Origin of the sequence: Kribbella sp. NPDC056345, assembly GCF_042262745.1 — a bacterium.
Taxonomy (GTDB): Bacteria; Actinomycetota; Actinomycetes; order Propionibacteriales; family Kribbellaceae; genus Kribbella.
The window spans coordinates 1,096,987-1,147,854 of record NZ_JBHJQQ010000002.1 but is presented as its reverse complement, the minus strand read 5'-3'; the positions used below and the strand labels follow the sequence as shown (position 1 = coordinate 1,147,854).

59 protein-coding genes and 1 pseudogene (1 of these 60 only partly in view) are annotated in these 50,868 nt (G+C 67.0%); 30 read left to right on the top strand and 30 right to left on the bottom strand.

Annotated features, from left to right (window positions below):
• The 3 genes and pseudogenes from ACFCV3_RS11035 to ACFCV3_RS11025 form a co-directional block, all read left to right on the top strand.
• Positions 1–226, top strand: a pseudogene (locus ACFCV3_RS11035) (nuclear transport factor 2 family protein); the annotation flags it as partial.
• 42 nt (positions 227–268) lie between these two features.
• Positions 269–1,057: an SDR family oxidoreductase gene (locus ACFCV3_RS11030; RefSeq protein ID WP_376028679.1), complete on the top strand. Its 789-nt coding sequence runs from the start codon at positions 269–271 to the stop codon at positions 1,055–1,057.
• 63 nt (positions 1,058–1,120) lie between these two features.
• Positions 1,121–1,345, top strand: a complete 225-nt coding sequence (locus tag ACFCV3_RS11025) for an alpha/beta hydrolase (protein WP_376028676.1) — start codon at positions 1,121–1,123, stop codon at positions 1,343–1,345.
• Positions 1,346–1,479: 134 nt separating this feature from the next.
• Here the strand turns inward: ACFCV3_RS11025 and ACFCV3_RS11020 are convergent, their stop codons facing one another.
• Entirely contained in the window at positions 1,480–2,088 is a 609-nt protein-coding gene (locus ACFCV3_RS11020; RefSeq protein WP_376028674.1) for a TetR/AcrR family transcriptional regulator, read from the bottom strand.
• A 72-nt stretch (positions 2,089–2,160) separates the two neighbouring features.
• Between ACFCV3_RS11020 and ACFCV3_RS11015 the strand changes: the two genes are divergently transcribed.
• Positions 2,161–2,595, top strand: coding sequence for a VOC family protein (locus tag ACFCV3_RS11015; RefSeq protein ID WP_376028671.1), 435 nt, complete (start codon positions 2,161–2,163; stop codon positions 2,593–2,595).
• A 75-nt stretch (positions 2,596–2,670) separates the two neighbouring features.
• Here ACFCV3_RS11015 and ACFCV3_RS11010 read toward each other — a convergent pair whose 3' ends face one another.
• Together ACFCV3_RS11010 and ACFCV3_RS11005 are read right to left on the bottom strand one after the other, a co-directional pair.
• A complete protein-coding gene (locus tag ACFCV3_RS11010; protein ID WP_376028743.1) occupies positions 2,671–3,171 on the bottom strand; it encodes a cytochrome P450 in 501 nt (166 codons plus the stop codon).
• A gap of 77 nt (positions 3,172–3,248) precedes the next feature.
• Complete coding sequence (locus ACFCV3_RS11005; RefSeq protein ID WP_376028668.1) at positions 3,249–4,472, bottom strand: DUF418 domain-containing protein; 1,224 nt, start codon at positions 4,470–4,472, stop codon at positions 3,249–3,251.
• A 295-nt stretch (positions 4,473–4,767) separates the two neighbouring features.
• Here ACFCV3_RS11005 and ACFCV3_RS11000 point away from each other — a divergent pair, with 295 nt between their 5' ends.
• Positions 4,768–5,262, top strand: a complete 495-nt coding sequence (locus ACFCV3_RS11000; RefSeq protein WP_376028666.1) for a hypothetical protein — start codon at positions 4,768–4,770, stop codon at positions 5,260–5,262.
• Positions 5,263–5,295: 33 nt separating this feature from the next.
• Here the strand turns inward: ACFCV3_RS11000 and ACFCV3_RS10995 are convergent, their stop codons facing one another.
• From ACFCV3_RS10995 to ACFCV3_RS10985, 3 genes are all read right to left on the bottom strand, one after another.
• Entirely contained in the window at positions 5,296–5,973 is a 678-nt protein-coding gene (locus ACFCV3_RS10995) for a hypothetical protein (protein ID WP_376028663.1), read from the bottom strand.
• A 25-nt stretch (positions 5,974–5,998) separates the two neighbouring features.
• Complete coding sequence (locus tag ACFCV3_RS10990) at positions 5,999–6,682, bottom strand: RraA family protein (protein ID WP_376028661.1); 684 nt, start codon at positions 6,680–6,682, stop codon at positions 5,999–6,001.
• An 83-nt stretch (positions 6,683–6,765) separates the two neighbouring features.
• Entirely contained in the window at positions 6,766–7,791 is a 1,026-nt protein-coding gene (locus ACFCV3_RS10985; protein ID WP_376028658.1) for a hypothetical protein, read from the bottom strand.
• 139 nt (positions 7,792–7,930) lie between these two features.
• Between ACFCV3_RS10985 and ACFCV3_RS10980 the strand changes: the two genes are divergently transcribed.
• On the top strand, positions 7,931–10,360 hold the full coding sequence (locus tag ACFCV3_RS10980) for a tetratricopeptide repeat protein (RefSeq protein ID WP_376028656.1): 2,430 nt from the start codon (positions 7,931–7,933) through the stop codon (positions 10,358–10,360).
• On the opposite strand, the gene ACFCV3_RS10975 is transcribed toward ACFCV3_RS10980, so the two are convergent.
• Together ACFCV3_RS10975 and ACFCV3_RS10970 are read right to left on the bottom strand one after the other, a co-directional pair.
• The gene (locus ACFCV3_RS10975; protein ID WP_376028654.1) at positions 10,357–10,773 is read right to left on the bottom strand and encodes a hypothetical protein; all 417 of its coding nucleotides are present in this window, start codon (positions 10,771–10,773) and stop codon (positions 10,357–10,359) included. The two genes, ACFCV3_RS10980 and ACFCV3_RS10975, sit on opposite strands and share 4 nt — an antisense overlap.
• A gap of 44 nt (positions 10,774–10,817) precedes the next feature.
• Positions 10,818–11,231: a hypothetical protein gene (locus ACFCV3_RS10970; RefSeq protein ID WP_376028652.1), complete on the bottom strand. Its 414-nt coding sequence runs from the start codon at positions 11,229–11,231 to the stop codon at positions 10,818–10,820.
• 121 nt (positions 11,232–11,352) lie between these two features.
• Here ACFCV3_RS10970 and ACFCV3_RS10965 point away from each other — a divergent pair, with 121 nt between their 5' ends.
• The 4 genes from ACFCV3_RS10965 to ACFCV3_RS10950 all read left to right on the top strand — a co-directional run bounded on the left by ACFCV3_RS10965 (position 11,353) and on the right by ACFCV3_RS10950 (position 13,978).
• A complete protein-coding gene (locus ACFCV3_RS10965) occupies positions 11,353–11,868 on the top strand; it encodes a hypothetical protein (protein WP_376028649.1) in 516 nt (171 codons plus the stop codon).
• A 3-nt stretch (positions 11,869–11,871) separates the two neighbouring features.
• A complete protein-coding gene (locus ACFCV3_RS10960; protein ID WP_376028647.1) occupies positions 11,872–12,165 on the top strand; it encodes a GFA family protein in 294 nt (97 codons plus the stop codon).
• Positions 12,166–12,238: 73 nt separating this feature from the next.
• On the top strand, positions 12,239–13,057 hold the full coding sequence (locus ACFCV3_RS10955) for a helix-turn-helix domain-containing protein (RefSeq protein WP_376028645.1): 819 nt from the start codon (positions 12,239–12,241) through the stop codon (positions 13,055–13,057).
• A gap of 81 nt (positions 13,058–13,138) precedes the next feature.
• Complete coding sequence (locus ACFCV3_RS10950) at positions 13,139–13,978, top strand: MBL fold metallo-hydrolase (RefSeq protein WP_376028643.1); 840 nt, start codon at positions 13,139–13,141, stop codon at positions 13,976–13,978.
• A gap of 13 nt (positions 13,979–13,991) precedes the next feature.
• Here the strand turns inward: ACFCV3_RS10950 and ACFCV3_RS10945 are convergent, their stop codons facing one another.
• The gene (locus tag ACFCV3_RS10945; RefSeq protein WP_376028641.1) at positions 13,992–14,585 is read right to left on the bottom strand and encodes a CGNR zinc finger domain-containing protein; all 594 of its coding nucleotides are present in this window, start codon (positions 14,583–14,585) and stop codon (positions 13,992–13,994) included.
• Positions 14,586–14,681: 96 nt separating this feature from the next.
• Here ACFCV3_RS10945 and ACFCV3_RS10940 point away from each other — a divergent pair, with 96 nt between their 5' ends.
• Positions 14,682–15,386: an SDR family oxidoreductase gene (locus ACFCV3_RS10940; RefSeq protein ID WP_376028639.1), complete on the top strand. Its 705-nt coding sequence runs from the start codon at positions 14,682–14,684 to the stop codon at positions 15,384–15,386.
• 8 nt (positions 15,387–15,394) lie between these two features.
• On the opposite strand, the gene ACFCV3_RS10935 is transcribed toward ACFCV3_RS10940, so the two are convergent.
• From ACFCV3_RS10935 to ACFCV3_RS10920, 4 genes are all read right to left on the bottom strand, one after another.
• Positions 15,395–17,065, bottom strand: a complete 1,671-nt coding sequence (locus ACFCV3_RS10935) for a CocE/NonD family hydrolase (RefSeq protein ID WP_376028636.1) — start codon at positions 17,063–17,065, stop codon at positions 15,395–15,397.
• Between the two features lie 41 nt (positions 17,066–17,106).
• Positions 17,107–17,865 (bottom strand): SDR family NAD(P)-dependent oxidoreductase, encoded by a 759-nt coding sequence (locus tag ACFCV3_RS10930; protein WP_376028633.1) that lies wholly within the window; start codon positions 17,863–17,865, stop codon positions 17,107–17,109.
• An 8-nt stretch (positions 17,866–17,873) separates the two neighbouring features.
• Positions 17,874–18,944, bottom strand: coding sequence for an aldo/keto reductase (locus tag ACFCV3_RS10925; RefSeq protein ID WP_376028631.1), 1,071 nt, complete (start codon positions 18,942–18,944; stop codon positions 17,874–17,876).
• Positions 18,945–19,101: 157 nt separating this feature from the next.
• Positions 19,102–19,959: an NAD-dependent epimerase/dehydratase family protein gene (locus ACFCV3_RS10920; RefSeq protein ID WP_376028628.1), complete on the bottom strand. Its 858-nt coding sequence runs from the start codon at positions 19,957–19,959 to the stop codon at positions 19,102–19,104.
• A gap of 197 nt (positions 19,960–20,156) precedes the next feature.
• On the opposite strand from ACFCV3_RS10920, the gene ACFCV3_RS10915 reads away from it, so the two are divergent.
• Entirely contained in the window at positions 20,157–20,792 is a 636-nt protein-coding gene (locus ACFCV3_RS10915) for an alpha/beta hydrolase (RefSeq protein ID WP_376028625.1), read from the top strand.
• Here the strand turns inward: ACFCV3_RS10915 and ACFCV3_RS10910 are convergent.
• Genes ACFCV3_RS10910 through ACFCV3_RS10900 form a run of 3 tightly spaced genes read right to left on the bottom strand, consistent with a single transcriptional unit; the run spans position 20,789 to position 23,449 of the window.
• Complete coding sequence (locus ACFCV3_RS10910) at positions 20,789–21,664, bottom strand: LysR family transcriptional regulator (protein ID WP_376028623.1); 876 nt, start codon at positions 21,662–21,664, stop codon at positions 20,789–20,791. The two genes, ACFCV3_RS10915 and ACFCV3_RS10910, sit on opposite strands and share 4 nt — an antisense overlap.
• A gap of 43 nt (positions 21,665–21,707) precedes the next feature.
• Positions 21,708–22,403, bottom strand: a complete 696-nt coding sequence (locus ACFCV3_RS10905) for a DUF998 domain-containing protein (RefSeq protein WP_376028621.1) — start codon at positions 22,401–22,403, stop codon at positions 21,708–21,710.
• The gene (locus ACFCV3_RS10900) at positions 22,400–23,449 is read right to left on the bottom strand and encodes an aldo/keto reductase (RefSeq protein ID WP_376028619.1); all 1,050 of its coding nucleotides are present in this window, start codon (positions 23,447–23,449) and stop codon (positions 22,400–22,402) included. The genes ACFCV3_RS10905 and ACFCV3_RS10900 overlap by 4 nt, the downstream gene beginning before the upstream one ends.
• Before the next feature lie 77 nt (positions 23,450–23,526).
• Between ACFCV3_RS10900 and ACFCV3_RS10895 the strand changes: the two genes are divergently transcribed.
• Entirely contained in the window at positions 23,527–24,069 is a 543-nt protein-coding gene (locus ACFCV3_RS10895) for a TetR/AcrR family transcriptional regulator (protein WP_376028617.1), read from the top strand.
• Between the two features lie 96 nt (positions 24,070–24,165).
• On the opposite strand, the gene ACFCV3_RS10890 is transcribed toward ACFCV3_RS10895, so the two are convergent.
• Together ACFCV3_RS10890 and ACFCV3_RS10885 are read right to left on the bottom strand one after the other, a co-directional pair.
• Positions 24,166–24,771, bottom strand: coding sequence for a TetR/AcrR family transcriptional regulator (locus tag ACFCV3_RS10890; protein ID WP_376028615.1), 606 nt, complete (start codon positions 24,769–24,771; stop codon positions 24,166–24,168).
• 44 nt (positions 24,772–24,815) lie between these two features.
• Positions 24,816–25,232, bottom strand: coding sequence for a hypothetical protein (locus ACFCV3_RS10885; RefSeq protein WP_376028612.1), 417 nt, complete (start codon positions 25,230–25,232; stop codon positions 24,816–24,818).
• Positions 25,233–25,424: 192 nt separating this feature from the next.
• Between ACFCV3_RS10885 and ACFCV3_RS10880 the strand changes: the two genes are divergently transcribed.
• From ACFCV3_RS10880 to ACFCV3_RS10855, 6 genes are read left to right on the top strand one after another with little or no spacing between them, the layout of a single operon-like run.
• Positions 25,425–26,573, top strand: a complete 1,149-nt coding sequence (locus tag ACFCV3_RS10880; RefSeq protein ID WP_376028610.1) for an NAD(P)/FAD-dependent oxidoreductase — start codon at positions 25,425–25,427, stop codon at positions 26,571–26,573.
• A gap of 25 nt (positions 26,574–26,598) precedes the next feature.
• Positions 26,599–27,810: a cytochrome P450 gene (locus ACFCV3_RS10875; RefSeq protein WP_376028608.1), complete on the top strand. Its 1,212-nt coding sequence runs from the start codon at positions 26,599–26,601 to the stop codon at positions 27,808–27,810.
• A gap of 21 nt (positions 27,811–27,831) precedes the next feature.
• The gene (locus tag ACFCV3_RS10870; RefSeq protein WP_376028605.1) at positions 27,832–29,070 is read left to right on the top strand and encodes a cytochrome P450; all 1,239 of its coding nucleotides are present in this window, start codon (positions 27,832–27,834) and stop codon (positions 29,068–29,070) included.
• Positions 29,067–29,261 carry a ferredoxin gene (locus tag ACFCV3_RS10865; protein WP_376028603.1) on the top strand — a complete coding sequence of 65 codons (195 nt, stop codon included), beginning with the start codon at positions 29,067–29,069 and terminating at the stop codon, positions 29,259–29,261. Before ACFCV3_RS10870 ends, ACFCV3_RS10865 begins: the two co-directional genes overlap by 4 nt.
• A gap of 60 nt (positions 29,262–29,321) precedes the next feature.
• Positions 29,322–30,602, top strand: a complete 1,281-nt coding sequence (locus tag ACFCV3_RS10860) for an FAD-dependent monooxygenase (protein WP_376028602.1) — start codon at positions 29,322–29,324, stop codon at positions 30,600–30,602.
• Positions 30,580–31,275, top strand: coding sequence for a TetR/AcrR family transcriptional regulator (locus ACFCV3_RS10855; protein WP_376028741.1), 696 nt, complete (start codon positions 30,580–30,582; stop codon positions 31,273–31,275). Before ACFCV3_RS10860 ends, ACFCV3_RS10855 begins: the two co-directional genes overlap by 23 nt.
• Positions 31,276–31,288: 13 nt before the next feature.
• Here ACFCV3_RS10855 and ACFCV3_RS10850 read toward each other — a convergent pair whose 3' ends face one another.
• Positions 31,289–31,957 carry an FMN-dependent NADH-azoreductase gene (locus tag ACFCV3_RS10850; protein WP_376028600.1) on the bottom strand — a complete coding sequence of 223 codons (669 nt, stop codon included), beginning with the start codon at positions 31,955–31,957 and terminating at the stop codon, positions 31,289–31,291.
• A 194-nt stretch (positions 31,958–32,151) separates the two neighbouring features.
• Between ACFCV3_RS10850 and ACFCV3_RS10845 the strand changes: the two genes are divergently transcribed.
• On the top strand, positions 32,152–34,404 hold the full coding sequence (locus tag ACFCV3_RS10845) for an LLM class flavin-dependent oxidoreductase (protein WP_376028598.1): 2,253 nt from the start codon (positions 32,152–32,154) through the stop codon (positions 34,402–34,404).
• A 21-nt stretch (positions 34,405–34,425) separates the two neighbouring features.
• On the opposite strand, the gene ACFCV3_RS10840 is transcribed toward ACFCV3_RS10845, so the two are convergent.
• On the bottom strand, positions 34,426–35,196 hold the full coding sequence (locus tag ACFCV3_RS10840) for an NPP1 family protein (RefSeq protein WP_376028595.1): 771 nt from the start codon (positions 35,194–35,196) through the stop codon (positions 34,426–34,428).
• A 221-nt stretch (positions 35,197–35,417) separates the two neighbouring features.
• On the opposite strand from ACFCV3_RS10840, the gene ACFCV3_RS10835 reads away from it, so the two are divergent.
• From ACFCV3_RS10835 to ACFCV3_RS10820, 4 genes are read left to right on the top strand one after another with little or no spacing between them, the layout of a single operon-like run.
• A complete protein-coding gene (locus tag ACFCV3_RS10835) occupies positions 35,418–36,446 on the top strand; it encodes a methyltransferase (protein WP_376028593.1) in 1,029 nt (342 codons plus the stop codon).
• Positions 36,447–36,487: 41 nt separating this feature from the next.
• Positions 36,488–37,489: a ferritin-like protein gene (locus ACFCV3_RS10830; RefSeq protein WP_376028590.1), complete on the top strand. Its 1,002-nt coding sequence runs from the start codon at positions 36,488–36,490 to the stop codon at positions 37,487–37,489.
• An 11-nt stretch (positions 37,490–37,500) separates the two neighbouring features.
• Entirely contained in the window at positions 37,501–38,307 is an 807-nt protein-coding gene (locus tag ACFCV3_RS10825) for a helix-turn-helix domain-containing protein (protein WP_376028587.1), read from the top strand.
• A gap of 49 nt (positions 38,308–38,356) precedes the next feature.
• Positions 38,357–38,842, top strand: a complete 486-nt coding sequence (locus tag ACFCV3_RS10820; protein ID WP_376028584.1) for a hypothetical protein — start codon at positions 38,357–38,359, stop codon at positions 38,840–38,842.
• A gap of 6 nt (positions 38,843–38,848) precedes the next feature.
• Here the strand turns inward: ACFCV3_RS10820 and ACFCV3_RS10815 are convergent, their stop codons facing one another.
• The 3 genes from ACFCV3_RS10815 to ACFCV3_RS10805 all read right to left on the bottom strand — a co-directional run bounded on the left by ACFCV3_RS10815 (position 38,849) and on the right by ACFCV3_RS10805 (position 41,049).
• Entirely contained in the window at positions 38,849–39,814 is a 966-nt protein-coding gene (locus tag ACFCV3_RS10815) for an alpha/beta fold hydrolase (RefSeq protein WP_376028581.1), read from the bottom strand.
• 48 nt (positions 39,815–39,862) lie between these two features.
• The gene (locus ACFCV3_RS10810; RefSeq protein ID WP_376028578.1) at positions 39,863–40,612 is read right to left on the bottom strand and encodes a hypothetical protein; all 750 of its coding nucleotides are present in this window, start codon (positions 40,610–40,612) and stop codon (positions 39,863–39,865) included.
• A gap of 152 nt (positions 40,613–40,764) precedes the next feature.
• Complete coding sequence (locus ACFCV3_RS10805) at positions 40,765–41,049, bottom strand: hypothetical protein (protein ID WP_376028576.1); 285 nt, start codon at positions 41,047–41,049, stop codon at positions 40,765–40,767.
• Between the two features lie 197 nt (positions 41,050–41,246).
• Between ACFCV3_RS10805 and ACFCV3_RS10800 the strand changes: the two genes are divergently transcribed.
• The 4 genes from ACFCV3_RS10800 (at position 41,247) to ACFCV3_RS10785 (ending at position 45,023) form a co-directional block, all read left to right on the top strand.
• Positions 41,247–42,707 carry a ketol-acid reductoisomerase gene (locus ACFCV3_RS10800; protein WP_376028573.1) on the top strand — a complete coding sequence of 487 codons (1,461 nt, stop codon included), beginning with the start codon at positions 41,247–41,249 and terminating at the stop codon, positions 42,705–42,707.
• Positions 42,707–43,378, top strand: a complete 672-nt coding sequence (locus ACFCV3_RS10795; RefSeq protein WP_376028570.1) for a hypothetical protein — start codon at positions 42,707–42,709, stop codon at positions 43,376–43,378. The genes ACFCV3_RS10800 and ACFCV3_RS10795 overlap by 1 nt, the downstream gene beginning before the upstream one ends.
• A 43-nt stretch (positions 43,379–43,421) precedes the next feature.
• Entirely contained in the window at positions 43,422–44,150 is a 729-nt protein-coding gene (locus tag ACFCV3_RS10790) for a DUF427 domain-containing protein (RefSeq protein ID WP_376028569.1), read from the top strand.
• Positions 44,151–44,249: 99 nt separating this feature from the next.
• Positions 44,250–45,023 (top strand): SDR family oxidoreductase, encoded by a 774-nt coding sequence (locus ACFCV3_RS10785; RefSeq protein WP_376028568.1) that lies wholly within the window; start codon positions 44,250–44,252, stop codon positions 45,021–45,023.
• 1 nt (position 45,024) lies between these two features.
• Here the strand turns inward: ACFCV3_RS10785 and ACFCV3_RS10780 are convergent, their stop codons facing one another.
• The 6 genes from ACFCV3_RS10780 to ACFCV3_RS10755 form a co-directional block, all read right to left on the bottom strand.
• Complete coding sequence (locus tag ACFCV3_RS10780) at positions 45,025–45,840, bottom strand: helix-turn-helix domain-containing protein (RefSeq protein WP_376028566.1); 816 nt, start codon at positions 45,838–45,840, stop codon at positions 45,025–45,027.
• 36 nt (positions 45,841–45,876) lie between these two features.
• The gene (locus ACFCV3_RS10775; RefSeq protein ID WP_376028563.1) at positions 45,877–46,299 is read right to left on the bottom strand and encodes a hypothetical protein; all 423 of its coding nucleotides are present in this window, start codon (positions 46,297–46,299) and stop codon (positions 45,877–45,879) included.
• Positions 46,300–46,427: 128 nt separating this feature from the next.
• The gene (locus ACFCV3_RS10770; protein ID WP_376028562.1) at positions 46,428–46,958 is read right to left on the bottom strand and encodes a hypothetical protein; all 531 of its coding nucleotides are present in this window, start codon (positions 46,956–46,958) and stop codon (positions 46,428–46,430) included.
• 19 nt (positions 46,959–46,977) lie between these two features.
• On the bottom strand, positions 46,978–47,304 hold the full coding sequence (locus ACFCV3_RS10765; protein ID WP_376028559.1) for a DUF1048 domain-containing protein: 327 nt from the start codon (positions 47,302–47,304) through the stop codon (positions 46,978–46,980).
• A gap of 1 nt (position 47,305) precedes the next feature.
• On the bottom strand, positions 47,306–47,662 hold the full coding sequence (locus ACFCV3_RS10760; RefSeq protein WP_376028557.1) for a DUF1048 domain-containing protein: 357 nt from the start codon (positions 47,660–47,662) through the stop codon (positions 47,306–47,308).
• A complete protein-coding gene (locus tag ACFCV3_RS10755; protein ID WP_376028554.1) occupies positions 47,659–47,985 on the bottom strand; it encodes a PadR family transcriptional regulator in 327 nt (108 codons plus the stop codon). Before ACFCV3_RS10755 ends, ACFCV3_RS10760 begins: the two co-directional genes overlap by 4 nt.
• Positions 47,986–48,170: 185 nt before the next feature.
• Here ACFCV3_RS10755 and ACFCV3_RS10750 point away from each other — a divergent pair, with 185 nt between their 5' ends.
• Complete coding sequence (locus tag ACFCV3_RS10750) at positions 48,171–50,150, top strand: amino acid transporter (RefSeq protein ID WP_376028553.1); 1,980 nt, start codon at positions 48,171–48,173, stop codon at positions 50,148–50,150.
• A 57-nt stretch (positions 50,151–50,207) separates the two neighbouring features.
• Positions 50,208–50,414 carry a three-helix bundle dimerization domain-containing protein gene (locus ACFCV3_RS10745; protein WP_376028550.1) on the top strand — a complete coding sequence of 69 codons (207 nt, stop codon included), beginning with the start codon at positions 50,208–50,210 and terminating at the stop codon, positions 50,412–50,414.
• 23 nt (positions 50,415–50,437) lie between these two features.
• Here ACFCV3_RS10745 and ACFCV3_RS10740 read toward each other — a convergent pair whose 3' ends face one another.
• Positions 50,438–50,868, bottom strand: the end of a protein-coding gene (locus ACFCV3_RS10740) for a glycosyl hydrolase 53 family protein (RefSeq protein ID WP_376028547.1). Its footprint extends 1,453 nt past the window's final position; 431 of the gene's 1,884 nt are visible here — the last part of the coding sequence; the start codon falls outside the window, past its right edge; it ends in the stop codon at positions 50,438–50,440.

Sequence of the window (50,868 nt, the reverse complement as noted above, 5' to 3'; positions counted from 1 at the left end):
GACCTTCCGGGGCCGCGACGAGGTGCACGCGTTCCTGCGCGACGCCGGCGCCGAGTTCGAGTACACCACCGAGCAGATCGGCGCCCGCCGCGTCGACGACGACCACTGGGTGGTGACCCTGCGCCTCGAGGGCACATTCCCGGGCGGCGTCGCCGACCTGGACTACCGCTTCACCCTCCGCGGCAACCTCGTGGCCGAGCTCGTCATCGCCAACCACGAGGCCTGAGTCCGACCGCACACCACCGAACCGTCAGCAGGAAGAGGAAGAATGTCCAGCAAAGAACGTGACCGCCTCGACGGCCGCCACGCGCTCGTTACGGGCGGGTCGAAGGGTTCGGGCAAGGCCGTCGTCACCCGCCTGCGGGAGATGGGCGCCGAGGTGTGGACGACGGCCCGGACGATGCCCGACGGGTACGACCGCCCCGACCGGTTCATCGAGGCGGACACGTCGACCGTCGATGGCGCGCAGCTCGTGGCGGACCGCATCGCCGAGTCCGTCGGCGCGCTCGACGTCCTCGTGCACGTCGTCGGGGGCGCCTCGACGCCGTCGGGTGGGTTCGCGGTCATCACCGAAGAGCAGTGGCTGACCGAACTGAACCTGAACTTCTTGGGTGCGGTGCGGCTCGACCGCGCCCTCCTGCCGGCGATGGCCGGGACCGGGTCGGGTGTGGTGCTGCACTTCACCTCGATCCAGCGGGAACTACCGCAGTACGACGCGTCGCTGGCGTACGCGGCAGCCAAGGCGGCGCTGCGCACGTACAGCAAGGGCCTCGCCAACGAGCTCGCACCGCGCGGCGTGCGGGTCAACGCGATCAGCCCCGGCGGCATCGAGACCGAGGCCTACGAGCGGTTCGTGGACCGGATCGCCGCGGGCAACGGGCTCACCCGCGAGGCCGCCAAGCAAACGATCTACGACTCCCTCGGCGGGGTTCCCCTGGGGCGGTTCGCCCAGCCCGAGGAGATCGCCGACCTGGTCGGGTTCCTGGTGTCGGACCGCGCCTCGGCCATCGTGGGCGCCGAGTACGTCATCGACGGCGGCACGGTCCCGACCGTCTGAGCCAATGGCCCGTCCGAGACCACCCTCAGAAACACCCGATGAGTCACGACGACGAGGAACCCCATGACCACTCACGTCACCGCACCGTCCCCCGTCGGCTCGGCCGAGACATTCCGGGACGAGTCCGTCGCCTTCGCGAGCCGCCTGTGGCAGCCCGGGGGCCGCGGTGAGTTGCACGTCTGGCCCGGCGGTTACCACGGGTTCGACGTCGTGGCACCGTCCGCTGCGATCTCCAGGGACGCGATCGCTGCCCGCACGGCGTGGCTGCGCCGCCAGCTGGGCAGGTGAATCGGCGGTACAGACTTCGTGAGGCCTCCAAGCCGCATTCCCTGCAGACACCGTCCCCTGGCGGCAAGCGATGAAAGAGCGCGCGAACACTGTGGGCGTGGCGCCGCCGAGAGCCGCTGTCGCAGGAGCGAACGTCAGGACGAGCCGAGATCCACTAGGGCCAGGGCGCGCGCCGTACTTTCGGCTCCTGCGATCGCGATGTCGTCTGCGATCGTCCCGTTGCCGAACACGCCCTCGCGGAGGAACACCGCGTAGCCGTGTGACGACGCTGCAACAGCATGAACAAGCGCCAGGGCCTGCTGCCGGTCGGATCGCAGACGTGAGGCAGGCGCGATGAGCAGCTCACTGAGGCGCGCACCCGCACGATCGAGCTCCGGAAAGGCCGCCTTGTCGATGCCGGCCGCGAACACGAGCTCGAACAGAGCAGGCTCCTCGATCGCGAACTGCACATAGGCCCGAGCGAACGCCACCAGTTGCTCGAGCGGTGAGATCTCGCCGGCCAGCGCGACAGCGAACCGACGCGCCTGCTCGTCGTAGCTGCGCATCGCCAACTGCGCCAGTAAGGCCTCCTTATTGGCGTAATGCTTGAAAGGAGCCGCGACGCTGACTCCCGCCTTCCGGCTCGCATTCGCCAGGGTGAAGCCGGCCAACCCGCTCGTACGGATCAGCTCTAACGCTGCGTCCTCCAGGGCTCGTCGAAGATCACCATGATGCTGCCCCGACGCTCGGCGTGCCTCGACCATGCCAGGAGGTTATCGCTATTCACCAAGTGAGGTACAGTCGTGGTGAATAGCGTTTACCTTGGAGGAACAACTATGACCTTGACGTTCGATCATGTCGGGCTGTCGGTTGCCGATCTCGACGCGCAGAGGCAGTTCTACGCAGTGGCTCTCGGTCTCACCGAAGCCGAGGAAGAGTTCTCCTTGCCCGAGGCCGGCATCCGGACGGTGATCCTCCGCAGTCCCGACGGTCTGAAGATCGAACTGGTTGAACGCGCCGGCTCCGCGACGCAGGAATATGCCGACGCGTTCGACGGTGCGGGAACCCAGGGCTACTTCCACTGGGCTGTCTATGTCGACCGACTGGACGAGATCTACGCGAAGATGCTCTCCGCCGGAGCGGCTGAGGTCTCTGCTCCCGCTCCCGCCGTCCGCGCAGGCGCACGATTCGCCTACGCGAAAGACCCCGAAGGCAACCTGCTGGAACTGATCGAGCCATCCAGCTCGCGCCCCCCAGTGCAACTTGAGTAACCCCGGCCAGGTCCGTGTGCTGTCGTGGACAAGTCCTTCAGGACTGAGCGCGGCATCGACCATTCGGCCGAATGGTCAGGAAGTCTGGACACGCACGACCAGCTTGCGTAGTCCGCGCAGCGTGTTGTTCACCTCCCACTCCACTTCCACCGAAGCGAGTCCGGTCACCCTGTCCAGCAGCGCGTCCAGCACTGCGGTCATCTCGAGGCGGGCGAGATTCATCCCGGCGCAGGCGTGCTCACCGCGGCCGAAAGCGAGGTGATCGCTGGGGCGGCGGGCGACGTCGAACCGGTCGGGCTCAGGGTATTTGCGCTCGTCCCGGTTGGCAGACCCGTAGAGCAGGACCACTCGGGAACCGGCGGGCACGATGTGTCCTTCGATCGTCACGTCTGTCGTGGACAATCGGCTGAACCGCTGGATCGGTGACTCCAGCCGCAGGACCTCGTTGATGGCGTGTGGCACGAGGGTCCGATCGTTGCGCAGCAGCTTCCATTGGTCCGGGTTCGCCGCCAAGAGGTGGATCATGCTGGAGATCGCGTGGATGGTCGTGTCGAGGCTGGGCGCGATGTAGTCGATGATCAGTCCCGGGACTGCATCCGCGGGCAGTTCGCCGTCCTGACCGCCTGGTACAGCCGGGCAGCCCAGCCGCGCTGTCAGCGGACGTACTTCGCCGGCTTCGTGGCGAGGTTGAGCAAGTACTCCAGCGGTCCGCGCCGGAAGAAGCGGGACCAGATCGCGGCGAACACGGTCGCCCCGAGGATGAACAGGAGTAGCGGTACCCACGAGTGCTGGACGCCGTTCCCGCCGCCTGCGGGTACGGACAGCGCCGACTGTGCCACGAAGTGGCCTACGTAGGCCGTCAGCGACATGGTGCCCACGGCGATGACCGGCTTCGCCAGGCGGCGCAGTCGCGGCAGCCGATCCATCGCCACGGTCGCACAGACGATCACCGTGATGGCGACACCCAGGCTGCCGATGATGTCGAACGTCGTGCCACTGTGCGGCCCGGCCAGCAACAACTCCCCGGCCGTCCGCTGGGGCTCGAACGATCCAATGTCCATCGGCGCCGCTCCGGAACTGAAGGACGACGACCCCGCTTCCGCGGTGCTCTTCAATGCATTCCTGCCGCCCACGACCAAGGATGTGCCGTACCCGACCACGATGAGTGCGGGCCCGAGAAGTGCCAGGCCTCGCTGCACGGCACGGGCGGCCAGATCGAGGCGGCCAAGCGCCATACCGGCGATGACGAACGGCATCCAGGTGATGGTCGGGTAGAAGCCGGTGAGCAACAGGTCCAGCACGCCGACGGTACTGATCCGCTCGAGTGGGTCGTAGGTGTTGATGATCTGCTGGACCGGCTCGGTCAGCAACCATCGCAGGACGAACGCGAGTTGCGGCGTGACCATTGCAAGGACCACCGCGATGATCGCGAGCGTCCGGGCTCGCAGCCGCACCAGCGGCAGCGCCAGCAGGAAGTAGACGCCGTAGAAGGCGAGAATCACGACATCCCCGTAGGCCATCGCCATCGCGCTGCCCAGTACCACCAGAATCAGGGCACGGATCGCGATCCGTGCCTTCGCCTGCCGTCCTGCCAGGCCGGCCTTCGGTTCCCGGCGGCCGGCGATCAGCATCAGGGAGAACCCGGCGAGCGTGGCGAACAGGATCGAGGAGCGGCCATCCGCCAGGTACCGAACCCAGTGGCCGACGCCGTGGGTGGCGGACAACGGTGGGCCGATGTGCACGGTGTACATGCCGAACACCGCCAGTGCACGGGCCAGGTCCACACCGACCAGCCGTGCGGTCGAGGGATCCGGCGGTGGAACAGCGGAGGTCTCCGGCCGGGCTGTCGTGTCCTGTGACGACTGCGTTTCTGTCATACGACCAACCTCGCGTGCGGTCGAGTGGCGAGCCATCCGGCGGCGTGCGGTACCGGCCCCGCCGGTCGGCCGGAATCGCCCCGCCGGTCGGGGGACGAAAGGCATCGAATACGTTGCCTTCGGCCTCAATACCCTCCCGCTGTTGTGCTGGGGGCTGCTGGTTCGCTGCGAACCAGGCAGCGACAGGGAAGCGCGGGTCGCGGGAGTGTTCTCCCAACCGGTTACGATCTCGTGACCGTCCTCGTCGGGCGGCCGGACACGGACAAGTACGCTTCCGCCGCGGAGGGATCGACACATGGTGATGGGGAATCAGGACATCGACGCCTGGGACGCGGAGATGCACCGTTCCGGCCGAGTGGTCTTCGCGGTCCGGCGCGCGCTGGCCTTCGGCGGGCTGATTGTCGTGCTGACGATGGCCGGCATCCCGATCGTCTCCGTCGTCCGGGACCTCGATACCCGCGATACCTGGTTCACGATCCGGGTGGCCCTACTCGCCGTACTCGCCGCCGTCTGTTTCGCGCTCGCCGTTCTGTTCCTCTTCGGCCATCCGCGAGTGACCGTGAACGCCGCCGGCATCCGCTTCGCCTGGTGGCGGCAGATCCCGTGGTCCGAGTTCGAGGGCACCACTCTCGTGACACCCACCAGCAGCCTCGCTGCCCCCTACCTGACCATCACCTCGGCCCGCGGCACCAAACTCCACATTCCCCAGAACAACGTCGAAGACCTCCGCGCTTTCGCCGCTTGGCTCACCAAACTGCACACCCAGCACCAGCTGAAGACCAGCAGCTGAGCGACTGAGGTCGACCATCGGGGCAGGCCGCGGCTAGAACTTGCTGCGGGATGTCGGCGTCGGGGCGAAGGCCGGGCTGGGCCCGAGCAACTCGGCGGTCTTCTCCAGTGACAGGAGGTCGCCGCTATCACCCGAGCCGATGATGACGCCGCCCTCGTCGAGCTTGACCACCTGCTGCTCCAAACTACCCGGCAATGCCTGCGCTCTGCCCTCGGAGAGGTAGTTCGGGTACCCGACGTCCGGCTGCGCAGCAGGTTGCAGCCCGGCCAGAGCGTCCCTGAGGGATCGTGAGGTCACATTGCCCCAGTCGGGATCCCAAGCCGTGACGACCCGGCGCAGGATCGGGTCCGCGAGCGTCTCGGGCCCGACCCACCGCACCACGAACGAGTTGTGCGCGTTCGGGGATTCGGAGTATCGCCCCACGCCCATGCTGATCCGGAACTTGCGGACCCGCTGCCCACTCCCGTCGTACGCCTGATTGATCCCGAGATGCGGAGCATCGGTGTTCGCCCGGAACGCGTCGGCAATCACTCGCCGGGCATTTTCCGGCTCGGCGAGCGACTGCCCCGCAGACTCGGGAGACGACCACCGAACACTCTCCCCGACCACTTCGTCCAGCCCGGCGAGAAACGCGAGCAACCTGTCGGCGACCCGATCCGGCGTCTCCTGCCGCGGCCCCCAGAATCCCCGTGCGATGAGCGGCTCGTCCACAGGATCAACCTATCGGAGCCGGCGGTTACTCCTTGGCGGCGGCTGCGAGGCTGTGGAGGTAACCGGGGAGCGTCAGCGAAGGATCGGCGGCCCGCAGCTTCAAGTATTCTTCGAACTTCATTTGCTCGCGGAGCGAGTGGCCTGCCCGGACCGCATCGATCTGACGGTCCTCGTTCTTCTTGATGGCTTCGGCCAGGGCGAACAGTTCGTCCACGCGATCACCCGGGATGAAGAGCACACCGTCCTCATCACCCAGTACAACGTCCTCGCGGGTTACTTGCCACTCTCCGACAGTTGCCGTCGAGAACGCATCGGCGGGGGCAGGGCCGTGGCGCCATGGGTACGTCGGTACTTCGCCAAGACTGAAGACCGGCAGCCCGACCTTCCTCAGGCCGGCCGTGTCACGATGCACGCCCCAGATGACAGCACCTGACACCTGGGCAAACGCGGCCTCGATCGCGAGCAGGTCACCAAAGCAGCCTTCGTCGCGACGGCCGCCATTGTCGATGACGATCACGTCGCCTGGATTCGCCGAACTGATCGCCTCGAAGACGACGTCCAAGCTGCCCGAGTGCTGAACCGGGAGCACCCGGCCGGCAACGCGCTCACCGACGGCTGCTTTCAGCGATACCGCCCGGACAGGCACTCCCAATCGCTGGCAGGCATCCGCCACATTCGCCGTACTGAAGTCCTTGAACCTTTCCAGCATCTCCGGCCCCTTTCGGTGAAATCAACGATTCGTGTTGATAGACAACGCGGAGCCGGTTCCTGTGACACCGTCACTAAAGGGTGCTAGTAGTGGATGCGGGCCCGTACGGCGCGGTGGTCGGAGTAGTTGGCGGGGTTGTCGGAGCCGGTGTAGAAGGCGTCGGCCTGGCCGGCTTCTTCGAAGGTGACGGTGTGTACGGCGGTCGTCGCGGGCAGGCCGTTGGGCTTCTTCGCCCAGAGGTAGTCGATGCGGTTGCTGCCGCCGATCGTCCAGTTGTTGCCGAGGCACTCCCCGCGCGGAGCAGTCACCTTGCCGCAGTGGTCGTACATGACGTCGCGGAATCCGACGCTGCCGCCGAGGTCGCCGTTCGTCTGCTGGTACCAGGCCTTCCAGTCACCCGGATTGCCGGCGGTGATGTTCGCGTCCCCGCCCCAGATCATCAGGTCGCCGCCCCAGCCGGCGACCTTCTCGGACGCCTCGCGGGCGTTCTCGGCGGCACACGGGTGGCCGCCGCTGTTGTTGGTCGGCCAGTGCGTCGACGCGACGGTGATGTCCTTGTCGGCCAGGGTGTCGTGGAGCTTGAGCCGCAACGCCTCCGCCCGGCTCTGGCCGGTGTTCACACACCCGTCGGCGCCGTCCCGGTCGGCGAACCAGGTGTCCGCCTGCAGCACGTTGAACCGGTCGGTGTCGAAGATGATCGCCGTGGTCTGCTGCTTCTTCTCGCCGTCGCACCGGGCCGGCTGTTCCGGCGGCTCGGGGTTCGCGATCCGGCCGGTGTACTTGCGATTCAGCTTGGCCTCCATCGTGCTGACCAGCAGGGTCAGCTCCGCGCGGTTGCTGATCTGCTGCACCAGGAAGATGTCCGGGGCGGGATCGGTGCGCTTCATCGCGAAGACGAGGTCGTGCCAGTCCCCCGGACAGTTGGCGTCGATCGTCTTCAGGTTCTCCACATTGTTCGCGTAGACCTGCACATAGTCGCGCCGCGGCGCCTCGGCAGCGGTCGACACTCCCGCCGCGGAGAGCAGCACACCGACAGACAGCGCGCTGGCGGCCAGCGCGGTGGCGGTCAGACTCCGACGGGAGCGGGACAGGCGGAGCGGAACAGGCATGACGTTCTCCTCGGGGCGGTGTCACGGCCCGGTCCGAGCGGACCGGCCGAGTCTGCCCGAAGGCTAACGCCCACAGGGAGTCAGCAGAAGACGCTGCACCGTCGGACGAGCAGGGGACAGAGGGACTAATATTCGGCCGGTGGGCGCCCCTGGGGAGCCGCCGGGGCCTGGCGGTGTGCGAACGCTCGACGAGCTCAGCTCGCGGTTGCGCTCGTTGCAGACGTGGTCCGGTCTGTCGTACCGGGAACTCCATCGTCGCGTAGTGCTGTCCAGGCAGGCACGCGGTGTCGCGGAGCTGCCTGCGTTCAACACCGTCTACCGCTGCCTGGCGCCCGGACGTCGTCGGCTCGACGCCGAACTGGTCGTCGACATCGCTCGTGCCCTGCTGGCCGACGAGTCGCGGGCGGCTGACGAGGCGAGGGTCGCGGAATGGCGCCAGGCCTACCAGGTGGTGGCGGGCCTGGCGGCCGAAGCCGCCGTGGTCCGGATCGAGGACTCGGTCGAGCCAGAGACCGACGGCCTCTTCGTCGGCCGATCCGAGACCCTCGACGCCGCGCTGACCGCACTCGATGACCGAACCGCCGGCCGGCGGATGCTGTTGATCGAGGGGATGCCTGGCGTCGGTAAGACGACGCTGGCTCGCCGGCTGGTTCGTCGTTTACCGGCCGCCGAGCTGCAGTTGGGTGTGAACCTCCGTGGATACGACCCGGATCGCCCGCCGGCCGATCCGGCCGCCGTCCTGGAAGGGTTCCTGCGTCGGCTCGGCGTGCCGGGAAGCCGGATCCACGGCCTCGACCTGGCGGCACGATCGGCGCTGTTCCGCGAACTGACCGGCGATCGCAAGGTCGTCGTACTGCTCGACAACGCGGCGTCCGACGACCAGCTCGAACCGCTGCTCGCGGACGGGCCCGGGTGCGTCACGGTGGTGACGAGTCGCCGCAGGCTGACCGGAGCCCAGCGGATCTGCCTGGAGGTCTTCGACCCCGAGGAGTCGCTGGCCTACCTCCGACAGGCGGCTGGTGCGGTCGTGGACGACGACCGCACCTCGGCGATCCGCATCGCCGAACTGGTAGGCCACCTGCCGCTCGCACTGGCCGTGCTCGCCGGACGGATCAAGTCGCAGCCCGGTTGGACACTCGCAGACCATCTGGAGCGCCTCCTCGAACACCGGGCCAGACTGCGACTCGACAGCGGGGTCGCAGCCTCGCTGGATCTGTCGTACCAGGCACTCCCGATCCCGGCCGCCCGCATGCTCCGTCTGCTGGCGCTGCACCCGGGACGCGACTTCGACGTACACGCCGGTGCTGCACTCGCAGAAGTCCCGCTGAGCGAAGCGGTCGAGCTCATGACCCTTCTGGTCCAGATGCACCTGCTCGACAACAGCACCGCGGACAGGTACGAGCTGCACGATCTCGTCCGGGTACTCGCCACCGACCAAGCCCACGACGAAGATCCACCATCAGTACGGCGTACTGCGCTCGACGGGTTGTACGCGTACTACCAGCGCACGGCCGCGTCGGCCGCAGTCGCCTATGCGCCGCACGACCGGGAACGCATCGAGCTCACCCAGCAGGCGGGCCGGTCACCAAGACACTTCTGCGATCGAGACGAAGGCCGCGGCTGGCTCGATGCCGAGCGCCACAACCTCATCGCTTCGGCCCTCTACGCGGCTGACCACGGCCGGGGTGACTACGCGGTCGCGCTGTCGAGCCTGCTCATCTACTACTTCCAGACGGCGAGCCTCTTCAGCGGCGCGGAGACCCTGCACCTGACCGCGATCCGCTGTGCCACCGACGATCGCGAGCGCGGCCGCGCGTACAACTATCTCGGCACGGTCTACTGGCGACTCGGCCGGTACGCCGACGGCCGGGCGGCGTACCAGGAGGCCCTCGAGTTCGCCCGCCGGGCAGGTAACCGGGTCGGTGAGGCGAGCGGCTTGTCGAACGTTGCCCTCGGCCACTACCGGCTCGGTGACTACCTGGCGGCCCTGGACTGTCAGCGGCAGGCCCAGGAGCTGTTCGAGGCCGAGAGCAACCTGAACGGCGCCACCACCGCGCTGGGCGGGCAGGGCTGGGCACTGCTTCGCCTCGATCGCCCCGAGGAAGCACTCGAACGGTTCGAGCTCGGTCTGGAGCTGAGCCGCAAGCTCGGCACCGAGACCTTCGAAGAGTCGTTCGCGCTCGTCAACGTGGCCTCGGCCCACGAGGCGCTCGGTCGGCTGACCGAGGCCGAGGCCGGTTACCGGCACGCCCACAGCCTCGCCCAGCGGATCGGTTTCGCCAACGCAGAGAGCGACAGCCTGAACGGACTAGGCCGGCTGCACCGGGCAGCCGGCCGAGCCGAGCAGGCCATCGAGTTCCACCAGCAGGCGCTGGATCTCGCGGACCGGCTCGGCAGCAGATCGGTCGTCATCGAGGTCCGCAACGACTACGGACATGCACTCAGGGCTGCCGGCCGGACTGCTGAGGCGATCGAGCAGCACAGCATCGCTCTCCAGGACGCCAAGAACATCGACGACCGCTACGAGCAGGAGCGCGCCTCAGCCGCCCTGGCTGCGATCGACGGTTAACAGAGCGAGCCGTACTCCGTCCCGTACCACGGCGACCATGCTGTGTACTTGCGCTTCACGTCGTCCTTGAGTTCGTACAGCCTGAACCGGACGCACTTGCCTTCCTCGTGGTCGAACAAGCAGAGCGCCCAGCCTTCGGCGGCAGGCATGGCCTTGCATTCCACGTTCTTGCCGTAGTTCGTCTGCACATGCACGACCGCCGCCCAGCCGTTGGCCTCGCGATCGATGATCCACTGGTCGTCGCCGACCCACTGGAAGCACGTGGAAGCGTATTCGGAGTTCAGGCACTTCACCTCGCTGTACGGCGGTTCCTCCGCTACAGCCGTCGGTGATGCGGAGGCCGCGGTGGCACCGCCGACCACGAGCAGGGCAGCTCCGGCGAAGGCGCCGAGAGTGCGGGAGAGCAAAGTCATCGAGGGGACCTTTCACTGAACGGGAGTCGGTAGGCAGTCAGGAGTCACGTGTCGAAGCCACATTCGTTGCCGGTGGAAGTGCTGTAGAACAACGACCAGACGGAGATTCGGTTGGTCGAGACGCCCTTGCGCTCCACCAGCCGGAAGCGCACGCACTTCTTCTCCTCGTGGTCGTAGCCGCATTCCCGCCAGCCGTCCGCGGAGGCCGGAGCATCGCACTCGCGGAACTTGCCGTAGTTGGTCTCGACCTCGACGATCGTGGTCCAGCCGTTCGCGTCCAGGTCCCGCACCCATTGGTCGTCGCCCTCCCACTCGTAGCAGGTCTGCCCGAAGTCGGTGGTGAAGTACCGGCAGCCCGACGGCGGGCTGATCGCGGCAGCGGCCGGAGTCGCGGTGACGGCTGCACCGCCGAGCGTGACCAGGGCGAAGGTAACGACGGCAGCGGCGAATCGGAGCATCGACAGTCCTTTCGGCAGGGGTTATGGCCCAAGGATGGCCGCTCCGGGGCGGTCCGATGTCGAATTCGAACGAAGTCGAACGGCCCTGCGTCAGGACCGCGACTGCGCGACGTTCTTGACCATGCAACGCGCGAGCGGGCGCAACTGGGTGAAGGCTGCGAGAACGTGGTCGGCTGCAACGTCATCCGCGGATGATCGGCTGGGTGACCTCGCAGCGGCCGCCACCTTCGAAGTGGCGCCGGTGCTGGTCCTTCCAGGGTTCCGCGTCATCCTGCTCGCACTGACGGCGTACGTGGTGGCGCACAACATCCTCTACACCTACATCACGGACTTCCTCGGGTACGCCGATATGGCCGGCCAAGCCGGCTGGGTCTTGTTCACGTTCGGCATGACCTCGGTGCTGAGTGTGCTGGTGGTCGGTACTCACATCGATCATCACCTGCGCAAACTCGTTGTCGGGAGCACCTTGTTGTTCGCGATCAGCGTGCCGGCGCTGGCTTTGCTCTCCGGCATCCCGGTACTGGTCTACATCGCGGCCGGCGCCTGGGGTTTCGCCTTCGGTAGCTCACCGAGCCTGTTCATCGCCGCCGCAGCAGTGGTCGCCGGGAAGAAGCATGCCTTCCCAAGGAGCGCCTGAGCCATGCCCCCTTTCAGCATTGGCCACCTCCAGACCGTCAACCGTCAGCGGACCGGGCATTGCCTGTGCGGGCCGATCAGCTATCGCTTCGACGCCGACCCCGAAGCCGTGGTCCTGTGCCACTGCGGAGAATGCCAGCGCCACAGCGGATCGGCGTTCTCGGTCAACGTACTGGTCCCGCGCGCTGCACTGGAGATCACCGGAACCCCCGCCACCTACCAGACCACCGGAACCGAGAACGGACACCTGCGCGACCCACACCCCACCCGCCCACGCTTCGACGACGACACGAAATAGCCCAACCGACTCAACCCCAGATCGCGCACCCGTCCACCCTCAGTCCCCTCGCCTGAGCAGTACTGTGGATGCCGTGCAGAGCGGTGGGTTGGGGGATTTTCTGCGGGCGCAACGGGCCGGTGTGGAGCCGGCGGCCGTCGGGCTGGCTGTCGGTGGTGATCGCCGGGTTGCGGGTCTGCGGCGGGAGGAAGTCGCCGTACTGGCCGTGGTTAGTGCGGATTACTACACCCGTCTCGAGCAGGGGCGTGAACGCAACCCGTCAGCGCAGGTTCTCAACGGGATCGCGCACGCTCTCCGGCTCGACATCGATGCCCGCAACCACCTTTTCCGGCTGGCCGGGCTGACGCCGACGCCTGTGCTCGGGGCTGGCCGCCACAGCGTGCATCCGTCGCTGCTCCAGTTGCTCGACAACTTCCCGGCGGCTGCGGCGTACGTGCTCGACCCGGCGTACGAGATCCTCGCGGCCAACCGGATTGCCGAGGCGCTGCTTGCGCCGTTCGGGATGACCAACATGCTCCGGATGATGTTTCAGCACCCTGAGGCGGCTCGGATCTTCGGGGACTGGACGGCCGTCGCGACCCGTGCTGTGCATGCCGTCCGGCTGAACGCGGGGACCTTCCCCGACGATCCCGGGATCCAGGAGCTGGTGAGTGATCTGCTGGCCACGTCACCGGCGTTCGCGGAGATCTGGAACGACCAGACGGCACGGGGCTTCAGCCGGGCGTACAAGATCTTCTTCCACCCGGTCGTCGGCCGCATCGAGCTGACCTACCAAACCTTCGACGTCCGAGCGGCGCCCGGCCTGCAACTGCTGGTCGGCACCGCCGAACCGGGTAGCCCGAGTGCCGAGGCACTCACCCGGCTGGGGACTTCCTGGGAGCCGCGCACCTAGGAAGTCCCGCCCTTCTGACAGGTGCGCGAGCGCCGGACTCTGGGTCTACGGCAACCAAGCCGTCCGACCCGAGGAGCACACATGCTCAGCTACACCACGTATGTCGCACCGTCGAAGCCCGTCGTCTCCGCGGACCTGCCACCGGGTGAGACCCGCAGAATGTGGTCACCGACGACCGCGACGCTGATCTCCGGGGAGCACGAGGTTGTCCTGGTCGATGCCTTGATGACCCGTGCGGAGGGACACGACCTCGCCGAATGGATCGCTGCCAAAGGCAAGCAACTCACCACGATCTTCATCACCCACGGCCATGGCGACCACTTCTTCGGCGCGGCAGAGGTACTGGCCCGGTTCCCGGGCGCCCGGTTGGTCGCGTCGGCTGCCGTCGTCGACGTCATGCGGCAGCAGCTCAAGCCACGCTGGTACGACGAGTTCTGGCAGCCGCGCTTTCCCGGTCAGCTCACCGAGAAGCCCGTGATCGCCGAGCCGCTCGACGCTCCACTCACCTTGGACGGTGAGGAACTCGCCGTCATCGACCTCGGGCACACCGACACCGACAGCACCACCGCCCTGTACGTCGAGTCGCTCGGCCTGGCCGTCGCCGGCGACGCGGTGTACGACAACATCCACCCCTACCTCGTCGAATCCGGCACCGAGGGAATCGACAACTGGCTGGGCGCACTCGACACCATCTCCGCGCTGAACCCCAGGGTGGTCGTCGCGGGGCACAAACCGTCCGACGGCAACGACAGCCCACAATGGATCGCCGAAACGCGCCGCTACCTGCAAGACTTCGCCGCGATCGCCGCCCGCACCCACACCACGCTGGAGCTCTACAACGCGGTCGTCGACGCCTACCCGGACCGACTCAACCGCGGCGTCCTCTGGAACTCCGCCAGAACCCTCAAGCCACTGAGCTGAGGAACCAGCGGGGCTACTGCGCCGACTGTTTCCTACGGGTGCGCGAGACGCGCAGGTTGTTGATGTTTCCGCAGCTGTGCACGTCATGCCACTGGCCGCTGCGATTTCGGGAGGTGTCGTAGAACGCTGACCGGCAGCCCGGCTCGCGGCACAGCTTGAGCCGGGTCCAGGTCCCGGTCAGCTGTGCCAGCAGGATCTCCGACCAAACCGCTGACACCAGCCAACTGCTGTCCGTGCCCACGGGTTCGATGCCCACTCGTCCTTGCGCGTCGGACAAGAGGTTCGCCCGGACCCGCACCTTGATGTTCACGGGTACGCCCTCGGGACGCTCATCCGCCGGTACGGCGAGCAGACCCGCCACCGTCGATCGCAGATCCAGCAACTCCCGCAGGCCGGTTTCGTCCAGGGCAAGGTCGGGAGCCGCGAGGCCGTGGACCTCGGCCCATTGCCGGGCGGCGTTCCGCAGCCATCGCTGCGCCGAGGACCGGTCGGCCAGGAGATCTTCGCCGTCGCGCACGACCGCGTGCGTGTTGACGAGCTCCTGCACCAGGACCAGACCGGCCGGCGCAGGACGTGCTCTGAATCTCTCGGTCGCCGCCCATGACATAGGTAAACCCTACTTGACTCGGTCAACAGCACTAGCTACCGTCTTACGACATAGGCAACTGCACTTTTGACTATGTCACTCTCAAGGAGATCTGTGATGACCACTGTCAGTGGCGCGACCGTTCTGGTGACCGGCGGGCAACAAGGCCTCGGCCAGGAGATCGTGCGCGAAATGCTCCGGGCCGGAGCCGCGAAGATCTACGTCACCTCGCGGAACCCGGTGCCGCAGGACGACGCGAGGATCGTCCCGGTCAGCTTCGAACTGGCGGATCCGCAGGCCGCCGTCGAGCTTGCCCGCGTCGCCAGTGACGTCGACATTGTCGTGAACAACGCCGGGATCATGACCTTCGGCCCTCTGCTGGAGGACGACCAGGACGAGGTCGATCGCATTTTCGGGATCGTCGCCTTCGGGCCGCTGCGGGTCGCCAAGGCCTTCGCGACGGTGCTGGCAGCCAACGGCGGAGGCGCGCTGATCAACATCCACTCACTCACCGCGTGGATTGCCGGATTCCCCGGATCCGGAACCTACGGCGCCGCGAAGGCGGCACTGATCTCGTTCACCAACACCCTGCGCGCGGAGCTGTCCGCACAAGGCACGCAGGTGCTCGGTGTCCAGCTTGGCCTGACCGACACCAACCTTGTCAGTGGGCTGGACGGGCCGAAGAACAACCCAGCCACCGTGGCCGCCGACATCGTTGCCGCATTGGAGAAGGGCGACCTCGAACTCCTCGCAGACGACCACAGTCGGCACTTCAAGGGCGCTCTTTCCGGCCCGGTCGAAGCACTGGACGTTTCCCGCTGACGGGCGCGTCAGTGCTTCACGAGGGGTAGCGCGATGCTGGACGGCCGGCCCACGTTGTGGTGGACGGTGTGCGTCACGGGTTCGAGCACCGTTGCCGCTCCGGGGGCCTCTCCAGTCCCAGGGTTGCGGGCGAAACGGGGGAACGCGCCGCCCGAGATCTGCAGCCGGATGCGGTGCCCGGCCTTGAACCGATGCGCCGTGGGGTCGAGCGTGATCTCCACCCTGCGGACTTCGCCAGGTGTCACGTCCGGCTCAGTGCAGCGGACGATCCGGTCCGTGACGTTGATCGAGCGACCGGTGGGGCCGACGTCGCAGATGCGGGCGAAGAGGTCGGCGTTGACGTTGTCGGACGCCAGGTACAACTCGACCGCCGGCCGGCCGTGCACCTCGACTGATTCGGTGAGCGGCGCCGTGGTGAAGGTCAGTACGTCGGCCCGCGCCTCCAGCTTGCGATTGTCCTGAGCTCCGCCGCTGGTTGCCATGATGCGGCCACCGACTGACGGCGTCGGGTCCGCCGGGTCGTACCGGAACTGCGTGGTCGCGGTGTCGTCGGAGGGGGATGCCTGGGTGAGCTGCTGCGTCTCCTGCAGGTACCAGGTGGTCGTTGTAGTGTCTGCCGGCGGCCAGCTCTGGTGCTCCTGCCATTCCTCGGCGCCGCCGACGAACACCTGGATCGGCGTTTCGCGCGTTCTCGCAGCACGCCCCGCGGCGTGCGTGTCGAGCCAGGAGATTGCCTGTGGCATCGAAATCTTGTTGTCGACCGTGAGGTGCGTCCACGGCCCCACGGTCAGCGCGACGTCGACGTCGTGTGCTCGCAAGGATCGGTACTGCGCCAAGGTCTGGTGGAGGAAATAGTCGTGCCACCCGCCGATCAGCAGGGTCGGCACCGTTGTCCGTGTCAACGCTTCGGTGGCGCGGAACGGCTCCCAGTACGGGTCGTGGACATCGGGGTGGTCGATCCATTCGTCGTACCAGGGAGCGCCTTTTCCACCCAGGGTGTCCATCGTGCCGCGCAGCGGCAGCCGTTCCAGTGCGCCCCGCAGCCTGCGCTCGGCCCGCATCATCCTGACCAGACCGGCGACCGAGCCGACGGATTCCTGGTGCGACAGCAGGTCGGACCAGCTGAGCATGTTGAAAAGGTCGAGCGGGCCCTGCTGGTAGGCGGCGTCGGCGAGGTCGTGTACGCCGATCATGACCACCATCGCCTTCAGTTCAGGCGGAGGATCCATCGCCAGCGCCCATTGCGTGAAACCGAGGTAGCTACCACCGGCCGTCGCGAGGCGCCCATCGAACCACTCTTGAGTGCGGAGCCACGTGACGGTGTCCTGGCCGTCATCCGCTTCGCTGACAGCCGGCCGGAACGTACCGCCGGACCCGAAGGTGCCTCGCGTGCTTTGCAGCAGGACGTGGTACCCGCGTTCGGCGTACAACTGAGCTGACAGCAGGGCGTACGGGAATCCTCGGCCGTAAGGGCATCGGACCAGGATGGTCGGCACCGGCTCGCTCGTCACCGGGATGTAGTGATCAGCGAGCAGGGTCACGCCATCGCGCATCCGAACCTCGATCTTCCGCTCGACCCGCACCCGGTTGCGCCTGGCCGGCAGCCGCCACAGCCGTCCGACGGCGGCACCCATCAGGCTCTGAACAGCTCCGAGCGACTTCGCAGTGCCGCCACCCATGGAGTCTCCTTGTTCGTGTTCGGTACTTGGACGCGTGCGCATCAGGGAACGGTGTAGCCGCCGTCGATCGGCAGGGCCACGCCGGTGATGAATCCGGCCTTGTCGGAGCACAGCCAGACCACGGCATCCGCGATCTCGGCGGCTTGGGCGATCCGGCCGACCGGGTGCGCGGCGAGGATCGACTTCATCGGCTCGGTCGCAGGGTCCATGGTGGCGATCATCGGTGTCTCGACCAGCCCCGGGCACAGGGCGTTGACCCGGATCCCCAACGCTGCAACTTCGAGCGCCGAACTCTTGGTCATGCTGATCTCGGCGGCTTTCGTCGCGGTGTAGCCGGAGAAGCCGGCCACCCCGACCAGTCCCGCGCCGGACGACATGTTCACCACTGCCCCGAAGCCTTGGGCCGTCATCTGCTTGAGCTCGTACTTCATCGACAGGAAGACCCCGCGGATGTTGATCGCGATCATCGTGTCCAGCATCGCGGTCGAGTAGTCGGCGGTCAGTTGGTACTCCCCGTCGTACCCGGCGTTGTTCACCGCGATGTCCAGCCGTCCGGTGTCTCCGATCGCGACCTGGATCGCGGCTTCGACGGCGGACTCGTCGGACACGTCCGCGACAACGTGCCGGGCCGCTCCACCGTTGGCCTGCACCAGTCGCACAGTCTCTTCCAGTGTGTCCCGGGTGCGACCGGCGACTGTCACCACCGCACCTTCGGCTGCGAGCGCGAGCGCTGTCGCGCGGCCGATGCCGGAGCCGCCGCCGGTGACGAACGCCGTCCTGCCTGCGAACTGCTGTGCCATCGTGTCTCCTACCGGATCTCGGCGGCGTTCAACCACGGGGACACTGTCGAAGGGCGGCCGTCCACGGTGGCGCCCGCGAACTGCAGGGTCGGTGCCAGCAGGCGGTTGTTGTCGGCCGGGAAGTTGAGCTTCGGCGTCGATACTTCGTCGAGCCGGCTGCGCTGGGCGTCGGTCAGCGTGACGTCCAGGGCGCCGAGGTTGTTCTCGAACTGGTGCATCCGGCGCGCGCCGATCACGATCGAGGTCACCGCGGGCCGGCCGGCCAACCAGGCCAGGGCCACTTGTGCGGAGGTCACGCCCAGCTCGTCGGCGACGGCCTTGACGGCGTCGATGACGACGAAGTCGGTCTCGCTCGGCGCCCGGCCACGCGTCGTGTCGACGTCGGCGGTACTGGTGCTGGAGTACTTCCCGGACAGGAACCCACCGCGCAACGGCGACCACGGCAGCACGCCCATTCCCAGCGACTGCGCCATCGGGATCAGCTCGCCCTCCGAGGTCCGCTCCAGCAGCGAGTACTCCAGTTGCAGCGCGATGATCGGGCTCCACCCGCGCAGGCGTGCGATCGTGGCCGCCTCGGCCGTGGCCCAGGCCGGTACGTCGGAGAACCCGACGTACCGGATCTTGCCTGCGGCAACGAGATCGTCCAGGGCCCGCAGGGTCTCCTCGACCGGCGTGACCGGGTCGAAGTTGTGCAGCCAGTACAGGTCGATGTAGTCGGTCTGCAGGCGCCGCAGCGAGTTCTCCAGCTGTTGCACGATCGCCTTACGGCTGGGTCCGCCGCCATTGGGGTCGTTCTCGTACAGGTTGCCGAAGAACTTGGTCGCGAGCACCAGACGATCGCGCACGCCGGGCCGGCCGGTGAGGAAGTCGCCGATGATCTGTTCGGAGTGGCCGTTGGTGTAGAGGTTGGCGGTGTCGATCGAGTTTCCGCCCCGGTCCAGGTAGGCCGCGAGGATCTCCTTCGACTCCTCCGGGCTGGATCCCCAACCCCAATCGTCGCCGAACGTCATCGTGCCCAGTGTGAACGGACTGACCCGAAGGCCCGACCGGCCGAGCGTGACGTAGGAATCGAGAGACACCGTGGACCTCCGAGGGACTGGATGACAGACGCCGGCGAGACCATCTCGCCCGCAATTCCAGTCAACTCCCGGCCGACGCGATCACGTAGACCGATGCGCCCGAGACCTTGCCCGATCCGCTCACCTTCGCCGGCGTGTAGCTGCGGCGCGGTGGAGCTCAGGCCTGTGCCAGCACGGCCAGCGGGTCGGTGTGCCGGGGAGACCACTCGAGTTCCCGCTGCGCCTTCGCCGGCGTGAACTGCTGGTCCAGTGCGAACGCGTCCGCGATGGGACCCATTGCGGCACGGGCCTGGGCGAGGGTGATCGAAACGGTTTTGCCGTCCAGGCCGGCCGCGTGCGCTACCGCTTCGGCGACCTCCCTGGCGGTCGGGTTCACCCCGCCCACACCAACGTAGACCGCACCGGGCGGGGCAGATAGGGCGGCGACGTACAGGGCGGCGACGTCGTCGACATGCACCAGCGCCCAGTGATTGGTGCCGTCACCGATGTAAGCCACGGCCCCGTTCGCTTTGCCTGGCTGGGTGAAGAACACATCGATCAACCGGTTGTCGCCGCCGTAGAGGAGGCCAGGCTGGACGATGACCGGGTGGCCCCCGTCAGCTGCACGTCCAAGCACAGCGTCCTCTACGGGCTTGCGCCACGCCACCGCGCCCGGTGGGTTCCAAGGCGCAGTCTCGTCCTGCACTCCGTCGGTGTCGCCGTACACCCAGGTGCCGCCAGTGTGCACGTACGGCCCACCACCCACGCCGTCCTGCATCGCAGCGGCCGCGGCGAGATCTTCGGCACCAGTCGTTGCCTGGGCAAGGTGGATCACCGCTTCCGCACGCGCCGCGGCGCCCTTCAGAACGTCCAGATCCGTCAGCTCGCCACGGATCGCGGACGCCCCGGCGGACACCACGGCTTCCTCGGCGCGCTCACTCCTGGCGAGCGCTTCGACGGTGTGCCCCTGTTCGACCAGCTGGGTGATCGTGGCACGGCCGATGTAGCCCGACCCACCGGTCAGGAAAATCCTCATGAAAGCTCCTCTGCTCAGATTTCACCTCGACGATGCGCCGAAACCAGCACCGCCGTCCAAGACCTGTTCGGCGCTCTGTGATGCCGCCACGGAATGACCCGCTGGGCATCACAGAGCCCGAAACAGGTCTTGGACGCGGCGTCCTCGGGTGCGGCACTGTCGTCGGCGAAGGAGATGACTACACGGTGAAACCAGGAATGGATCGAGATGCTGTGCTGTGGTCAGAACCCCAGCACGCCCGCGGCGACCGGCCTGTGCTGGTGATGCTGCACGGCTGGAGCTACGACGAAACCCACCTGTTTCGGCTGCTCGTGCCAGAGCTACCGCGGGAGCTGGTGGTCGCGTCGGTCCGGGCGCGGATCCCGGAAGCGGGCGGCTACGCCTGGTTTCCCAGCAAGGGCAACCCGATCGGCGACCCGCAACCCGCCGTGGCGAACGCGGCGGCCGAAGACGTTCTGGACTGGACGCTGACCATCGACGCGCCGTCGATCGGCCTCCTCGGCTTCTCCCAGGGCGGCGCGATGGTGCATCAGTTGATGCGGTTGGCTCCGGACCGGTTCGCTTACGGCGTGAGCCTTGCGGGTTTCGTCGTACGCGACGACCAACCCGGTGACGCCGCCCTGCTCGCGACCCGGCCGCCGGTCTACTGGGGACGCGGCGAGACCGACTGGGTCATTCCCAGCCCTGCCATCCAGCGCACCGAGCGCTGGCTGGAAACCCATGCGACTGCTGATATCCGTGTCTACCGCGGCCTGGGTCACGATGTCGCCGGTCCGGAGATCGGTGACCTGACCGAGTTCGTCACCGCCAACATCTCACGCCGCGGCCGTTAGGCCTCGTTGCCGGCGGCGAGGGTGGTGGCGATGTCGGCGAAGTCGTGGATGGCCTGCGACTCGCGGGTTGCCATCCAGGCCAGGCAGACCCGGTTCGGGGCGATGTCCTGAACCGGGACGTGTACGACGTCGCTGCGGGTATAGAAGCTGGCGGTGGAAGCGGGGATGATCGAGATCCCGGACCCGGCGGCGACGTGCTCGAGTTTCTCCTCGATACTGCGAATGCGGGGAACCGGCTCGGCCGTGCCGTCGCGTAGCTCCACAGCGATGTCACGCCATTCGGGAACCGCGTCAGGATCCTGCAGAAGGTGCTCGGATGCCAAGTCGGCAATGTCCACCGAGTCCTTGCCCGCGAGAGGGTGGTCCTCGCGCAGCACGACCACCCGCGGTTCTTCGAACAGCGGCCGGACGGTGAGGCCACGCTGGTCGATCGGCAGCCGCACGATGCTGACATCGGCCCGGCCGTCATGCAGTACTTCGATCTGGTCGTCCCAGGTGGTCCGCACCAGCCGCACCTGCAGCTCGGGGTGCCGGTCACCGAAGACGCGCACAAAGGTGGTGACGATGATGCCAGGCATGAACGCGAGCGAGAACGTCGAACTCTCCCGCGCGGCCTCGATCACCCGCCGCTGCAATGCGGCGGCGGCAGCAAGCAGCGGGCGGGCGTCGTCCAGCAACTGACGTCCAGCGGCGGTCAGCTCGGTGCGCCGCCGGTCCCGGCGGAGAACCTGAACGTTCAGCTCGCTTTCGAGCGCGCGGATCTGACGTGACAGCGCGGGCTGAGCAACGTGCAGTCGCTCCGCCGCCCGGCCGAAGTGCAGCTCCTCGGCCACGGCGACGAAGTACCGCAGCTTGCGCAGGTCGACGTCCATGCGTATCCCATCGTGGTCTTGCCTTGCTGGCAAGATACGCGAATCACCACGTCAGAGTCTGCCGGCCGCGGCGGCGGGCGGCGATCAGGCCGGAGCCGAGAAGTACGTGGCCGACCATGATCGGGTAGATCGCCGAGCGCTCGAACAGGCCGATGTTCCACATCCAGCCGGAGAACACGTCGATCATGAAGACCGTGAAGCCGACCAGGCCGGCGATGCCGAGCAAGGCACTGGCGACGGAGCGTCCACGCGTCAGGCCGATACGGGCACCGGCCACACCGACGGCGATGGCCATCAGGTTGCCGGCGATCATCACGCCCTGGGCGCCGAAGGTGTGGAAGGCGATCAGGCCGTTGGCGACGTTCGCATTCGAGCCCTGGAAGAGGCCTACGAGTGAGACTCCGATGCCCGCGATGATGCTGAGGGCAACGATCAGGATCGGGCGAACCCCCTTGCGCAGATCGAAGGTGAGGAAGGCACCGGCGATCAGGAGGACGCCGTACAGGATCCAGCCGACGTCCATCACAGCGCCGAGCGGGGAGTTGCCGACCTGCCCGAAGGCGACCTGGCTCGGACCGGTCAGGCCGAGGTGGCTGACCCAGTTGTAGAGCGGCGAATAGTGCGGGTCCTGCCAGGCCGCCGCGGTGATGAACTCGGCAACCCAGGAGACCAGCGGACCGACGAAGATGAGGAGCCCCCCGGCGCGGGCAGCCGCGCCGGAACGGATGATCGTCGTCATCGCAGTGCCATTCCGGGGACTCGCCGGCGGATGGCTTCCAGCTCAGCCTCGTCGGAGATGCCCTGCCAGTCGTAGCGCGGCGTGTAGGGAGCCTGCAGAGCTTGTACGTCGTCATCCGCGAGCTCGACGTCCAGCGAAGCGACCGCTTCGTCGATCTGCCCGATCGAACCGGCTCCGACCAGCGGCGCGGTGACGACCGGTTGGCGACGCAGCCAGGCCAGCGCGATCTGGGCGCGACTGACGCCATACTTGTCCGCGATCTGCCCGACGGCGTCGATGATCGCGCGGTTGGATGCCTCCTGCTCCGGGGAGTAGAGCATGTCCGCGAAAGCGCCGTCCGTCTCGGACCGCGCGGTCGACCTGGCGTCGTCCCAGCCGCGAGCGAGGCGGCCTCGGGCAAGCGGCGACCAGATGATCGTGCCGACACCTTCGTCCAGGCACAGCGGAATCATCTCCCGCTCCTCCTCACGGGCGAGCAGGTTGTAGTGGTCCTGCATCGATACGAAACGCGCCCAGCCGTTCTGCTTCTGCAGATGCAGGGCCTTCGCGAACTCCCAGGCGTGCATCGACGACGCTCCGACGTACCGCACCTTGCCGATCTTGACGAGATCGCTGAGCGCCTCGAGCGTCTCCTCCCACGGGGTCGCGTGGTCGTTGCGGTGAATCTGGTACAGGTCGATGTAGTCGGTGCCGAGCCGGCGCAGCGAGTGGTCGACCTCGGTCATGATCGCCTTCCGCGACAGGCCGCGGCCGTTCGGACCGGTGCGCATCGGGTGCCGCAGCTTGGTCGCGATCACCACGCTGTCGCGGTCCGCGAAGTCCTTGAGCGCCTGGCCGAGAATCTCCTCGCTGGACCCGTTGGAGTACATGTTCGCGGTGTCGAAGAAGTTGATTCCCGCCTCCAGCGCGTGCCGGATCAGCGGTCGCGCCTCCTCGGGCCCTTTCGACCAGACCGGGTGACCGCGGTCGGGTTCGCCGTACGTCATCGCACCGATGGCGATCGGCGACACGTCCAGGCCGGTGGTGCCGAGTTTGATGTACTGCATGATGCTCCTCTAAACTATGTGGAGAGTTCTCCAGATAGCGTAGTGGAGAGTTCTCCACTTAGCAAGGTGAGGTTTTCATGGTCCGATCAGACGCTCGCGAGAACCGGTCCCGCATCCTCGCGGCAGCCCGCGAGGCCTTCACCGAGGACGGCGCCACGTCGATGAACCAGGTCGCCCAGCGCGCAGGCGTCGGCGCCGGCACCCTGTACCGCAACTTCCCCACCCGGGAGGCGCTCGTGCTCGCCGTCTACCAGGACGAGGTCGAGCGGATCACCGGAGCCGTGTCAGGCCTGCTGGCGGACCGGTCTCCTCTCGAGGCGCTCCGGCTCTGGACGCTCGACCTTGTCGAAGCAATGCGCCGCAAACACGGCCTGGGTGACGCCCTCAGCCCCACCGCACACCAAGCCATCACCGAGCAGACCTACGGGCCGGTCGTTGCCGCCATCACCGACCTCTTCGACGCGGGCAAGAAGGGCGGCAGTATCCGCCCCGACGCCGACGCCGGCGACTTCCTCCAACTCACCGGCGCACTCTGGCGCGCCGCGTCCACCCCCGTCGACCGAGCACCCCACATGCTCGACCTCATCCTCGACGGCCTCCGCGCCACGCCAAGGAGTTGAATTCCTAGCCAGCTTCCGGACCGCCGTTGGCCGGGTACTGGTCGACCCGTGCTTCGTATCCATCGGCCGGCAGGGTGACTTTGTGGGCAGATCTCGTCATGGTCGTTGCTCTGAGCAACCGGCTGACTCGGCCGAGAAGCGTTCCAGCAAGGTCATCGCCTGACGTACCAACGGGAGAGGGCGCAGGTGGTCGGGGTTCTCGGACCAGAATCGAAGGACTACGTCGATGGTGCTCACGGTGGCACCCGCCATCAAGGCCGCGGTGAGACGGGGATCAGAGCCGGGAAGACGTCGTACAAGTTCGTCCGCGACCGTATTGCGAAGCCGGTTGTTGAGCTCGCTGAGGTACGCGCTGATCGAAGGCGTCCGGGCAGCCAGCTCGATGGTCACCCGGACGCGGTCCGGACGGCCTTCCATTTCACGCAGGACTCGCTCGACGAGAGCTCGCAGGAGTTCGGGGACCGCGACGTGAGGCTGCTCGCGCAACCAGGTGCCGATGTCCACGAAACAGTCCTCGAAGAACTCGAGGACGAGCGCTTCCTTGGTCGGGAAATACCGGTAGAGCGTGGTCGGCCCGACTTCCGCGGCCTCGGCGATCTGCTCGACCGTGGTCCGGCTGAACCCGTGCTCGGAGAAGAGCTCGACCGCTGTGTCCGCGATCAGACGGCGGGTCCGTGCCCGCTTCAGCTCACGCAGCCCCATCAGCACCTCCGTCCACAGGTTTACCGCAGGTCAGACCTGGTTCGTTACGCGCCCAACTGCTGGTCTGCCGTCCTGAACGCGGTGGTGCGGGTTGCGATCAGCGCGGTCAGCGGTGCGATCACGCTGAGGGAGAAGACGACCACCAGCTCGATCGACAGCCCGCGTTCGTGCGGATGGAGATGTCCGAGGTGGAAGACGAGGTGGGTGAGTGCGTAGGCCGTGTAGGCGAGCAGCGCGACTCTGGTCAGCAGTAGGTCGAAGGTGATGGCGGCCATGGTCAGCACGATGCCGAGCCCGAGCTTCTCGCCACCGACGTCCTGCATCAGGTGCTCGCTGTACGGCGGCGTCCAGTCCAGCGTGGGCAGGGCGTAGAAGTCGGCCGGGAAGAAGGTCATCCAGCCGGCCAGGATCAGATCACCCACGCCGAACACCACCAGGACGAGGCGCACATAGCCCCTCATGACTTCCCACCGAGACAGTCGGCGAACGTGATTGCCATTTGACGAAGCTAGGAGTGACTCCCCTGACAACCCTAGGAGTTAAATTCCTAGGCTGGCGATGTCACAGCGGCGACGCGACGAGGGTCTACCCAGTGTGCGTAGATCGTTACTGAGAGTTTCGGACCCGCTGCAGACGTTGGCGGCGGTGGAGCCATGAGCGTGCTGATCGTCGGCGCGTCAGCCGCCGGCCTGTCGACCGCGGAAGCCCTGCGCAGGCTGGGCTACCAGGACCCGATCACGATCCTCGGGGCCGAGGACAGCCCGCCGTACGATCGGCCGCCGTTGTCGAAGCAGTACCTGCGCGGCGACTGGGACGCCGACCGCACCAGGCTCCGGCCGGACTCGATGCTGGAAGCGCTGGGCGCGACCTTCATCCTCGGCGACCCGGCGATCTCCCTCGACGTGGATCGCCGACTTGTCCGCAGCGCGGCCGGGCGCGCGCTCACGGCCGACGCGATCGTCATCGCCACCGGCCTCCGCGCTCGCACCCTCCCCCAGCAGGCCGGGCTGGCAGGTGTCCATGTCCTGCGCACCCTCGCCGATGCGACCGCGCTCCGCGCGGCCCTCAGTAACGCTCCGAACGTGGTGGTGGTCGGAGACGGCGTGCTCGGGGTCGAGCTCGCTGCCACTGCCCGCCAGCTGGGGTGCACCGTGACGCTGACGGGGCCGCAAGCGGCTCCGCTGGAGAGTCAGTTCGGGCCAATGGTCGCTGGGCTGGTGGCGCAACTGCGCACGGCCGAGGGTGTCCGTCTGCGGTTGGGTACGGCGGTGCTCGGCCTGACGTCGACGGATGGGCGGGTGAACGGGGTCCGGCTGGCGACCGGCGAACACTTGCCGGCCGAGGTCGTGATCGTTGCCATCGGCGCCGATCCGGCCACGGAGTGGTTGGCCGGCAGCGGGTTGCAGCTCGACAACGGGATCGTGTGCGACTCGCGGTGCCGAGCGGCCGACGGGATCTACGCGGCCGGCGATGTCGCGCGCTGGTACCACGACGGTCAGAAAGCCTTGCTCCGCTTGGAGAACCGGACGAACGCCACCGAGCAGGCCGGCTGCGTGGCGGCGAACATCCTCGGCGAACCGCGTCCCTACACACCGGTTCCGTACTTCTGGTCCGACCAGTACCTCACCAAGATCCAGGTCCACGGAATCCAGGCGGCCGACGCCGAGCTGACCGTCGTCGAAGGCGACCCCGCCGACCACCGGTTCGTCGCCCACTACCGCCGCGACGACCGGATCATCGCCGTACTCGGGTGGAACATGCCCAAACAGATCCGCCTGCACAAGCAGCAGTACCTGACGTAGCGCCCACGACACGAAAGGGAACGCGATGACAACCACCGAATCGGTGCCGGACTACCCGATGACCAGGGCCGCGGGCTGCCCGTTCGACCCACCCCCACAACTCACCCGGCTGCAGCAGGAGGCGCCGCTGGTCAAGGTCGCGGTCTTCGGCAAGCCGGTCTGGATGGTCACCCGGTACGACGATCAGCGGCAGCTGCTCCCCGACCAGCGGATCAGCGCGGATGTGTTCCGGCCGGACTTTCCCGGCACGACCCGGGATCCGCTCCCGGAGAGCGAACGGGGCTCGGTCGGATTCATCGTGATGGACGACCCCGAGCATGCCCGGTTGCGGCGCCTGGTCAGCGCACCGTTCGCGATCAAGCGGGTCGAGGCGATGCGTCCGCGGATCCAGGGCATCGTGGACCGGCTCATCGACCAGCTGCTGGACGGGCCCCGGCCGGTCGATCTGGTGACCGCATTCGCACTGCCGACGGCGTCGCAGGTCATCTGTGAGCTGCTGGGGGTGCCGTACGAAGACCGGGACGCCTTCGACCGGGCCGGCAGTCAGCTGGCCAATGTCGGCCTTCCGATGGAGGACCGGATCCAGGCCCGGATCGGCATCGGAAAGTACCTGGACAAGTTGGTCGGCGACAAACTCGCCGATCCCGGTGACGACCTGTTGTCCGGTGTGGCCGAGCAGGTCCGGGCCGGCCGGCTGACCCGCTGGGACGCCGCCGGAATCGGCGTACTGCTGCTGTCCGCGGGACACGAGACGACCAGCAACATGATTGCCCTCGGCACCTTGGCCCTGCTCGAGCATCCCGGCCAGCTCGAGCTGCTGCGCGACTCCGACGACCCGGCCGTCGTAGCCGGCGCGGTCGAGGAGCTGCTGCGCTACCTGACGATCAACCATCATTCCCGCCGGCGCCAGGTCATCGAGGACTTCGAGTACGGCGGCCGGCTGCTCAAGGCCGGCGACGGCATCCTGTTTCCCAGCGACATCGCCAACCGGGATCCGAGCGTGTTCGCGGAGCCGGACCGACTCGATCTGACCCGGGACGCGAGCCGGCACATCACCTTCGGCGTGGGGCCGCATGCATGCCTTGGGCAACCGTTGGCCCGGGTGGAACTGCAGGTCGTCTTCGGCACGCTCTACCGCCGGATCCCGACGCTGCGGAGCGCAGTGCCGATGGACCACATCGGTTTCAAGCAGGACAGCGCCCTCTACGGCGTTCACTCGCTACCGGTGACCTGGTAGCCAACCTCTGGAAGGACAGCGATGAGCACCGATGATGTGCCCGAATATCCGATGCCCCGGGCGGCCGAATGTCCGTTCGACCCGCCGCCGCTGCTCAAACAACTGCAGGAAGAAGCTCCGCTGACCAGGATCTCGGTCTTCGGCAGACCGGCCTGGATGATCACCCGGTACGCCGGTCAGCGGCTGCTCGCCGATCCCCGGCTCAGCTCCGATGTCTCCCGGCCGAACTTCCAGAGCTCCAGCCCGCAACTACTGCCGCAGGACGACCGGTTCGGGGGCGGGTTCATCACGCTGGACGACCCCGAACATGCCCGGATGCGGCGGATGGTGACGGCACCGTTCACCGTCAAGCGCGTCGAGGCGCTGCGCCCGAAAGTGCAGCGCATCGTCGACCGGCTGATCGACGACCTGCTCGCCGGGCCGAATCCGGCCGACCTGATGTCTGCGCTGGCACTGCCCATCCCCTCCTTGGTGATCTGCGAGTTGCTCGGCGTCCCGTACGAGGACCACGACTTCTTCCAGCAGAACAGCCTGTCCCTGCTCGACACCACGGCCGGCCCGGCCGACCAGCTGAAGGCCCACTCCAACCTCGGCAGCTTCCTCGACGAGCTGATCGGTCAGAAAATCACCAACCCCGGTGAGGACCTCCTGACGGATCTCGCCGAGCAGGTCCGCGCCGGGAACCTCAGCCGCAGCGAGGCGGCCGGGAACGGACTGCTGATGCTGGTCGCCGGCCACGAGACGACCGCGAACATGATTGCCCTCGGCACCCTGGCGCTGCTCGAGCATCCCGACCAGTTCGAGCTGCTGAAGAAGACCGACGACCCGGCCGTCGTCGGTGGCGCCGTCGAGGAGCTCCTGCGCTACCTGAACATCGCCCACATGGGCCGCTGGCGCCAGGTCGTCGAGGACCTCGAGTTCGAAGGTCACACGCTGAAGGCCGGCGACAACGTGGTCTTCGCCAACAACATCGCGAACCGGGATCCCGAGGTGTTCGCGGATCCGGACTCCCTCGACCTGACCCGGGACGCCCGCGGGCACGTCGCGTTCGGCTTCGGCCCGCATGCATGCCTCGGGCAACCACTGGCGCGGATGGAGCTGAAGGTCGTGTACCGCACGCTCTACCACCGGATCCCGACTTTGCGGCTGGCAGTGCCGCTGGCGGAGATCCCGTTCAAGCACGACGCCACCGTGTACGGCGTCGCCTCGCTGCCCGTTACCTGGCAACCCCACCACCACAACGAATCGAGGTCATCGTGAAGATCATCGTCGACCAGGACAAATGCGTCGCTTCCGGGCAATGCGTCAGCAGCGCACCGGACGTCTTCGACCAGCGCGAGGAGGACGGCATCGTCGTACTGCTCAACGACAACCCACCGGCCGAACTGGCCGACGGCGTCCGCCAGGCCGCTGCGCTCTGCCCGGCCCTGGTGATCACCATCGTCGAGTAGGAGTCAAATTCCCGGTCACAAAACTGACCACTTGACCAATCGGGTCAGTATGCTCGAAGCATGGATCAGATGACCTCGAGGCGAGTCCTCGTCGTGGGTATGGGAATCAGTGGAATGGCCACGGCCAAGCGGCTGCGGATGGCGGGCTGGGAGCCGGTCATCGTCGAGCGGGCGTCAGCACGGCGGCTGGGTGGCTACTTCGTGGTGTTGTTCGAGGCGGGCCGGGCGGCCGCGGAACGGTTGGGGATGCTGAAGCATCTGCACGACCGCAAGTCGCTGCAGCCCGGCGTGGACCTCACGCGCAGCGGCAAGCACCGCCCCGGTCTGTCGTACGTCGACATGCCGGGGCAGCCGTGGCTGATGGTGCGCGGCGACGTGGAACAAGCCGCGTTCGCCGAGCTTCCGGCAGACATCGAGGTCCGCTACTCGACGTCGCCGACGGAGATCGTTCAGGACGCGGACGGCGTGGACGTGACCTTGCTGGACGCCCGCACCGGGACATCCAGCACCGAACGATTCGACCTGGTCATCGGCGCCGACGGCATCCGCTCGACGGTGCGCTCCCTGGTGTTCGGTCCGCACGAGAAGTTCCTTCACCCACTGGGTTACATGATCGCCGCCTTCGAGTTTCCCGGTACGCCGGAAGGACTGGAGCCAGGAGTCGGCGCAACCTTCCTGGAGCCGGATCGAGGGATGTGGGTCTACGCCTTCACGGACCGGGACCCCACGATCATGCTGAGCTACCGCACGGACGACGTTGCGGCCGAGCGGTCACGGCCGGCCGTCGAGAGCGTGCGGGCCGCCTTCGGCGCGAACCCGCCGCAAACGCTGGTCGATGTCATGAACACACTCGAGTCCAGTCAGACCGGATTGTTCGACTCGGCAGATCAGGTGCGGATGCCGACGTGGCACAAGGGCCGGGTCCTGCTGCTGGGCGACTCCGCCTGGTGCGTGACCGTCTACGCCGGAATGGGCGTCTCGTCAGCGCTCGCGGGTGCCGACCTGCTCGGCACCATGCTCGAACAGAACCCCGACGACCTGGAGTCGGTCCTGACCGAGTGGGAGCGTGGGATGCGCCCGTACGTCGCCTACTACCAGGAGAGCGGCGTCAAGGACCGTGCCTTCTTCGTCCCGGACAGCAAGCTGCAACTGCTGCTGCGCCGGCTCCTTCCGCTCGCGGGCAGAACGCGCTTCGGCCGGCGTGTGATTGCTAAGCTGCTGAACGCCGAAGACGTCATCAGGTACAAGAACGCGAACATCCTGACTGAGGTTCTGGGTGGTTCACCTCAGCAGCGCAAGGAGTCACAGGTTGACCAACGTGCCCGGCACTCTGCCGCCTAAGGCGGCGCGGCTGCTCGCTGCCGCGGGAGAGCTCCTACTGGCCCGCGGCAGCAAGGGCGTGACGATCGCGGAGGTGGCACGCAAGGGACACACCGGCAAGGGAACGGTCTACCTGTACTGGAAGACCAAGGAAGACCTGCTGCTGGATCTCATCTGCCGCGACTTCCTCGATCTGGCCGGCGAGCTGACCGACCTGCTGGCCGGCGACCATGAGCTCATCCGGCCGTCCCGGTTGTGTCCCACCCTGCTCGACCTGGCCCGGGCGCATCCGTACGTCGACGCCCTACGCAGCAACGACGCCGAGCTGCTCGGCGTGCTGACGACCGACGATCGCTCGGCCACACTGCTGGACGCACTCGGACCGGACGCCCTCGTGCGCCGGATCCTGCCGATCTGGCGCACGCACCTGCTGGCCAGGACGGACTGGACGGTCGCTGACCAGACAATGGCGGTCAACTACCTCTTCTCGGGAGTCATGACCTCGACGAGCGACGCGCCCGTGGAAGAGGTGCGCGAGGCCAACCGCGTGGCGGCGGCCGCTTTCACGGCACTGCTCGGCCCCGAGGAGGCAGGAGCCAAAGAACTACGCGCTGCCGCCGAAGGCGCCCTGGGGGCCTTGGCGGAGCAGCGCGTCACCGTCACGAACCTGCTGTCGCAGCCAGTCCCAGTGTGACGTCGTACAGCTGTCAGACAGCTTTGCCGGTCAGTTCCTTGGCGACCGCGAGACCGTGCTCCTCAGCTGTGGCATGAGCACCGGACTCGGATTCCTTGGACAAGTCGACCAGCTCTTCCATGCCCGGGGTGACCGGGGCGAGGGTGAGCTCGGCAGCCGCGATCCGGAGGTTCATCCCGAACATGTCACCGAAGATGCGCTCCAGGTACGGCGTCGCGTGGTCCCAACCGTGCTTCGGCGTACCGGCCTGGTAGCCGCCACCACGCGCGATGGTGATGATGGCCGGGCGGCCCTGCAGCGGGTTCGATGCGCCGAGCAGTTCGTCGTCGAAGACCAGTAGGTCGACCCAGACCTTCACGTGCTGGGCGATGCCGTAGTTGTACATCGGAACCGCGAGCAGCAACGCGTCCGCGCTCTTGACCTCGTCCGCCAACTCGGCGACCAACGCCTCCGAATCGGCCAAGAGGTCGCGCTCGGCCGCAGTGGCGGGCTCCTCGCCGTACTTCGCCCTGGCCAGTGCCGGCCAAGCAGTGGCCGGTAGCGGGTGTCGGCCGAGATCGCGGCGGACCACCACACCGTCCGGGTGTTCGGCCTTCCAGGCCGCTTCGGCACTGTCGGCGAGCGCCCGGCTGACCGATCCGTTCAGGCGCACGCTGGCGTCGACGCGGAGCAAGGTCGTCATAGTCGTTCTCTCCCTGAGACTGTTTCAAGATCTTCTGTTCCGAAGATCATCTGCAGTCGGAACGTATTCGCCGGGACCGGCAGGCCGGTAGGAGTTCCACACCCAGGCAGATCTCCGGGAATGAGTCATCATGGAGATGGGTTGAAGTTTCCATAATCTGACTCGCAGATTATCTGCTTCCGGAAGGAATTGAAGTGACCGACTACGGGCATGAGCTGCTGGTCGGGGCGTTTCTGACGCCCTCGGCGGGTGACGCGGATCGGGTCGTGGGCCTGGCGGAGATCGCGGACGCGGCGGGCCTGGACGTGGTGACGTTCCAGGATCACCCGTACAACCCGGGGTTCCTGGACACCTGGACCTTGCTGAGCTGGGTCGCCGCCCGGACGCAGCGGATCAAGGTTGCCGGCAACGTGCTCAACCTGCCGCTCCGTCCGCCCGCCGTACTGGCGAAGGCATCGGCCAGCCTGGATCTGCTGTCCCACGGACGATTCGAGCTGGGCATCGGGGCCGGTGGATTCCCGGACGCCGTCCACGGCATGGGCGGCGGCGGGGTGAAGACCCCAGGCGAGCGGCTGGAGGCACTGTCCGAGGCGATCGACATCATGCGCGGTCTGTGGGACGTCGACACCCGTGGGGCTTTCCGCTTCGAGGGAAAGCACTACCAGGTCCCGGGGACGAAGCGCGGGCCACGGCCGGCGCACGACATCTCGGTCTGGCTCGGAGCGTACAAGCCGCGGATCCTCGAGCTGACGGGACGGAAGGGCGACGGCTGGTTGCCGACCCTGGAGTACCTGGAGCCGGGCGCGCACATCACCGGTAACACCGTCATCGACGAGGCCGCAGTTGCGGCCGGTCGCGATCCACGCGACGTCATCCGGATGCTCAACCTGATGCCGCCCGGTCCGGACTCGTTCCTCAAGGGCGGCCCGGAGAGCTGGGCGGAGCAGATTCTGCCACTCGTGCTGGAGCACGGCTTCAGCGCGTTCTTCCTGATCGGCGAGGACCCGCGCGCACTGCAGGTCCTCGGCAACGAGGTCGCCCCGCAACTGCGGGAGCTCGTCGCGAAAGAGCGGAAGGCCGAACCGACTCCGGCCGCACTGGCCGCGCGAGTGCCTGGGATCGACTACGACGCGCTGCCGGTCGAGTTGCGCACGAAGGCAGTCGAGCCGGGAGATCCGGCGTACGACCGCGTGCGGCACACGTTCGCCCGCAAAGGCTCTCCGGGGCTGGTCATCCAGGCCGGAACCGTCGACGAGGTCAGGTCAGCGCTGTCCTACGCGCGCAGCCAGGGCGTCTCGATCTCGGTCCGCAGCGGCGGCCACGGCTTCAGTGGACGCTCGACGAACGACGGCGGGATCGTCATCGATCTCGGCCGGATGAACGCCGTCGAGGTCCTCGACCGGGATCGCCGGCTCGTCCGCGTCGAACCCGGCGCGCGGTGGGGCCAGGTCGCCGCAGCACTCGAGCCGCACGGACTCGTGATCAGCTCCGGCGACTTCGGTGGCGTGGGCGTCGGTGGGCTGGCGACGACTGCAGGGCTGGGGTATCTCGCCCGCAGCTACGGACTGACGATCGATCACATCCGGGCGGTCGAAATCGTCCTGGCCGACGGATCGTTCCACCGGGTCGACGCCGACCACGAGCCCGACCTGTTCTGGGCGGTCCGCGGCGCCGGCGGCAACTTCGGCATCGTCACCGCCTTCGAGATCGAGGCGACCGAACTGCACGACGTCGTCCACGCCACCCTGTACGTCGATGCCTCGGAGACCGCCGCGGTGATGGAGCGCTGGGGCCGGCTGGTGGAGGACGCACCGCGCGAGTTGACCAGCTTCATGGCGCTCTTCCCGGCACGCCGCGGACAGCCGCCGATCGCGCAGATCATTCTGGTGTACGCGGGTGACGATGTGACGTTGGCGCAGGAAGCGCTGGCGCCGTTCCTCTCGGTGGGTCCCGTCCTGGAGCAGGAGGCCGAGGTGACGCCGTACGCGTCGGTGATCCAGCTGCCCGACTACCGGCACGACGGCAACGGCCCGAGGCACAACCGCAGTGGTCTGCTGGATCACCTGACACCGGAGAGCTCCGCGGTGATCGAGAAGATGATCAAGTCGGGCAAGATCCTGATGATGCAGTTCCGCTCGGCGGGCGGCGCGGTCAACGACGTACCGGTCGAGGCGACGGCGTACGCGCACCGCAAGCAGAACTTCTCCGTCGTCAGCGTCACCTTCCCGGACTGGACGTCGTACCAGGACCAGCTGTGGAGCGAGCTCTACCCGCACCTCGACGGCATGTACCTGAGCTTCGAAACCACCACCGACCCGGAGCGCCTCCTCGACGCCTTCCCCGCCCCGACGCTGTGCCGCCTGCGCGCCCTGAAGGCCGAGTACGACCCGGACAGCATCTTCGACAAGAACTTCGACCTCACCAAAGCCGACCTACTGCCGCAGTGACGGCACAGGGAGGCGCTGTGATCAGGCCCAGGGATTGAACGGGATACCGCCGGGCTTGGTGGCGTTGAGAAGCTTGCGGAAGCGGTCGTCCTTGTCGGTGATCTTGATGGTGGCCTTGCCGAAGTCGGCCGGATACATCAGGGCGTAGCGGAGGCCTTGGCTCGGCCAGCCGTCCCAGCCGACCAGCGGCGGGTAGCGCCAGTTGTGGTAGTGGTTCTCCGGCGGTTCGTCACCGTTGTTGGCGATCCGGAAGTAGTGCGTGAAGCCTCCGTCCTTGTGGTACACGACTTTCGGGTGCGTGTTCTCGAAACGAACCTGGGACCGCGGGTAGGTCGCCTGACTGTCGTGCCTGGTGATGGACACGTACTCGGCGCGGTCGGTCGACTGATTGACCCACGAGACGACGTGTTCCCAGTCGTGCCGGTGACCGCCGGCGCCGCTGCCGGTGTTGGCCTGGTCCTTCTCGAAGTAGCTGGCATAGACGATCGCGCACCAGCCGTTGTTGCACTTGGACCGTGAGTACGTCTGGGCGTTGTCGAGATCGGATCGGTCGTGGCAGTTGCCGTTCACCGCTCCGCCGGGTTTGAGACCGGGATTGAGAGTCCCGTCGGCGCCGATCGCGGGTACGGCGTAACACCCGTCGTTGTCGTAGTCGTAGGCGGGCGAGAACGTCTGCTCGTAACCGTTCGCGTTCTGTGGCAGCCGTGGCGGTGGCGCCGCGTACGCCGTCACCGCGGTACCGGCCATCAGGGTCACCACCGCGATGACGATGCCGGCCAATCTCTTCCTCATAGTTACTCCTTCGGCTGGGGGATGGCGTGCCGAAGCGTTGCAGCGGAAATCCGGGCCGGCCAGGGAGCCAAACTCCCTGGCACCCACGCACAGCGTGGTGGCGCCCATTGCCTGCGAGAAGTTCACTCTGCCGTCGATTCTCGTTGTGCTGACGACGCAAGGAACCACATTCCTACTCGGACCACGGCTCCCGCCAATAGCCTCGGATCCGAGGAGGGCAGATGACCAAGGCACCACTCGGAGACCTGCTGCTGGATCTGATCGGCGGCCACATGAAGTCGTCCATCGTGCGGGCGACGGCCCAGCTCGGCATCGTCGACGTGTTCGGCGACGAACCCCGGCCGGCCGCCGAGGTCGCCGGCGAACTCGAACTGCCGGTCGTCAGCGTCCGTCGGCTGCTCCGGGCCCTGACGATGCTCGGGCTGTTCGTCGAACCGGAGGACGACCACTTCGCCGTACTGCCCGAAGCGAAGCTGCTCGGCCGCGACCACCCCGCGTCGTTCCGGACGCTCGCGGAGATGTACACGGATCCGTTGATCACCCGCCCCTGGGAGAAGCTGGCGACCGGGCTCCGGACCGGGCAGCCGACCTTCGAATCCATCTTCGGTCTGCCGTTCTTCGACCGGCTGGCCGCCGAACCGGTGATGTCCGCGTTCTTCAACGCGACGATGAGCGAAGCGACCCACAGTGTCGCGGCGACCGCGCCATCGGCGTACGACTTCGGCCGGTTCGCCGCCGTCCTCGACATCGGTGGCGGCGACGGCACCTTGCTGACCGCGATCCTGGCCGCGAACCCGGGTCTGCGGGGCGCCGTCCTCGACTCGGCCCAGGGCGCCGCTCAGGCACCCACCCAGTACGCCGAAGCCGGCCTGACCGACCGCGCGTCCGTGCTGACCGGCGACTTCTTCGCGGGGATCCCGGAGGGCTACGACCTGCATGTGATCAAGAGCATCCTGCACGACTGGCCGGACGACCGCTGCGAACTGATCCTCAGCCACAGCCGCGCCGCGATCCCGGCTGACGGCCGCCTCCTGGTCGTCGACATGGTCGTCCCCGACCGGGCCGAACACGGTGTCGCCCGCAGCGTCTACCTGAGCGACCTCACCATGCTTGTGAACCTCGGCGGGCGCGAGCGCACCCGCGCCGACTTCGAGGCTCTCTTCCGGCGAGCCGGCTACGAGCTCACCACGACCCACACCCTCCCAGCCGAAACCCAGGGCGTTTGGCTGCTTGAAGCCAGACCCGTTTGAGACGGCGTCACAGATCGTGATGCCGTTCTGTCTTAGCAGATATGAACGCACCTGACACCACGGCGATCGACACGGTCGAGAGCCTGCGCACGCATCTGCAATGGGCCGTCGAACTGGAGCACGCGACGATCCCGCCGTACCTCTATGCCCTGTATTCCCTCGACCCCGCGCGCAATCCGGACGCGGTGGAGCTCGTGAGCAGTGTGTTCGTCGAGGAGATGGTGCACCTGTCACTGGCCGCGAACCTGCTGAACGCGGTGGGCGGTGAGCCGCGGCTGGACACCCCGGAGATGCTGGCTCCCTATCCGCGACTGCTTCCGCATGGGTCGGTGAAGTTGTCACTCCTCCCCTTCGGGCCGGAGGCACTCGAGATGTTCCTCGCTCTGGAGAAGCCCGAGGCGCCGACCGGCCCTCCGGAGAGCGATCACTACGAGACGATCGGCCAGTTCTACGACGCCATCGAGGCCGGGTTCCGCTTCCTGTGCGACAGCCTCGGGCCGGACCAGGTCTTCACCGGCGACCCGGCCCGCCAGGTCACCTTCGGCGCCTTCCACCACACCGACGGCAAACTCGCCGCCGTCACCGACCTCGCGTCGGCGCTCGCCGCGCTCGAAGAGATCGTCGAACAGGGCGAAGGGGCGGCCGGTGGCGCGATCTGGGACGGCGACCACGACATCATGCATCCCGACCGCGACGAGGTCGCCCACTACTACCGGTTCGAGGAACTCCGACTCGGCCGGCGCTACCAGCGCGGCGACACGGCGACCTCCGGCCCGACCGGCGAGCCGGTCACCGTCGACCCGGCGGGTCTCCACCCGCTGTCGACCGGTGCTACCACCGCAGAGATCCGCCAGGCACAGGTTGCCTTCGACAACACCTACTGCACGATCCTCTATCTCCTGCAGGAGGCCTTCACCGGGGACCCGGCGCAGCTCCGCGACGCGGTCCGAACCATGTTCGGTCTCAAGGCCCAGGCCACTGCCCTCTTCCAGTCCGGCGCCGGACCCACCTTCACCTACATCCCTCCCGACGAACGCATCTGAGGTGACTGCCGATGAGTGAACACAACCGCCTTGGGGAATTCATCAAAGCCCGGCGCGATCTGCTGCAGCCGGCCGATGTCGGACTCGCCGGACCGCCGAGTCTGCGCACCACCGGTCTCCGCCGCGAGGACCTGGCGACGCTGGCCGGCATCAGCGCCGACTACCTTTCGCGACTCGAGCAGGGCCGCGAGCGCAACCCCTCGCACCGGGTCATCAAAGCCTTGGCCGAAGTTCTGCACCTGGACGCGGAGGCGACCGAACACCTGCACCGCCTCGCGCATCCGCAGCTGGCCGTCGACGGGTCCGTGTCCGAGGAAGTCAATCCCGACCTCAGCCGGATGCTGGCAGCCTGGCCGGACACCCCGGCCATGATCGTCGGCTCCGGGCTGGACGTGCTGAGTGCCAGCCCACTGGCAGCCGCTCTGTACGCACCTGCCGGACCACGACCGAATCTGCTGCTGTTCACCTTCCTGAATCCCGCCGCCCGGGAGTTCTACGTCGACTGGGAAATCGTCGCCACCAGAGCCGTCGCCGGCCTGCACGCGGTCTCTTCCACTCCGTGTGAAGCGTCGGTCCGGCGGCGCGCACTCGTGAGCAGGCTCTGCGACGAGAGCCCCGACTTCGCGCGGATGTGGGTCAAGCACGAGGTGCGGCAGCCGAAGTACGACGTGGTCCGGCTTCAGCACCCTGCCGTGGGCCGGCTCGATCTGGCCTACCAGACGCTGACGGTGAACGCCGCACCCTGGCAGCTGCTGCACGTCTACCAGGCCGCGCCCGGAAGCCCTGCGGAGGAAGCACTTCGTGAGCTCGCGTCCTAGGAGTTGAGCTCCTACCTCGGACCAGCAGTCGCGCCGTAGGTTGGGGAAGATGAGGCAACTGAACGTGATCGAAGCACCGGTTGTTCAGCCGGAACTCCTGCAACTCATGCATTCCTGGCGGTACCAGCCGGCGGTCATCCTGGATCCGCTGCTCGAAGTCCTGGCCATGAACGTGACCGCCCAGCGGCTGTACGGCCGAGTCGCCCACGAGACCAACCTCGCGCGCTTCGTGTTCGGCAATCCGGCGGCACGTGACTTCCTCCCGGACTGGCCGAAGGTCGCCGGCGAGGTCATCGCCGGACTGCGCGTGGCCGCCGCCAACGACCCCCGGAGCGCACGACTCAGAATCCTGGTCGTCGAGCTGACCGCAGCGAGCGCCGACTTCCGCTCGCTGTGGTCCCGGAGCAAGGACGAGCCCCAGGCGTCCGGAGTGGTGCGTCTACAGCATCCAGAGACCGGAGTGCTGAGTCTCAACTTCCAGGTGTTCGGAGTCGACGACCTCACCGGCCAGCAGCTCGTCGTCTTCCAGCACTGAGGATTCTCAGCCGAAGAAGTCCGTGAGTGCCCGCGCCACTGCTTCCGGCTGTTCGATCGGGAGGAAATGGCCGGTGCCGTCGATCATGGCTACCCGGACGTCGGTACCCACCTGCTGCCAGGTCTGCTGGACGCCCGCGAAGTTCGCCGGCGACGCGAGACCGAGCATCGGCACCGTCACCTTGTCGTAAGCCTTGAAATCCGCGACGTCCTGGTCGAAGGCCTGGAACCAGCCGTTTCCGGCCCGGATGGCCTCGGCATTGTCGTAGGCACGGGCATACGCCAGCCGATCCTGTACGTCGACCTTGCTCCGGTCGACGAGGTGGGTGTCGAAGACATGGTCGACGACGAACCGCATCCGGCCGGCGAGCAGCTGCTCGGGCAGGCCATGGATCTGGTTGAGCGGAAACCACCACAGGTTGGGAGCGCCGTCGTACGGGAGCAGTTTCAGGTCGTACAGGCTGGAGTCCGGGTGACCGACTTCCATGATGGCCAGTTTGCTGATGGCCTCGGGATGATTGACCGCATAGCTGAAGGCGACCATCGAGCCGATGTCGTGCCCGGCGACGTTGGCCGTCGAGTAGCCGAGGTGACGGACAAGCTCGAAGATGTCGCGCGCCATCGTCTTCTTGTCGTACCCGCCGGCCGGCTTGCCCGACAGATTCATCCCCCGCAGATCAACCGCGATCACGCGGTACCGCTCGGCCAGCAGGGGCATCACGTGGCGGAACTCGCGCCACGTCACCGGCCAGCCAGGTAACAGCAGAAGCGGTTCCCCCTGGCCGCCGGCGACGTAGTGCAGCGTGGTCCCGTTCACCTCGGCAAAAGCACTGCTGAAGTCGCCTGCGAGCCCCCAAGCCAGCACAGCGTCATCCAGTACGGATGGACTCTCGCCTACTGCCACACAGATCACATCCACTCCGTCGACGGCCAGTACGCAGCTAAGACCGGCCTGGCCGCCGACTTGTGACACTTCTGGTCAGCATTCAGCACTGAGTGCTGACAGGGAGTCGAGCAGCTGTCACCAACGCGCCGGCGGCAGGCGGGCGTTCCAGTCCGAGCGGACGTACGCCGGTTCGAAGCCGAGGCGGACGAGATTGTTGAGTGACGGCGCACCGCGGTCCGGGCCGGGCGCCTCCGTTCCGGCGACCAGCAGGCGGCAGCCCATCGATCGGGCCGCCGCCATGACCGCGGCGCCGACCGCCGATTCGGCACGCCTTCTCCGGCTCCCTCGCAGGGACGTCGTGGTGGTGAGCAGACCGGCGTCGCCGAGAACGAACAGGTTGCCAAGGGCAATCATGTCGTCGGTCTCCCAGGCGGCGAACGATCGAAAGTCCGGGTGCTCGACGGCCGGGGCGACCTCTGCCACCCGGAGGGCCGTTTCAGGTACCTGCAACTGATCGATCCGTGCGATCAGCTTGAGATCCTCGCCACCGGCGACGAGGCCGTACCTGGCCGCGATCGACCGCCAGTTCATCGGGAGGAGATCAGGTGCGAACTGCAGTGTGGCGCCGGAAACCCCTTCGTCGGTGTAGATGTTCAGCAAGCGGCCGACGAGCGACTCGGTCACCGAGGTGAACCCGAGCGCCCTGCTCCGCCAGCCGTTCAGTTCCTTTCGCATCGAAACGACGACGCCGTCGTCGATGCGATGGGTCGTGATCCCCAGCAGCTCCTTCACCGGATCCACGGTCCGGAAGAGGAACTCGGCCTCGATCTGCTCGACCAGGGCGACCACCGGGTCACGATCGACCCACGAATATCCAGTCGTCATAGGTCGCATGCTCACGGACCCCGTCCGGCCCAAGGTATGAGAACCATTCCTACTCTCCTTCCAGTGCGATGATGCAGAGTTTTCGGGAGTCCTCGATCCGGGGGCAACGGGGCGGTTGCACCCGGATCGAGGACAGTCTCGGACGGGACCGGCTAGGGGTACACGCCGACGACGGTCGACGGGGTGATCTCCGGTGCGCCGTCCATCAGGCCCGCCTGCTGGAAGTCCTTGAAGGCGCTCAGCGACTGCAGCAGCTCGGTGTTGCCCGAGGAGATGTGCAGGAACTGCCCGTCCGGCAGTTCGTACGCCTGGTAGTTCAGTCCTTCCGGCCGCTCCGCTGCCAGCTGAGCGAACAGCGCCTCGACCTTGCCGCGATTCGCCGCCGCCGCCCCCGGCTTCGTCCCGTACCGCACAACATTGACTTTCTCGCTTGCCACAGTGGCTCCCTCGTCCTGCTGGGCATCCGGTCGGATCCGGACGCCGTCGCAGTGAAGACAACGCCGAGGGTGCCATTCGTGACGATGGTGATTCAGGCAACTGTGACCGGGGAGTGCGACTCCTATCGTCCGGCCGGCGGCAAGCGTTTGAATAACTTCCACATGCCTGAATATTTCAAGGAAGGGAGTCCGCTCCGGTGCTCGATTTCGAAACCAGGATCTTTGACAAGGAAACACTGACGATCGGCGACCGCTCCGAGTCGATCGTCCGCGGTGGCCGGCACCTGTTCGACCGGCTGCCGGCCGCCTTCGAGGGGGTCCGGCAGCTCGGCGTCATCGGCTGGGGGCCACAAGGTTCGGCGCAAGCGCAGAACCTGCGCGACTCGCTCGGGGGAGCCGTGCAGAGGGTGACAGTCGGGCTGCGCACCGACTCACGTTCCTGGCAAGCCGCGATCGACGCCGGGTTCACGCCGGAGACCGGCACCCTCGGCGAGATGTACGACGTGATCCGCGGATCCGACATGGTCGTCCTGCTGATCTCGGACGGCGCGATGGCCGAGTCCTACCAGGACATCTTCGCCGCACTGCAGCCCGGAACCACGCTCGGCCTCTCGCACGGATTCCTCCTCGGTCACCTTGAGCTGATGGGCGACCAGTTCCCCGACGACATCGACGTGGTCGCGGTCTGCCCCAAGGGCATGGGCGCATCCGTTCGCGCGCTGTACCTGCAGGGCAAGGACGTGAACGGCGCCGGCATCAACGCCAGCTTCGCCGTACACCAGGACGTCACCGGCCAGGCCGTGGAGCGCGTCCTCGGCTGGTCGATCGCACTGGGAGCGCCGTACACCTTCCAGACCACCCTCAGGTCCGAGTACCTGTCGGACCTCTCCGGCGAACGCGGCATCCTGGCCGGTGGGCTGCACGGCCTCGTCGAAAGCCTCTACCGCCACTACGGTGACCTCGGCCTGAGCGACGAGGAAGCGTTCCGGCACTCCGCGGAGTCGTTGACCGGGCCCATCTCGCGGGTGATCTCCCAGGAGGGGATGATCGGCGTCTACAAGCGCCTGAGCGCGGACGGTCAACGGCAGTTCGCCGAGGCCTACTCCGCCGCCTATCCGCTCGGGTCCGAACTCATCCACGAGATCTACGACGAGGTCAGCTCCGGCAACGAACTGCGCAGCGTCGTCCTGGCCGGCCGGCGGCTCGCTCGTTTCCCGATGGGCAAGATCGATCAGGCCACGATGTGGCAGGTCGGTGAACGCGTCCGCGCCGAGCGGGTCGCGGAGCAGATCCCGCTGGATCCCTTCACCGCCGGCGTGTTCATCGGCGTCATGATGGCCCAGATCGACGCCCTGATCGAGTACGGCCACCCGTACTCCGAGATCGCCAACGAATCGGTGATCGAGGCCGTCGACTCGCTCAACCCCTACATGCACGCACGAGGCATCGCCTACCTCGTCGACAACTGCTCGATCACCGCCCGCATCGGCGCTCGCAAATGGGCACCCCGCTTCGACTACGCCCTGACGCAGCGCGCCTACCCGGTCATCGGCGACGTCGACCCGGCCCTGATCGCGAACTTCGAGCAGCACGTGATCCACGACGTACTCCGCGTGTGCGCCGACCTGCGCCCGTCGGTCGACATCTTCGTCGAGTAGTGATGTCGCCCGGCGGAGCCGATGTTCGCGACGTCCTGGTGGTCCACGAAATGCTGCGCGGAGAGCTCTACCTGGCAGCCGGCCTGGTGCTGTCCGTCAAGCCCAGGGTCCGCTCCCGGGCGAAGGTCGTCTGCGACCATCTGGATCTGCTGGAAAGCCTCCTTCGACTGCATCTCGAGGCCGCGGAACTGCTGCTCTGGCCGAAGCTCTCCGCACGCGCCGGGTCCACCCTGACAGCGACCCTGCCGCAACTGGAGCAGCAGCATGACCACCTGGGCGTGCTGTGCGAACGCGCAGCACGCCTGCAGACGTCATGGCGAACGGATGCCAACTTCGACACGGCCGCCGATCTGGTCGGCGTGCTCGGCAAGCTGGCCGGCGTTTGGTCCTCGTACGTCGAGGTGCAAGAGCGGCGGGTGCTGCCACTCGTGCCGGACATCGTCAACGACCTGGAGTGGCGCGAGGTCCTGGAGTACACGTTGCGGGGCCTGCCGCAAACCCGTCTACCGGTCGTCTTCGGCATGCTGGACCGCCACGCCGACCCGGACATTCAGCGTCTGCTGCTCAGCGACACGCCCGCGATCTCGCGCTGGCTGCTGCGCCGCTTCGCCCCGCGGCTCTGCGCGTCGTACTTGAAGAAGGTTTACCGGGACTTCTCAGACAGGGAGTGAGATTCCTGGTCTGTGCCGGTGGCCCAGGGGTGGAATATCGGGTATGAACGACTTCCCTCCGATGATCGTGCCGGTGGATCACACCGCGCCGGTCCCCCGCCGGATCCGGGCAATGCTCGCCAACCGTTGTGTCGTTGACACCACCAACGCCCTCTACCTGTGGGAGTGGCCGGGCTACCCGGCGTACTACATCCCGATCGAGGACGTGGCGGACGGGCTGCTGCACGACACCGGCCAGGTCGAGCAGCAGCCCCGTGGCCTGGCCCGGATCCACGACGCCGGCCACGGACTGGCCCGCCGGTACGACGACGGCCTCGTCCCCGGGCACGTCACCTTCGGCTGGGAAGCGATGGACGCCTGGTTCGAGGAGGACGACCAGGTCTGGGTGCACCCGCGAAGCCCGTACCACCGGGTCGACCCGATGCGCTCGTCGCGGCACGTCAAGGTCGAGCTCGACGGCGTGGTCCTGGCCGAATCCGCCACAACGGTGACGGTGTTCGAAACAGGTCTGCCCACCCGCTACTACTTCCCCCGCCACGCAGTGAACTTCGAGCACCTCACTCCGAGCGCGACTCGGACACAGTGCCCCTACAAAGGCCGCACCAGCGAGTACTGGTCGGTGGGAGATCAAGCTGACCTCGCGTGGTCGTACGACTTCCCCACAGTCGCCTTGCGCCCGGTGATGGGACTGGTCGCCTTCCTGAACGAGGCGGTCGACCTGACCGTCGACGGTGTGCGCCTGGACCGCGTGATCACCCACTTCTCCCGCTGACCGCCACCTGCCCCGGCTTGTCACGATCCGGTGGGCTGTCCTGTCTAACTACTGACGGGGAACCCAGCCGGGTCGCGTCGAGATCGAAGGAGCAGGTTCGTGGATCTGAAGATTGCCGGCCGGACCGCGGTCGTGTGCGCGTCCACGTCCGGGCTGGGCGAAGGTCTGGCCCGGGCGCTTGCCGCGGAAGGCGCGAACGTCGTGGTGACCGGGCGCCGAGGCGAGCTGGCCAAGTCGATCGCCGCACAGTTGCCATCGGCAATCGGTGTCGGCGTGGACATGCTGAGTGACGGCGGACCTGAACAGATCATCAAGGCCGCTTCAGATGCGTTCGGATCGGTCGACATCCTGGTCCTCAACGGCCCTGGACCGAAACCGGCCACCGCCCTGGACGTCACCACAGAGGACATCGGTACGGCGGTCGCCTCGGTGATCCGGCCACAGCAGCGGATGGTGTCGCTCGTGCTGGACGGGATGCGCGAGCGCGGCTGGGGCAGAATCCTGGCAGTCTCGGCCACGAACATCGTGGAGCCGCTGCCCGCATTGACCCTGTCGAACATCGGCCGCCCCGCCCTCGCCGGCTACCTCAAGACCCTCGCAACCCAGGTCGCACCGGACGGCGTCACCGTCAACCTCCTGCTGGCCGGGGGATTCCGGACCGCCCGCCGGGACGCCGTCGAAGCGACCAAGGCTGCCCGGACGGGCCGGCCCGCGGCCGAGATCCAGGCCGAGGAGGCCGCCGAGGTCCCGATGCGCCGGTTCGGCGCCGTCCACGAGTTCGCTGCCGTCGGCGCCTTCCTGTGCAGCGACCTGTCGTCGTACATGACAGGAACGGCAGTCCGGTGCGACGGCGGCCTGGTCCACAGCCTCTGAGCTACAGGTTCCTCCCCGAGGCGAGCTCGCGTAACGCCTTCTCTGTGGGGCTTCCGGGCTCGGCCTGGTAGACCTTGAGCAGCTGTCCGGGCGCCTCGTTCACCCGTAGCGTGTGGTAGGTCAGGTCAAGCTCACCGACCACAGGGTGCCGGAGGCGCATCCTCTCGTACTTCGTTTGCCGCACCTCGTGTTTGGCCCACATCCGCGCGAAATCGGCGCTCTCGGCGCACAACCGTCGTACGATCGCCTGCCGTCGTGCCGAGACGCCACACCTGACGGCGGCCCCTGCGTGCAGGGCGGCAACAGTCCGGCGCGCGACGATCTCCCAGTCGACGAAGAACTCCTTGGCCTGCGGATCGAGGAACATGAACAAGAGCGCGTTGGACTGCGTTCCGGCCACAGAGTAGAGGGCTGTGCCCAGCGGATTGGCGACCAGAACGTCCAGCTCCGGGCCAAGGACCATGGCCGGCGTACCCCGCCAGGCCGCGAGCATCCGCCCGAGTTCCGGGCTGACTTCGTCGGCCGCACAGGCAGCGTCCGCCAGTGGAGGGTGCGCAAGTCGATGCAGGTGTTCCGTGGCCTCCGTGTCCAGACGCAGAACCTCGGCCAGCGCCTTGATCACCCGATGCGAAGGGTTGCGCTCCCGCCCCTGCTCCAGCCGCGAAAGATAGTCGGCACTGATGCCGGCCAGCGTCGCCAGATCCTCGCGGCGAAGCCCACTGGTCCGCAGGCTCCGCGGCCCGGCCAGACCGACATCGGCCGGACTCAGCAGATCGCGCCGGGCCCTGATGAACTCCCCAAGCCGGTTCTCTTTCATGCCCGGTAAGACAACAGGCTTCCGCGAACTGTGACGCTAGCTGATCGGAGTACCGGCCAGGCCTCGACGCCTGCTCAGGACCAGCACGATCAGTGGCAGAAGAACCGTCAGACCGAGGGTGATCGCGAGGCCGGTCGCGCCGCCGGTGGAGAGGTGCTCCAGATGCATCAGGTGAAAGATTGTGTGCGGCACTGCGAACACCAGATAGGCCACCATACTCAGCCGTACAAGGGACGAGGTCATCGTGGCGAGCGTGGAGAACAGCACGACCGCGAACCCCAGATTCATCAGACCGTAGTCACGCATCAAATGCTCGTTGTACGGCGGCAGAAGGGCGGTCCACCCGGTATCGAGGAACGGCAGCGGACCGTCCTCGTAGAACGACATCGGCCAGATCGAGCCCCAGACACCGACCATGGCCGTTTGAACCGCCAGCAACGCAATCAGCGCGCGAGTCATCGGCGCCTCCCTATCGTCGGATCGTGACGTTCCCATCGCCTGGATGATCCGGCAGGGCCGCGGGATCTTGGGTAGGAGTCGTACACCCGGACGGCAGCCCTGGCCCTCGACCTCAGCCGGGCCCAGCGTCAGGGACGCGACTTGCCGGGGCGGAATCTCGCGCGGAATCTCGAGTCGTACTCGAGCTGCACATACCCCGAGGAATGCACTCCGACCGCGATACACCCCATCGCCAGGAACACGATTCCCGCAATGAGCGACATGTGCCAGAAGCCGGCCGCAATACCGGCGAAGGCCGAGGCCTGGGCGATCGCCTTCGCGATCGCGACCGACACCGACTTGGTAGTGCGGCGCCGGAACTCCTCCTGCCGGTTCAGGACCAGCAGGGCTGCGAGCAGCGGAATCGACACCGCGAAGGCAATGACGCAGACCAGCGCCGACGTGTCGAGTGACGCCTCGGTCAGGAACGGCTGCACCATCACCAGCCCGGCGGCCGCGAGACCGCCGTACGTCAGGTTCGACTGCCGGATCCACTCGCCCTGGGCAGCCGGATCGTCTGCGGCGTCCTCGACGTCCTGGCGGATGCGCTCCGCCTCAGCCTCCGCTTCGGCCTCTGCGAGCCGCTCTCGATCCGCCGAGCGGTTCCCGTCATCTGTCACCCGCTCATCGTGCCACGGCCTACTTCTCAGCGGTGCCGGACTTCTTGCTGACGGATTCCTGGTAGACGTCCGCGTAGGTGCGGGAGTCCTTGACCAGGCCGTCGCTGAAGGCGGCGACGTCGGTGCCGATCAGTTGCAGGACTCCCTGACCGGACGCGGCCCCTTCCGCGAAGAAGTCGACGAGCTCTTGCAGCAGCTGACCATCGACCAGGTCGACCGGACCGACCTTGAACAGGTACCGCTGAATCTCCTGGTAGACGATCTGGTAGTCCGGCGGCAGCGCCTTCACCCGCGCCTTGTGCGCCCGCCACTGCCGCTTGCCTTCGATGATGTCCTGAATCCCCATGTCAGCCTCCCAGCCGGTCCAGTTTCCGCGCGACGTTCCTGTTCAACTGCTCACGCCAACGGTCGCGATAGCTCCGGGCCCCTTCACCGCCGGCCAGGGCCGCGCTGAAGGCCTCGATGTCGTCACCCACCACCTGGTAGATGGTTTGCCCGTCGGCCGCGGACTCCTCGAGCAGCCCCAACGCACCGTCCAGAATCGGCATCAGGTTCCGGCCGGTGAAATCGGAGTACGGCGACAGGTGCGTCTTGATCTCGTCCCACGCCGCCCGGAAGTCGCTCGGCAGCGCCTCGGCGCGGGCCTCGAACGCCTTCCACTCCCTGGTCAGATCGCTGCCGGTGATGGTCTCCCAGAAGTTCATCTCCCGCCCTCCTTGAGCTTGTCGATCCGTGTTTTCACATAGGCCCATTTCGCCCAGAACGTCGCGAGCTCCGCGCGTCCCGCGTCGTTGAGCGCGAAGAACTTGCGCGGTGGTCCCTGCTCGGACGGCCGTTTCGTCACCTGCACCAGCCCGTTCCGCTCCAGCCGCAGCAGGATCGTGTACACCGTGCCCTCGACGACATCGGCGAAGCCGAGTTCGTTCAGCCGCCGCGTGATGGCATAGCCGTAGGTCTCTTCACGACCGATGATCTCCAGCACGCACCCCTCGAGCGTGCCCTTCAGCATCTCGGTCAGGTCGTCCATCGCGAGCCCTCCCTTCGGTACTCTGTAGCACAGAGTACCGCTACACGGTACCACGTAGTAGTTCGGGCCGGAATTATCCGTTGCCACCCGGCTCAGATCTGGCCTGTCACCAGCCCGTTCGGCGATTCTCACAAGGCTCTAACACCGATTACGGGGTTTCTCACGAATCGTGCATTCTGGCCCGCGTGAGCTCTCAAGACGAGTACGTCGTACCCGCCACCGTCAAAGGCCCAGGCGACCCGTCAGCCGGAGCGCGCGGGGTCACCGGCTGGCTCCTGCAGCATCGGGTGCAACCGGTCGGGCCGGAAGCAGGTGAAGGGCACGCGCCGCCGCAGGCCTGGTGGAAGGTCATGTGCTTGACCGGCGTCGACTACTTCTCGACGCTGTCGTACCTGCCCGGTATCGCCGCGCTCGCAGCCGGCGCACTGTCGCCACTGGCAACGTTGCTGATCGTTGCCCTGACGCTGCTCGGCATGCTGCCGATGTACCGGCGGGTGGCGAAGGAGAGTCCGCACGGGCAGGGCTCGATCGCGATGCTGGAGAACCTGCTGCCGTTCTGGCGCGGCAAACTGTTCGTCCTGGTACTGCTCGGCTTCGTCGCGACGTCCTGGATCATCACCATCACGCTCTCCTCGGCCGACGCCACCGTGCACCTGGTCGAGAACCCATACACCCCGGACTTCCTGCACGGCCAGGAAGTCCTCATCACCGTCGTACTGCTCCTCATCCTCGGCGGCGTCTTCCTGATGGGCTTCAGCGAAGCCGTCGGTGTCGCGATCCCGCTGGTCGGAGTGTTCCTCCTCCTCAACGCCGCGATCGTGGCCGTCGGCCTGTACGACGTCGCTACGGTCCCCGGGGCGTTCGACAGCTGGGTCAACGCGCTGACCGACGGCCGGGAAGGTTTCGGCGGTGTTATCGGGCCGGCCATCCTCGCGTTCCCCCTGCTCGTCCTGGGAATGTCCGGGTTCGAGACCGGGGTCAGCATGATGCCGCTGGTCGCCGCGGGCGGCGAGACCGCGCAGGAGCGGCTGGCGAACCGGATCCGCAACACCAAGAAGCTGCTCACCGCGGCCGCCCTGATCATGAGCGTCTACCTGCTGGCGACCAGCTTCATCACCACCGTGCTGATCCCTGCCAAGGAGTTCGAGCCCGGCGGCGCAGCCAGCGGCCGCGCGATGGCCTATCTGGCCCACGAGAAGCTCGGCGAAGCCTTCGGCACGGCCTACGACCTGAGCAGCGTCCTCATCCTCTGGTTCGCCGGCGCCTCAGCCATGGCCGGGCTGATCAACATCGTGCCGCGCTACCTCCCGTCGTACGGGATGGCCCCCGAATGGGGCCGCGCCGTTCGTCCGGTGGTGCTCGTCTACACCGCGATCAGCATCGCGATCACCATCGCCTTCGGCGCCGACGTCGACGCCCAGGCCGGTGCCTACGCGACCGGCATCCTGGTCATGATGGTCTCCGGCGCGGTCGCGGTCGCCATCTCGGCACTGCGCAAGCGGCAGCGCAAGGCGAGTATCGCCTTCACCGTTCTCACCCTGATCCTGCTCTACGCGCTGGTCGAGAACATCATCGAGAAGCCCGACGGCATCGCCATCTCCGGCCTGTTCATCGCCGGCATCATCACCGTCTCGCTGATCTCACGCGTCGCCCGCACGACCGAACTCCGCGCCGACCGGATCGAGTTCGACGACAACGCCCGCGCCTTCATCACCGAGTCGATCCGCAGCGACGGCATCCTCAACATCATCGCCAACCAGCGCCAGGCCGGCGACGCCGCCGAGTACGCCGCCAAGGAAGCCGACGTCCGCGACGCCGACCCGGTCCCCCACCGCACCGACATCCTCTTCCTCGAGATCGACGTCGTCGATCCCTCCACCTTCAGCGACGTACTGCGCGTACGCGGCGTCGAGGTCGACGGCTACCGCGTGCTGCGCGCGGACAGCCCCGCCGTACCGAACGCCATCGCCGCCATCCTGCTCGCCCTCCGCGACACCACCGACGTCCTCCCGCACTGCCATTTCGAATGGTCCGAAGGCAACCCCCTCAGCCACCTCCTGCGCTACCTCATCCTCGGCCGCGGCGACACCGCCCCCGTCGTCCGCGAAATCATCCGCCAGCACGAGCCGAACCCGGCCCATCGGCCAGGAATCCACGTCGGCTGATGGTGAACTCTTCATGAACGACTTGTTTCGGCGTCCTCCGCGATGGACGGTAGAAACATGAACCGCTCAGAAGAAAACCGTGCCATCGCCGAGGCCGTCGAGCGACTCGTGAAAGCGTTCCCCGACCTCGCCCCCAGCACCGTCGAACAAGCAGTCGCCGACAGCCGCCCCGAGTTCGAGGACAACCCCATCCGCGACTTCATCCCCCTCTTCGTCGAACGCGCCGCCAAACACCGCCTGCGAAACCTGACAACCGCCCAGTAACCGCACAACCACTTCGGTAGCTACTACTGGGATTCGCGCCCGACCACGTCGATGACGGCCTTCACCTGTCCTCTGCTGGTCGTTCCGGTGACGGTGACCTGGCCGGGAGTATCGGTTGCTCCCGGCGGCAACGTCTGCCAGCGGACCGGGACAGGGGCGATCCGCTTGCTCGCGGTGGTGAGCACCTGGATTGTGCGCGGCAGCTTCGGTGCACCGCCTACCGCAGTGGTGGTGTAAACGGTGTCTTCGAGGACGTGCTTCGCCCGGCTGGCGTTGTACACATTGATCGATGCATGCGGTTCCCACGTGTTCGACAGTTCCGGTACGGCGCGGAACATCGTCTGCCAGCCGGACGGCTCCCAGACCAGGACACCGACGCCCTGGTTGTCGACCACGTCGTTCGCGGTCCGGAAGACGCGCTGGATGGCGTCGGCCTGCCCTTGGATCGTGCGCG

What these genes read in the sequence shown, in the direction of transcription:
- ACFCV3_RS10760 (WP_376028557.1), bottom strand. Translation starts at nt 47,662, where the DNA reads ATGAACTTCTGGGAGACCATCACCGGCAGCGATCTGACCAGGGAGTGG.
- ACFCV3_RS10880 (WP_376028610.1), top strand. Translation starts at nt 25,425, where the DNA reads ATGAGCGTGCTGATCGTCGGCGCGTCAGCCGCCGGCCTGTCGACCGCG.
- ACFCV3_RS10830 (WP_376028590.1), top strand. Translation starts at nt 36,488, where the DNA reads ATGAACGCACCTGACACCACGGCGATCGACACGGTCGAGAGCCTGCGC.
- ACFCV3_RS10895 (WP_376028617.1), top strand. Translation starts at nt 23,527, where the DNA reads ATGGTCCGATCAGACGCTCGCGAGAACCGGTCCCGCATCCTCGCGGCA.
- ACFCV3_RS10825 (WP_376028587.1), top strand. Translation starts at nt 37,501, where the DNA reads ATGAGTGAACACAACCGCCTTGGGGAATTCATCAAAGCCCGGCGCGAT.
- ACFCV3_RS11030 (WP_376028679.1), top strand. Translation starts at nt 269, where the DNA reads ATGTCCAGCAAAGAACGTGACCGCCTCGACGGCCGCCACGCGCTCGTT.
- ACFCV3_RS10745 (WP_376028550.1), top strand. Translation starts at nt 50,208, where the DNA reads ATGAACCGCTCAGAAGAAAACCGTGCCATCGCCGAGGCCGTCGAGCGA.
- ACFCV3_RS10810 (WP_376028578.1), bottom strand. Translation starts at nt 40,612, where the DNA reads ATGACGACTGGATATTCGTGGGTCGATCGTGACCCGGTGGTCGCCCTG.
- ACFCV3_RS10930 (WP_376028633.1), bottom strand. Translation starts at nt 17,865, where the DNA reads ATGGCACAGCAGTTCGCAGGCAGGACGGCGTTCGTCACCGGCGGCGGC.
- ACFCV3_RS11005 (WP_376028668.1), bottom strand. Translation starts at nt 4,472, where the DNA reads ATGACAGAAACGCAGTCGTCACAGGACACGACAGCCCGGCCGGAGACC.
- ACFCV3_RS10940 (WP_376028639.1), top strand. Translation starts at nt 14,682, where the DNA reads ATGACCACTGTCAGTGGCGCGACCGTTCTGGTGACCGGCGGGCAACAA.
- ACFCV3_RS11020 (WP_376028674.1), bottom strand. Translation starts at nt 2,088, where the DNA reads ATGGTCGAGGCACGCCGAGCGTCGGGGCAGCATCATGGTGATCTTCGA.
- ACFCV3_RS10775 (WP_376028563.1), bottom strand. Translation starts at nt 46,299, where the DNA reads ATGACTCGCGCGCTGATTGCGTTGCTGGCGGTTCAAACGGCCATGGTC.
- ACFCV3_RS10965 (WP_376028649.1), top strand. Translation starts at nt 11,353, where the DNA reads ATGCAACGCGCGAGCGGGCGCAACTGGGTGAAGGCTGCGAGAACGTGG.
- ACFCV3_RS10885 (WP_376028612.1), bottom strand. Translation starts at nt 25,232, where the DNA reads ATGAGGGGCTATGTGCGCCTCGTCCTGGTGGTGTTCGGCGTGGGTGAT.
- ACFCV3_RS11015 (WP_376028671.1), top strand. Translation starts at nt 2,161, where the DNA reads ATGACCTTGACGTTCGATCATGTCGGGCTGTCGGTTGCCGATCTCGAC.
- ACFCV3_RS10780 (WP_376028566.1), bottom strand. Translation starts at nt 45,840, where the DNA reads ATGAAAGAGAACCGGCTTGGGGAGTTCATCAGGGCCCGGCGCGATCTG.
- ACFCV3_RS10915 (WP_376028625.1), top strand. Translation starts at nt 20,157, where the DNA reads ATGGATCGAGATGCTGTGCTGTGGTCAGAACCCCAGCACGCCCGCGGC.
- ACFCV3_RS10990 (WP_376028661.1), bottom strand. Translation starts at nt 6,682, where the DNA reads ATGCTGGAAAGGTTCAAGGACTTCAGTACGGCGAATGTGGCGGATGCC.
- ACFCV3_RS10860 (WP_376028602.1), top strand. Translation starts at nt 29,322, where the DNA reads ATGGATCAGATGACCTCGAGGCGAGTCCTCGTCGTGGGTATGGGAATC.
- ACFCV3_RS10900 (WP_376028619.1), bottom strand. Translation starts at nt 23,449, where the DNA reads ATGCAGTACATCAAACTCGGCACCACCGGCCTGGACGTGTCGCCGATC.
- ACFCV3_RS10970 (WP_376028652.1), bottom strand. Translation starts at nt 11,231, where the DNA reads ATGCTCCGATTCGCCGCTGCCGTCGTTACCTTCGCCCTGGTCACGCTC.
- ACFCV3_RS10765 (WP_376028559.1), bottom strand. Translation starts at nt 47,304, where the DNA reads ATGGGGATTCAGGACATCATCGAAGGCAAGCGGCAGTGGCGGGCGCAC.
- ACFCV3_RS10950 (WP_376028643.1), top strand. Translation starts at nt 13,139, where the DNA reads ATGCTCAGCTACACCACGTATGTCGCACCGTCGAAGCCCGTCGTCTCC.
- ACFCV3_RS10790 (WP_376028569.1), top strand. Translation starts at nt 43,422, where the DNA reads ATGAACGACTTCCCTCCGATGATCGTGCCGGTGGATCACACCGCGCCG.
- ACFCV3_RS10850 (WP_376028600.1), bottom strand. Translation starts at nt 31,957, where the DNA reads ATGACGACCTTGCTCCGCGTCGACGCCAGCGTGCGCCTGAACGGATCG.
- ACFCV3_RS10755 (WP_376028554.1), bottom strand. Translation starts at nt 47,985, where the DNA reads ATGGACGACCTGACCGAGATGCTGAAGGGCACGCTCGAGGGGTGCGTG.
- ACFCV3_RS10960 (WP_376028647.1), top strand. Translation starts at nt 11,872, where the DNA reads ATGCCCCCTTTCAGCATTGGCCACCTCCAGACCGTCAACCGTCAGCGG.
- ACFCV3_RS10890 (WP_376028615.1), bottom strand. Translation starts at nt 24,771, where the DNA reads ATGGGGCTGCGTGAGCTGAAGCGGGCACGGACCCGCCGTCTGATCGCG.
- ACFCV3_RS10910 (WP_376028623.1), bottom strand. Translation starts at nt 21,664, where the DNA reads ATGGACGTCGACCTGCGCAAGCTGCGGTACTTCGTCGCCGTGGCCGAG.
- ACFCV3_RS10985 (WP_376028658.1), bottom strand. Translation starts at nt 7,791, where the DNA reads ATGCCTGTTCCGCTCCGCCTGTCCCGCTCCCGTCGGAGTCTGACCGCC.
- ACFCV3_RS10820 (WP_376028584.1), top strand. Translation starts at nt 38,357, where the DNA reads ATGAGGCAACTGAACGTGATCGAAGCACCGGTTGTTCAGCCGGAACTC.
- ACFCV3_RS10935 (WP_376028636.1), bottom strand. Translation starts at nt 17,065, where the DNA reads ATGGGTGGCGGCACTGCGAAGTCGCTCGGAGCTGTTCAGAGCCTGATG.
- ACFCV3_RS10875 (WP_376028608.1), top strand. Translation starts at nt 26,599, where the DNA reads ATGACAACCACCGAATCGGTGCCGGACTACCCGATGACCAGGGCCGCG.
- ACFCV3_RS11025 (WP_376028676.1), top strand. Translation starts at nt 1,121, where the DNA reads ATGACCACTCACGTCACCGCACCGTCCCCCGTCGGCTCGGCCGAGACA.
- ACFCV3_RS10920 (WP_376028628.1), bottom strand. Translation starts at nt 19,959, where the DNA reads ATGAGGATTTTCCTGACCGGTGGGTCGGGCTACATCGGCCGTGCCACG.
- ACFCV3_RS10870 (WP_376028605.1), top strand. Translation starts at nt 27,832, where the DNA reads ATGAGCACCGATGATGTGCCCGAATATCCGATGCCCCGGGCGGCCGAA.
- ACFCV3_RS10905 (WP_376028621.1), bottom strand. Translation starts at nt 22,403, where the DNA reads ATGACGACGATCATCCGTTCCGGCGCGGCTGCCCGCGCCGGGGGGCTC.
- ACFCV3_RS10975 (WP_376028654.1), bottom strand. Translation starts at nt 10,773, where the DNA reads ATGACTTTGCTCTCCCGCACTCTCGGCGCCTTCGCCGGAGCTGCCCTG.
- ACFCV3_RS10840 (WP_376028595.1), bottom strand. Translation starts at nt 35,196, where the DNA reads ATGAGGAAGAGATTGGCCGGCATCGTCATCGCGGTGGTGACCCTGATG.
- ACFCV3_RS10835 (WP_376028593.1), top strand. Translation starts at nt 35,418, where the DNA reads ATGACCAAGGCACCACTCGGAGACCTGCTGCTGGATCTGATCGGCGGC.
- ACFCV3_RS11000 (WP_376028666.1), top strand. Translation starts at nt 4,768, where the DNA reads ATGGTGATGGGGAATCAGGACATCGACGCCTGGGACGCGGAGATGCAC.
- ACFCV3_RS10945 (WP_376028641.1), bottom strand. Translation starts at nt 14,585, where the DNA reads ATGTCATGGGCGGCGACCGAGAGATTCAGAGCACGTCCTGCGCCGGCC.